The 57,671-nt window shown below is 69.2% G+C and carries 45 protein-coding genes (2 of these 45 only partly in view); 23 read left to right on the plus strand and 22 right to left on the minus strand.

Translation table 11 applies throughout. The annotated features are described in order from the left end of the window. Positions 1 to 6,721, plus strand: partial view of a filamentous haemagglutinin family protein gene (locus tag ACSFA5_RS05020; RefSeq protein ID WP_435442910.1) — the 3' portion only. Its footprint begins 6,611 nt before the window's first position; only the last 6,721 of its 13,332 coding nucleotides appear in the window; its start codon lies beyond the left edge, outside the window; it ends in the stop codon at positions 6,719 to 6,721. Between the two features lie 24 nt (positions 6,722 to 6,745). Next, entirely contained in the window at positions 6,746 to 7,396 is a 651-nt protein-coding gene (locus ACSFA5_RS05025; protein WP_435442911.1) for an RNA polymerase sigma factor, read from the plus strand. Positions 7,397 to 7,424: 28 nt separating this feature from the next. Here the strand turns inward: ACSFA5_RS05025 and ACSFA5_RS05030 are convergent, their stop codons facing one another. Continuing rightward, on the minus strand, positions 7,425 to 7,679 hold the full coding sequence (locus ACSFA5_RS05030) for a hypothetical protein (protein ID WP_435442912.1): 255 nt from the start codon (positions 7,677 to 7,679) through the stop codon (positions 7,425 to 7,427). A gap of 330 nt (positions 7,680 to 8,009) precedes the next feature. On the opposite strand from ACSFA5_RS05030, the gene ACSFA5_RS05035 reads away from it, so the two are divergent. The 8 genes from ACSFA5_RS05035 to ACSFA5_RS05070 all read left to right on the plus strand — a co-directional run bounded on the left by ACSFA5_RS05035 (position 8,010) and on the right by ACSFA5_RS05070 (position 25,087). Beyond that, positions 8,010 to 8,915 carry a class I SAM-dependent methyltransferase gene (locus ACSFA5_RS05035; protein ID WP_435442913.1) on the plus strand — a complete coding sequence of 302 codons (906 nt, stop codon included), beginning with the start codon at positions 8,010 to 8,012 and terminating at the stop codon, positions 8,913 to 8,915. A 198-nt stretch (positions 8,916 to 9,113) separates the two neighbouring features. Continuing rightward, positions 9,114 to 9,887: an energy transducer TonB gene (locus ACSFA5_RS05040; protein ID WP_435442914.1), complete on the plus strand. Its 774-nt coding sequence runs from the start codon at positions 9,114 to 9,116 to the stop codon at positions 9,885 to 9,887. A gap of 2 nt (positions 9,888 to 9,889) precedes the next feature. Beyond that, a complete protein-coding gene (locus ACSFA5_RS05045; RefSeq protein ID WP_435442915.1) occupies positions 9,890 to 10,405 on the plus strand; it encodes an RNA polymerase sigma factor in 516 nt (171 codons plus the stop codon). A gap of 117 nt (positions 10,406 to 10,522) precedes the next feature. Beyond that, complete coding sequence (locus tag ACSFA5_RS05050; RefSeq protein WP_435442916.1) at positions 10,523 to 11,524, plus strand: FecR family protein; 1,002 nt, start codon at positions 10,523 to 10,525, stop codon at positions 11,522 to 11,524. Between the two features lie 76 nt (positions 11,525 to 11,600). Beyond that, positions 11,601 to 23,060, plus strand: a complete 11,460-nt coding sequence (locus ACSFA5_RS05055) for a filamentous haemagglutinin family protein (RefSeq protein ID WP_435442917.1) — start codon at positions 11,601 to 11,603, stop codon at positions 23,058 to 23,060. 29 nt (positions 23,061 to 23,089) lie between these two features. Then, positions 23,090 to 23,716, plus strand: coding sequence for an RNA polymerase sigma factor (locus ACSFA5_RS05060; protein ID WP_435442918.1), 627 nt, complete (start codon positions 23,090 to 23,092; stop codon positions 23,714 to 23,716). 122 nt (positions 23,717 to 23,838) lie between these two features. Then, positions 23,839 to 24,597: a S1 family peptidase gene (locus ACSFA5_RS05065; RefSeq protein WP_435442919.1), complete on the plus strand. Its 759-nt coding sequence runs from the start codon at positions 23,839 to 23,841 to the stop codon at positions 24,595 to 24,597. 22 nt (positions 24,598 to 24,619) lie between these two features. Continuing rightward, complete coding sequence (locus ACSFA5_RS05070; RefSeq protein ID WP_435442920.1) at positions 24,620 to 25,087, plus strand: YbaB/EbfC family DNA-binding protein; 468 nt, start codon at positions 24,620 to 24,622, stop codon at positions 25,085 to 25,087. Between the two features lie 66 nt (positions 25,088 to 25,153). Here ACSFA5_RS05070 and ACSFA5_RS05075 read toward each other — a convergent pair whose 3' ends face one another. Continuing rightward, positions 25,154 to 25,969 (minus strand): TatD family hydrolase, encoded by an 816-nt coding sequence (locus ACSFA5_RS05075; RefSeq protein WP_435442921.1) that lies wholly within the window; start codon positions 25,967 to 25,969, stop codon positions 25,154 to 25,156. Positions 25,970 to 26,126: 157 nt separating this feature from the next. Between ACSFA5_RS05075 and msrB the strand changes: the two genes are divergently transcribed. From msrB to ACSFA5_RS05105, 6 genes are all read left to right on the plus strand, one after another. Beyond that, on the plus strand, positions 26,127 to 26,582 hold the full coding sequence (gene msrB, locus ACSFA5_RS05080; protein WP_435442922.1) for a peptide-methionine (R)-S-oxide reductase MsrB: 456 nt from the start codon (positions 26,127 to 26,129) through the stop codon (positions 26,580 to 26,582). Continuing rightward, positions 26,575 to 27,087: a peptide-methionine (S)-S-oxide reductase MsrA gene (gene msrA, locus ACSFA5_RS05085; RefSeq protein WP_435442923.1), complete on the plus strand. Its 513-nt coding sequence runs from the start codon at positions 26,575 to 26,577 to the stop codon at positions 27,085 to 27,087. The genes msrB and msrA overlap by 8 nt, the downstream gene beginning before the upstream one ends. 186 nt (positions 27,088 to 27,273) lie before the next feature. Continuing rightward, positions 27,274 to 27,732 carry a DUF305 domain-containing protein gene (locus ACSFA5_RS05090; RefSeq protein WP_435442994.1) on the plus strand — a complete coding sequence of 153 codons (459 nt, stop codon included), beginning with the start codon at positions 27,274 to 27,276 and terminating at the stop codon, positions 27,730 to 27,732. A gap of 78 nt (positions 27,733 to 27,810) precedes the next feature. Beyond that, positions 27,811 to 29,289 carry a YncE family protein gene (locus tag ACSFA5_RS05095; protein ID WP_435442924.1) on the plus strand — a complete coding sequence of 493 codons (1,479 nt, stop codon included), beginning with the start codon at positions 27,811 to 27,813 and terminating at the stop codon, positions 29,287 to 29,289. 44 nt (positions 29,290 to 29,333) lie between these two features. After that, entirely contained in the window at positions 29,334 to 29,906 is a 573-nt protein-coding gene (locus ACSFA5_RS05100) for an RNA polymerase sigma factor (RefSeq protein ID WP_435442925.1), read from the plus strand. Then, the gene (locus ACSFA5_RS05105) at positions 29,903 to 30,772 is read left to right on the plus strand and encodes an anti-sigma factor family protein (protein ID WP_435442926.1); all 870 of its coding nucleotides are present in this window, start codon (positions 29,903 to 29,905) and stop codon (positions 30,770 to 30,772) included. The genes ACSFA5_RS05100 and ACSFA5_RS05105 overlap by 4 nt, the downstream gene beginning before the upstream one ends. 40 nt (positions 30,773 to 30,812) lie before the next feature. Here ACSFA5_RS05105 and ACSFA5_RS05110 read toward each other — a convergent pair whose 3' ends face one another. From ACSFA5_RS05110 to ACSFA5_RS05125, 4 genes are all read right to left on the minus strand, one after another. Continuing rightward, complete coding sequence (locus ACSFA5_RS05110; protein WP_435442927.1) at positions 30,813 to 31,448, minus strand: FMN-dependent NADH-azoreductase; 636 nt, start codon at positions 31,446 to 31,448, stop codon at positions 30,813 to 30,815. Then, the gene (locus ACSFA5_RS05115) at positions 31,445 to 31,912 is read right to left on the minus strand and encodes a GNAT family N-acetyltransferase (RefSeq protein ID WP_435442928.1); all 468 of its coding nucleotides are present in this window, start codon (positions 31,910 to 31,912) and stop codon (positions 31,445 to 31,447) included. The genes ACSFA5_RS05110 and ACSFA5_RS05115 overlap by 4 nt, the downstream gene beginning before the upstream one ends. 146 nt (positions 31,913 to 32,058) lie before the next feature. Next, positions 32,059 to 33,462, minus strand: coding sequence for a MocR-like pyridoxine biosynthesis transcription factor PdxR (gene pdxR / locus ACSFA5_RS05120; RefSeq protein ID WP_435442929.1), 1,404 nt, complete (start codon positions 33,460 to 33,462; stop codon positions 32,059 to 32,061). Positions 33,463 to 33,503: 41 nt separating this feature from the next. Continuing rightward, positions 33,504 to 34,052 carry an MOSC domain-containing protein gene (locus ACSFA5_RS05125; RefSeq protein WP_435442930.1) on the minus strand — a complete coding sequence of 183 codons (549 nt, stop codon included), beginning with the start codon at positions 34,050 to 34,052 and terminating at the stop codon, positions 33,504 to 33,506. 155 nt (positions 34,053 to 34,207) lie between these two features. On the opposite strand from ACSFA5_RS05125, the gene ACSFA5_RS05130 reads away from it, so the two are divergent. Beyond that, positions 34,208 to 35,182: a ferritin-like domain-containing protein gene (locus tag ACSFA5_RS05130; RefSeq protein WP_435442931.1), complete on the plus strand. Its 975-nt coding sequence runs from the start codon at positions 34,208 to 34,210 to the stop codon at positions 35,180 to 35,182. Here ACSFA5_RS05130 and ACSFA5_RS05135 read toward each other — a convergent pair. Then, positions 35,179 to 35,994, minus strand: coding sequence for a transglutaminase-like domain-containing protein (locus ACSFA5_RS05135; RefSeq protein ID WP_435442932.1), 816 nt, complete (start codon positions 35,992 to 35,994; stop codon positions 35,179 to 35,181). The genes ACSFA5_RS05130 and ACSFA5_RS05135 overlap by 4 nt on opposite strands. Positions 35,995 to 36,186: 192 nt before the next feature. Here ACSFA5_RS05135 and ACSFA5_RS05140 point away from each other — a divergent pair, with 192 nt between their 5' ends. Beyond that, on the plus strand, positions 36,187 to 36,588 hold the full coding sequence (locus ACSFA5_RS05140; RefSeq protein ID WP_435442933.1) for a hypothetical protein: 402 nt from the start codon (positions 36,187 to 36,189) through the stop codon (positions 36,586 to 36,588). 85 nt (positions 36,589 to 36,673) lie between these two features. On the opposite strand, the gene ACSFA5_RS05145 is transcribed toward ACSFA5_RS05140, so the two are convergent. The 3 genes from ACSFA5_RS05145 to glgX are packed head-to-tail and all read right to left on the minus strand — an operon-like array spanning position 36,674 to position 40,431. Next, entirely contained in the window at positions 36,674 to 37,777 is a 1,104-nt protein-coding gene (locus tag ACSFA5_RS05145) for an extracellular catalytic domain type 1 short-chain-length polyhydroxyalkanoate depolymerase (protein ID WP_435442934.1), read from the minus strand. A gap of 32 nt (positions 37,778 to 37,809) precedes the next feature. After that, a complete protein-coding gene (locus ACSFA5_RS05150) occupies positions 37,810 to 38,241 on the minus strand; it encodes a CopG family transcriptional regulator (protein WP_435442935.1) in 432 nt (143 codons plus the stop codon). Positions 38,242 to 38,301: 60 nt separating this feature from the next. Beyond that, entirely contained in the window at positions 38,302 to 40,431 is a 2,130-nt protein-coding gene (gene glgX / locus ACSFA5_RS05155) for a glycogen debranching protein GlgX (RefSeq protein WP_435442936.1), read from the minus strand. Positions 40,432 to 40,629: 198 nt separating this feature from the next. Between glgX and ACSFA5_RS05160 the strand changes: the two genes are divergently transcribed. Then, positions 40,630 to 40,881 (plus strand): hypothetical protein, encoded by a 252-nt coding sequence (locus ACSFA5_RS05160; protein ID WP_435442937.1) that lies wholly within the window; start codon positions 40,630 to 40,632, stop codon positions 40,879 to 40,881. A 15-nt stretch (positions 40,882 to 40,896) separates the two neighbouring features. Here ACSFA5_RS05160 and ACSFA5_RS05165 read toward each other — a convergent pair whose 3' ends face one another. Next, positions 40,897 to 42,234 carry an MFS family transporter gene (locus tag ACSFA5_RS05165; protein WP_435442938.1) on the minus strand — a complete coding sequence of 446 codons (1,338 nt, stop codon included), beginning with the start codon at positions 42,232 to 42,234 and terminating at the stop codon, positions 40,897 to 40,899. A gap of 227 nt (positions 42,235 to 42,461) precedes the next feature. Here ACSFA5_RS05165 and ACSFA5_RS05170 point away from each other — a divergent pair, with 227 nt between their 5' ends. Beyond that, complete coding sequence (locus ACSFA5_RS05170; protein WP_435442939.1) at positions 42,462 to 43,523, plus strand: PDDEXK nuclease domain-containing protein; 1,062 nt, start codon at positions 42,462 to 42,464, stop codon at positions 43,521 to 43,523. A gap of 113 nt (positions 43,524 to 43,636) precedes the next feature. Here the strand turns inward: ACSFA5_RS05170 and ACSFA5_RS05175 are convergent, their stop codons facing one another. Next, on the minus strand, positions 43,637 to 44,311 hold the full coding sequence (locus tag ACSFA5_RS05175) for an NAD(P)-dependent oxidoreductase (protein WP_435442940.1): 675 nt from the start codon (positions 44,309 to 44,311) through the stop codon (positions 43,637 to 43,639). 37 nt (positions 44,312 to 44,348) lie between these two features. Next, complete coding sequence (locus ACSFA5_RS05180) at positions 44,349 to 45,215, minus strand: SDR family oxidoreductase (protein ID WP_435442941.1); 867 nt, start codon at positions 45,213 to 45,215, stop codon at positions 44,349 to 44,351. 99 nt (positions 45,216 to 45,314) lie between these two features. Between ACSFA5_RS05180 and ACSFA5_RS05185 the strand changes: the two genes are divergently transcribed. Beyond that, positions 45,315 to 46,211: a LysR family transcriptional regulator gene (locus ACSFA5_RS05185; RefSeq protein WP_435442995.1), complete on the plus strand. Its 897-nt coding sequence runs from the start codon at positions 45,315 to 45,317 to the stop codon at positions 46,209 to 46,211. 25 nt (positions 46,212 to 46,236) lie between these two features. Here ACSFA5_RS05185 and ACSFA5_RS05190 read toward each other — a convergent pair whose 3' ends face one another. From ACSFA5_RS05190 to ACSFA5_RS05205, 4 genes are all read right to left on the minus strand, one after another. Next, complete coding sequence (locus ACSFA5_RS05190; RefSeq protein WP_435442942.1) at positions 46,237 to 46,869, minus strand: response regulator transcription factor; 633 nt, start codon at positions 46,867 to 46,869, stop codon at positions 46,237 to 46,239. Beyond that, positions 46,866 to 49,037 (minus strand): sensor histidine kinase, encoded by a 2,172-nt coding sequence (locus ACSFA5_RS05195; RefSeq protein WP_435442943.1) that lies wholly within the window; start codon positions 49,035 to 49,037, stop codon positions 46,866 to 46,868. The genes ACSFA5_RS05190 and ACSFA5_RS05195 overlap by 4 nt, the downstream gene beginning before the upstream one ends. A 90-nt stretch (positions 49,038 to 49,127) precedes the next feature. Beyond that, a complete protein-coding gene (locus ACSFA5_RS05200; RefSeq protein ID WP_435442944.1) occupies positions 49,128 to 49,769 on the minus strand; it encodes a glutathione S-transferase family protein in 642 nt (213 codons plus the stop codon). Positions 49,770 to 49,789: 20 nt separating this feature from the next. After that, complete coding sequence (locus tag ACSFA5_RS05205; protein ID WP_435442945.1) at positions 49,790 to 49,972, minus strand: hypothetical protein; 183 nt, start codon at positions 49,970 to 49,972, stop codon at positions 49,790 to 49,792. 280 nt (positions 49,973 to 50,252) lie between these two features. Between ACSFA5_RS05205 and ACSFA5_RS05210 the strand changes: the two genes are divergently transcribed. Then, positions 50,253 to 52,730, plus strand: a complete 2,478-nt coding sequence (locus ACSFA5_RS05210; protein WP_435442946.1) for a PAS domain-containing protein — start codon at positions 50,253 to 50,255, stop codon at positions 52,728 to 52,730. Positions 52,731 to 52,740: 10 nt separating this feature from the next. Here ACSFA5_RS05210 and ACSFA5_RS05215 read toward each other — a convergent pair whose 3' ends face one another. From ACSFA5_RS05215 to ACSFA5_RS05230, 4 genes are all read right to left on the minus strand, one after another. Further along, on the minus strand, positions 52,741 to 53,145 hold the full coding sequence (locus tag ACSFA5_RS05215) for a hypothetical protein (RefSeq protein ID WP_435442947.1): 405 nt from the start codon (positions 53,143 to 53,145) through the stop codon (positions 52,741 to 52,743). A 206-nt stretch (positions 53,146 to 53,351) separates the two neighbouring features. Further along, entirely contained in the window at positions 53,352 to 53,567 is a 216-nt protein-coding gene (locus ACSFA5_RS05220) for a hypothetical protein (RefSeq protein WP_435442948.1), read from the minus strand. Between the two features lie 86 nt (positions 53,568 to 53,653). After that, positions 53,654 to 54,655 carry a Bug family tripartite tricarboxylate transporter substrate binding protein gene (locus tag ACSFA5_RS05225; protein ID WP_435442949.1) on the minus strand — a complete coding sequence of 334 codons (1,002 nt, stop codon included), beginning with the start codon at positions 54,653 to 54,655 and terminating at the stop codon, positions 53,654 to 53,656. A gap of 56 nt (positions 54,656 to 54,711) precedes the next feature. Beyond that, on the minus strand, positions 54,712 to 55,920 hold the full coding sequence (locus ACSFA5_RS05230; protein ID WP_435442950.1) for a CaiB/BaiF CoA transferase family protein: 1,209 nt from the start codon (positions 55,918 to 55,920) through the stop codon (positions 54,712 to 54,714). Positions 55,921 to 56,075: 155 nt separating this feature from the next. Between ACSFA5_RS05230 and ACSFA5_RS05235 the strand changes: the two genes are divergently transcribed. Then, a complete protein-coding gene (locus ACSFA5_RS05235) occupies positions 56,076 to 56,966 on the plus strand; it encodes a LysR family transcriptional regulator (RefSeq protein ID WP_435442951.1) in 891 nt (296 codons plus the stop codon). Between the two features lie 105 nt (positions 56,967 to 57,071). On the opposite strand, the gene ACSFA5_RS05240 is transcribed toward ACSFA5_RS05235, so the two are convergent. Next, a protein-coding gene (locus ACSFA5_RS05240; protein ID WP_435442952.1) for a hypothetical protein crosses the window boundary here: on the minus strand, positions 57,072 to 57,671 show its 3' portion. The gene runs 369 nt beyond the window's last position; the window shows 600 of its 969 coding nt (coding positions 370-969); its start codon lies off the right edge, out of view — the gene reads right to left on this strand; it ends in the stop codon at positions 57,072 to 57,074.

The raw sequence follows: 57,671 nt of genomic DNA on the forward strand, positions 1-57,671 counted from the left end.
CGAAGCGGACCAGTCTTCGTCGGTGGGCGCGGGCCCCATCGCCATCGGTGTCTGCGGCGTCACCTGCACGGGCACCACCCAGCTGTATTCGCAGGGCACGCTGCTGGCCGCGACGCGACATGACTTCCAGCTGAGCGACAGCGTGCGCTACGGCACGCGCAACCTGGTGCTGGCCGTGGGGGCCGTCAATGCCGGCAGCGAGGCGGACCTGGCCGCCGCGGCGTCGCGCGGCGCGCTGACCAGCGGCCTGACGTTGAGCCAGCCGGTGCTGCGCCGCTTGCTGCGGGGCGACACCGAGTACGGTGCGCCGGCGCTCGAGCGGCTGGTGCTCACCGCGGCCGAATCGGTCAACCTCTTCGGCAACGTCAGCCTGGACACCATCGATCCCGCCACGGGCAAGTCGTCCCTGGCCAACCTGGTGCTGTCCACGCCGGCCATCTACGGCCATGGCGCCGCGGGCGATGTCGCTACCATCAGCACCGGCAAGCTCACCTGGGTGGGTCTTGCGAACGCCGCCCCGGCGCCGATTGCCGGTGGCCGCGGCACCGGTGCCGGCAAGCTGGTGGTCAACGCCGAGGTGATCGAGTTCGGCTACGACCCGACCGCCCAGCCCAACGGGGTAGACAACTTCGGGCGCACCGTCCTGGGCTTTTCGGATGTGCAGTTGAGCGCCAGCGAGCGCATCACGGCCAACCAGAAGGGGTCGCTGTCGGTGTACCGGTCCCAGGTGGCAGGCCCCGACGGGCTGCGCCACGAAGGCGGCAACCTGGTGCTGACTGCGCCGCTGGTCACGGGGGCGGGCGGCTCGGTCAACAGCATCACCGCCGGCGGCACGCTGCAGGTGCTGGCGCCCTCCGGCGGCGCGGCCCCTGCGGGCGCCACGGGGCTTGCGGCCGGCGTGCAGACCGGTGCGGAACTGAACCTCACCGGCAGCGCGGTACGGCTCGACACCACGGTGGCGCTGCCCAGCGGCAAACTCACCGTCACGGCGGATGGCGACATCTCGCTGGGCAACGCGGCCTGGCTGGACCTGGCCGGCCGCGAGATCGCCATGCATGACGTCAGCCGCTATTCATGGGGCGGCGACGTCATGCTGCGCACGGTGTCGGGCAACATCAGCCAGGCGGCGGGCTCGACCATCGATGTCTCGGCGCGGAACAACGACGCGGGGGTGTTGAGCGCCATCGCGCTGGCCGACGGCGCCGGCGGGGTGAACCTCCAGGGCACCTTGCTGGGCGGCGCGAGCGGCCACCACGATGCGGGCGGCACCCTGGTGCCCTACCGGGCGGGGAGTGTGGAAGTACGCGCGCGGCAACTGGGCGGCGGCGGCACGCTGACCGACCAGTTCGCCGCCTTGAACACCCGGCTCAACGAGGGGGGCTTCCTGGGTGAGCGCAGCTTCCAGTTCAAGCAAGGCGACCTGGGCATCGGCAACGAACTGAAGGCCCGCGCGATCAACGTTTCCCTGGACGGCGGGCACCTGAATGTGACCGGCACCATCGATGCGAGCGGCGAGCAGGTCGGAAGCATCCGCCTGGCCGCGGCCAACGGACTGACGCTGGCGAACACCGCCGTGCTCGATGCCCACGGCACGGTGCTGCGCGTGGACGGCTACGGCAAGATCATCGACAGCCCCAACCGGGCCATGGTGGAACTGGATGCCGGCACCGGCACCCTGACGCTGGCCGATGGCGTACGCATCGACCTGCGCCATGGCACCGGTTCTGCCGGGGGCGACGGCAGGAACCGCGGCACGCTCGACCTGTATGCGGCCCGCCTGGGCAGCAGCGGCGGCGTGCGCGACGCCGATGCGGCCACCTTCGGCGACATCGCCATCGACGCCCGCGGCGTGGTGAACGTGCAGGGCGCCAGGTCGATCGCCGTGTACGGCAAGCAGCGCTACGACGACGCGCCCTACGGCAGCGATGCGGCGGCCAGCGGGCGCCCGTACCAGGTCGTGGACCAGGCCTACCTGAATGCCAAGCACGACGACGCCACGCGGTTCATCGACGCTGCGCTCGGCAATGCCGGCCTGCTCGGCACCAGGCTGGCCGGTCTGAACAACGCCGCGTACCGCGACGCCTTCCATTTGCGGCCGGCGGTCGAGATCGCCAGCGCCACGCCGAATGGCGACCTGGTCGTGCAAGGCGACCTGGATCTGTCGGGCTACCGCTACGCCAGCCTGAACCCGAACACGCGCAAGACCGGTGTCTACGGCTCGGGCGAGGCAGGCATGCTGACATTGCGCGCGGGCGGCGACCTGTCCGTCTACGGCAGCATCAACGACGGCTTTGCACCACCCCCCGAGACGCCGGACGACGGTGGCTGGATCCTGACCTCCGGCGTGCAGGCCTTCGGCGGCGACGTGGTGGTGCCGGTGGCCGGCGTCACCCTGGCCGAGGGCACCACCTACCCGGCGGGCAAGACGCTGAACTACGCGATCACGGCCAAGAACGTCACCCTGCCTGCGGGCACCGTGCTGCCGGGCGCCATCACGCTGGACAGCGCCTTGACGCTGCCCGCCGGCACGGTGCTCGCGGCGGACGTGCGCGCGGCCGATGGCAGCGTGATGCTGGCGGCAGGCACGGTGGTGGGCACCGACGGCCTGGCGCTGCCGGTGGGAGCCCGGTTGATGGCCGGCGCACGGCTGCCCGTGGCAGTGGCACTGGCGCGCCTGGACTGGCCCAAGGGCGCAGCGCTGCCGGTGGCGATGGTGCAGTCGGGTGCGCTCGCGCTGCCGGTGGGGGCGCTGATCGCCTCCGGCACGAACGTGGCGTTGCCCGACGATGCCGCGGTGGTCAACCTGCGGCCGGCGGATTCGACGGGGCGCCAGGCGCAGAACTGGGCGGTGGCGCCGATGCTGCCCGAGGGCTCGCAGTCCTGGAGCATGCGGCTGGTGGCCGGGGCGGATCTCGGCGCGGCCGATGCGCGAACGCGCAATGCGCTGCGCAGCGGCGACATCGTTCTGGCCGATGCCCACTACAGCACGCAGAAAACGGGCGGCGGCGCCCTGATCGGCCTCAATGCGCGCGGGGTGGATGCCGTGGTGAATGCCGCGGGCGGTCTTCCCGGGGGCATCAACAGCAAGAGCGAACTGGTGGGCAAGACCGAGGCCCAGATCATTGCCCTGTACATGGCCTTCTCCTGGGACGACTTCGGTCTTCCCGCCGACTTCTGGGCGGCCTCGAACGGCAACATCCTGCTGGGGCTGACGCGCCAGGGGGTCGACGCCGTGGTGGGGGCGGCCGGGGGACTTCCCAACGGCATCGGCAACAACAGCGAACTGGTGGGCAAGACGGAGCCCCAGCTGGTGGCGCTCTACCAGGCGTTCTCCTTTGACGACTTCGGTCTTGCGTCCAACTTCTGGGAGCTGCCGCTCGGCAACGGCGCCACGATCAACCTGCCGCTCAACTACAGCATCAAGAGCCCCATCTTCAGCGTGCTGCGCACCGGCACGGGCGATCTGGACATCGCGGCGGGCGGCAACTTCTCGATGCGCTCGCCCTACGGCGTCTACACCGCCGGCACGCAGACCCGCCTGAGCGACGCCTCCCTCGATGCGCGCTACAACCAGGCCCGCGGGCTGCTGGCCGGCGGCACGTCGGTGCTGGGGGCTGCGGCCGGCAGCTACGAAACCCTGGTCAGGGGCACCGACAGTCTGTACAGGGCGTGGTATCCGGACGGCGGCGGCAACCTGTGGGTCGATGTCGGAGGCAACCTGACAGGCGACTCCTGGAGCTCGAGCGGCGAATTGCCCGTGGCCAGCTCCAGCGTGAGCAACTGGTTGTGGAGGCAGGGCACCGGCAACACGGCAGGCGTGGACGACGTGCCCGCGGCATGGTGGGTCAACTTCGGCACCTACACCGCCAAGGACCGAAGGGACGGCTCCAGCAACCCGCTGTCCTGGCCTGCCGTCACCGGCTTCACGGGCATCGGCACCCTGGGCGGCGGGGACGCCACGATCCGCGTCGGTGGCGATGCCGGCATCGTCGATGCGCGCTCCACGGCGCCTGTCGATGCCAGCAAATCGGCACGCGGCCAAGGGGTCGTGCTGGCCGTCGGCAGCACGGGGCGGGTGCTGGCCGACAGCAGCCTGCTCCTCACGGGCGGCGGCGATCTGAACGTGCGCATCGGCGGTGGCTGGAACAGCAAGGCCGACGCACGCCTGAAGCAGAACAACGCGCTCACGGCCCAGACCCACGAGCTGTACGGCGGGCTGGTCAACCTGCGTGGCGCCACCGCCATGAGCGCAGGCCAGATCGGCACGGTCGAGCTGTTCTATGGCGCGGTGCAGGACGCCAGGGAGGTGCGGGCATCGAACCCGTACACCTCCAGCCTGTCGCTGGCCACCGGAGGCCTGATGCTGATGGAGGGCGATACCAGCGCGACGGTTTCCAGCCGCGGCGACCTGGTGCTGGGCGGCACCGGGAACGCCGGGCTGGTCGGTTCGCCCAACGGCGTCGCCTTCACTTCCAGCGCCGGCAACGGTGAGCGGGGGCAGAGCTGGTTCAGCCTCTGGACCGGCAGGACGGCGGTCGATCTGATGGCTGCCGGGGGCAACCTGGCCTTCGATACCCGCGCCAGCGAAACCACCGCGAATCCCGCGGTGGTCGATTGGGACTACACCAGCAACGGTGGCTGGTTCCTGCTGCCGGGCAATGTCAGCGCCGTGGCGGCCACGGGCAGCATCTACTACGGACAGTCGGCGGCGTACCGCAACACCTCGGGCAATGCGACCCAATGGAACAACGGCGGCCTGCTGCTTGCGCCGCTGGGCGAGCGCCGCATCGAACTGCTGGCGGGCAACTCCCTGTACGGCAGTGGCTACGCGATCAGTTCGTCGGCCGCGGATTCGTCCGTCATGGCGACCCCCCGGCACCCCGGCTTCACGGGCCGCGATGCAGCGGGAGCCTTGCTGATCGGCAACGTCAGCAGCAACGCGCCGGCGGCAGATGTGGGCCAATATCCTTTGCTCGCCTTCGGGGCCAACACCGCGAGCGGCAGCATCGACGTGTCCGGCGGTGCGTCCCGCTTCTATGCGGTCGATGGCGACATCCTGGGGCTGAGAACGGGCACCACCGTGAGGTACGCAACGGGTGTGCGCGCCGACCAGATCGACTACGTGGCCGCAGGGCCGATTGCCGTGCGGGCAGGGCGCGACATCGTGTACGCAGGTACGCGTGTCAACGACACCTTGCCAGCAATCCCGGACTTCACGAGCGACGGTTCGAGCGCAACGGTTGCCGGCAACCTGATTGTTCATGCGCACAAGAACGACGTCTCCGTCGTCGAGGCAGGGCGCGACATTCTTTACGCCAACTTCGATGTTGCCGGCCCCGGCAACCTGGAAATCTCCGCTGGCCGCAACTTCATCCAGAACGACCGGGCCAACCTCACGAGCATCGGGCCCGTGGTCGCGGGCGACGGGCGTTCCGGTGCCGGCATCGCGGTGCAGGCCGGCATGGGCGCTCGCGGCGGCAGCTACACGGCGCTGCTGCGTTCGTATCTGGCCCCTGCCAACCTGGCCGAGGCCGCAACGCCGTTGTCCGCGCAGGCGGGAAAGGTCGCCAAGACCTACGGCGTCGAGTTGGCCGCGTGGCTTTCCGAGCGCTATGGCTTCGAGGGCGCCCCGGAGCAGGCGCTGGCCTACTTCGATGCGCTGGCGCCCGAGCAGCAGCGCATCTTCGCGCGCCAGGTCTACTTTGCCGAACTGAGCGAAGGCGGACGGGAGTACACCGATGCCAACGGCCTGCGCGCCGGCAGCTATGTGCGCGGACGCAATGCCATCGCGGCGCTGTTCCCGACCAGGGATGCCACGGGGAGCGAGATCACGTACCGGGGCGACCTGCTCATGTACGGCGGGTCGGGCATCCACACGAACCTCGGCGGCGATGTCCAGGTGCTGACGCCGGGCGGCGCACAGACTTACGGCGTGGAAGGTGCCGCGCCGCCTTCCACCGCCGGTCTCATTACCCGCGGCAAGGGCAACATCCAGCTCTATTCGCTGGGCAGCATCCTGCTGGGCCAGAGCCGCATCATGACGACCTTCGGAGGCGACATCCTGGCCTGGTCGGCCCAAGGCGACATCAACGCCGGGCGCGGCTCCAAGACCACGGTGGTCTACACGCCGCCGCGGCAGGTCTACGACGATGTCGGCAACATGAAGATCTCGCCCGATGTGCCCAGCACGGGCGCGGGCATTGCAACGCTCAATCCGATTCCGGAGGTCGCGCCGGGCAACGTGGACCTGATCGCCCCGCTGGGCACCATCGATGCAGGCGAGGCCGGCATTCGCGTGTCGGGCAACGTGAACATCGCAGCGCTGCATGTGGTCAACGCGGAGAACATCCAGGTGCAGGGCAAGTCCACCGGGTTGCCGGTGGTTGCGGCGGTGAATGTGGGGGCGCTGACCAATGCCAGCGCGGCAGCGAGCACGGCCGCCGCGTCCGCGCAGGACGCGATGCAGCGTGAGCGTGCCGCAGCCCGCCAGAGCCTGCCTTCGGTTTTCACGGTCCGGGTGCTGGGCTTCGGCAATGAGCCGGTGCAGGGAGCAGACCCGGTTTCGCTGTCGCCGGCGCGCACCGGTTTGCAGGGCAGCACGCGTTTTCCGTACGACGCACAGAACCTCGTCCAGGTGGCCGCGCACGGGGACCAGTTCGATCCCGGCGTGATGTCGAAACTGTCCGAAGCCGAGCGGCGCGCGCTGCGCCAGGGCCGCTAGGCACCGTTCGATGCGGAGGCTTCCATGCTGGACGTGAACCACTGGGGCTGCATGGATGCGTCCGGCCCTGCAGACGGCGACCAGGTGAAAGAGGCGGTGCGCAGCGGCACGCCAGGCAGCCTGCTGCGTGATTTTCTCGTGGCGAACTACGTGCGCCTGCATCGACGCCTGGCCCGGCATCTGGGTTGTTCCGACCTGGCCGCCGAGTGCCTGCACGATACCTGGCTGCGCTTGGGCGAGCTGACGGTCTTCACGCCGGTGCACAGCCCCGAGGCCTATGTCTATCGCACAGCCTGCAACGTGGCCATGGACCGCATCCGTGGCAATCGGTCCTGGCAATACACGGACAACGCCGATACCGAAATCGACCATCTCGCCGACCCCGGCCCGGGTCCCGACGTCATCGCCGAGGCACGCTCCGAACTCGCCGCCGTGGAGCGTGCGCTGCATCGGCTGCCGCATCGTCACCGGTCTGTGCTGGCGGCCTTGCGCATCGAGGAGATGACGCGCGAGGACGTTGCGATTCGCTGCGACCTGAGCCTGCGCCGGGTGGATACCGTCTTGCGTCAGGCGCTGAACCATTGCGCCGAGATTGCCGGTCGCTCTGCGACCGGCGGGGCGGACCGACTCCGGCCCTCACGGACGACGCGCGGTGCCGCGTCGAACCTGCTTTGATCGCCTGTTCAGGGGCGACGCGGCGTGCTCAATGCGCGCCCAGCGTGTTGGCCTGGTAGGACACGTCCAGCAACTTCCCCTTGCGCGCGTAGTAGCGATCCAGTCGCCACTCTTTCAGGATTGCCATTGCCAACGCGAAGTTGTCCAGACTCAGCGTGTAGAGGCCGGAAAGGGCGAAGTCTGCATCGGACTCCAGTGCCAGAACGAGGCGCGCCAGGGTGAGCGCCTCTTCGTTGTTCGGATCGGACGTGATGAGCTGACGTGCTTCCTTGATCGCGTTCATGGGGATTCCTTTGCGGGGTTCTTGCGAGCGCTGTCACAGTGGGGAAACGCAGTTCTGGCCGACTGGCTGGCCTTGCAGAAGACAAAGTTCTTGTCTCGGGCGCAAGCAGCGATGTTGTTGTGCCGAACCGGCAGGGCAGTCTAGCACCCGGTTTTTTTCGACGTGGCGCGCGCTGCCCGTTCGGCCCGCAATGTCGACCGCGAAATCGGCGCGGCCGGGTTCCGAGGCCGATGGGGAATGTTCGCCGGCCGCGTGAAGGTTTCATGACAAACGTCATTCGTGGTGCCCGTCACCCGTCTGCATAACACCCCCCGAAAACACCCAATCATCATGACCACACTCATAGGCATCGAGCCCAACATGGCGATGTTCATTCACCCGGAGCGCCTTGTGGACAGCGCCTGGATCGGACATGCACCGTTCGCCGCCTGGCTGACGGCCATGGCTCGGCCGAGACGGTTCGTCGAACTCGGCACGCACCGTGGAATGTCCTATGCGGCCTTCTGCCAGACCGTTCTCGCAGAGCAACTCCCCACGCAGTGCCATGCGGTGGACACCTGGCAGGGCGACGAGCACTCGGGTGCCTACGGCGAGGATGTGCACGAAGACCTCTCGCGCTTCAACGCCCGCCACTTCGCGGGCTTTTCGCAGTTGATGCGCACCGGTTTCGACCAGGCAGTGCTGTCGTTCGCGGACGGCTCGATCGACCTGCTGCACATCGACGGCCTGCACACCTACGAGGCCGTCAGACATGATTTCGAGACGTGGCTGCCCAAGCTCTCCGACCGTGCCATCGTGTTGTTTCACGACACGGCGGTGCGCGAGCGAGGCTTTGGAGTCTGGCGCTATTGGGGCGAGATTTCGGCGCGCTATCCGCACTTCGAATTCGATCACGCGTCGGGCCTGGGTGTGCTGCAGGTCGGCACGCGGATCGCGGCAGGTGTTCGCCAACTGCTGGACCTGAGGCTGGACGTCGAGGGGGCACGTCGCGTCAAGGCGGTCTTCAGCGGGCTGGGCGATGCCGTCGTGCAGCGCCACGAACTCGAGAGCGCGCGTCGCCCGCGCGTTCCATGCGCGACGGCGTCGTTCGAGCTCCAGGCCAGGGCGCTGTCCGTGGCGAACCTTGCGCTCGCGCATCGACTCGCGCAGTCCGAATCGAAGGCGCGGCAATTGGCCGGATCGTTTTCCTGGCGGGTGACCCGCCCGCTGAGGGCGGTGCGCGGCATGTTCAATTGACTGCCTCTTGCTGCCGGGTTGCCCTCTCCAGGCGCGGGCGAGCACCGGTCGTTGCAACGCGGCCGTCACATGCCGGTGACAGCATGCAAATTTCCCGAATGGCGCGCATTCCTTGCCGACTCGAACCTTCCCCCTGTCACGGCCCCCGCAGCATCGCGGCAGGTGTGGCGATGCTCGCGGCAGTGCGGCGCACCGGGGTTGAGCGACGTGCGCCCGCCTGTCGTCGGCGCGAGATGCCGCAGGGTGGCGGCGCTCTGCGCGCTGACGCTGTTCCTGCTCGCGGCACCGGCTCGGGCGGCCGATCGAGCCGTGCCGCCGCTGCGCGACAGCGAGGCCCCGGCGTATTCGCTGCCCGAGGCGGCCGACCAGGCACTCGAGTTCGACATTCCGGCGCTTGCGCTGGCTGATGCGCTCAAGCGCTATGCCGCCGTGACCCGGCAGCCCGCCCTTTTTCGCAGCGAGATCCTGGCCGGACTGACATCGAGCGCGGTGCGCGGCCTGTATTCGCCGGACGCCGCGCTTCGCCTGCTGCTGGACGGCACCGGTCTGGCCGCGGAGAAAGTCCGCACGGGTTCGGGCGTCACGCTGTCGCTGAAGGCGGCCGACGCTTCAGCGACGGCCCCGCGCGCTGCCAGCCTTGGAAGCCTGGCCGGCTACCCGGGCCTGGTGCAGGCGCAGGTCCTGCAAGCGCTGTGCGACAACGCCCGCACGCGGCCGGGCGCTTACCGCTCCTTGTTTCGCTTCGAAGTGGATGCCACGGGCCGGGTCCGGCGGCCGCGCCTGCTCGGCTCCACCGGCGATGCCGCCAGAGACGCGGCGATGCTGGAGATTCTTCAGCGCGTGCATCTCGCGCATGCGCCGCCCGCGGACATGCCGCAGCCCCTGACTCTGCTGGTGCTGCCCACGGATTCGCGCGATGGAACGCGCTGCAGCAGTGCGACCGGCAGCGCGACCGGCAGCGCGGCGTCCTGAGCATGGCCGAAGACACGCGCCCCGTGCTGATGGACTACCTGTCCAGGCACTACGACGCCCTCAAGCGCCAGCTGGGGCGGGCGTTGCGCAATGCAGACCTGGCCGAAGACGCGCTGCACGACACCTGGTTGCGCGTGAACGACCAGGGCAAGGACGAACAGGGCCCGATCCACAGGCCGGGCGGCTATCTCGTGCGCATGGCTTTCAATATCGCGTTGGACATCCAGCGCCGCCAGAGCCGCAACCTGCCGTTCGATGAGATCGATGCGCTGATGGAACTCGCCGACACGGCGCCCGGCCCCGCCCGTATCGCCGAGGCACGCTCCCAGCTGGATGCCGTGGCCAGGCTGCTGGACCGCATGCCCGCACGGCGGCGCGAGGTGGTGGTGCTTGTGCACATGGAGGGGCTCACGCAACCGGAAGCGGCCAGACGCCTGGGCGTTTCGCTGCGAACCATCGAATACGAACTCAAGCACGCGCACGACTACCTGAGCGCCAGGATGACCGATGCCAAATAAATATTGCGGGGTCCCGGGGGGGATATTCGTCGTACGGTGTGAAGAACCGAATCGCCCAGACCGCACACCGGCCCCGCTCCCCGGCGAGGTACGGCGCGGGCCGCGGCGCACGACACCATGACGACACCCGCTGAAGATTTCGACCGCGAGGCAGACGCGTTGCGCCAGCAGGCCTGGGGCTGGCTGCGCCATCTCCATTCGGGCGCGGTCAAGCCTCGGGACGCCGAGCGCTTCAGGCGTTGGGTGGCCGGCCACCCTGCGCATGCGGCGGCCTTCAGGCAGGCGAAGGAACAATGGGCCGCGATAGGCCCCGCGTCTGCCAGGATGCTTCGTTCCAGTCCCGAGGCGGCGGCGTTTCACGAACGCCATTTGCGCATGCCCTCGCTGCCGCGCCGCGCCTTCCTGGGTGCGGCGGTGAGCGCGGCTGCCGTGGCCGGCGTCGCTGTGTTTCATCCGCCCGCGGGGTTGTGGCCGGCGCCGGACGAGTGGGGCGCCGACTACCGCACCGCCACGGGCGAACAGCGCGTCGTCGGGCTCGCAGACCGTGTTCAGATCACCCTCAACACCCAGACCCGCATCCGGCGGCAGACGGTTGACGGCGAGACGACCGGCATCGACCTGCTCGCGGGCGAAGCAGCCGTCGACTTGCCGACCGGCGGCGCCGGCGCCCGTCCCTTCAGCGTCGGTGCCGGCGCAGGCCGCAGCCTGGTGAACGCCGGGCGTCTGGAGGTTCGGTACCTGGACGGAAGGGTTCGTGTGACCTGCATCGAGGGCGCGGTGCGCGTGGAGCATCCCGCAGGAGCGCGCGAGCTGCGAGCCCGCCAGCAGGCGGTCTACGACGGAACATCGGTGAGCGGCGTGGCCTTCGTCGGATCGGCGAGTCTTTCCGCCTGGCGCAAGGGCGAACTGATGTTCACCCATACCCGGCTGTCCGAAGTGCTCGACGAGATCAACCGCTACCGGCCCGGCCGCGTGGTGCTGATGAACGCCGCCGCACGCGACCGGCCCGTGACCGGGAGCTTCTACATCGCATCGCTCGACCTGGCGCTGGCGCAGTTGCAGCACGCCTTCGATCTCCAAGCCCGTTCGTTGCCGGGCGGCGTGCTCGTTCTCAGCTGAACCTGAAAATAAGTTGCGGGACGGTGGGGCGCCTGTTCGTCGTAGTGCATCGACTCAACTTTCGGCGGAACGACACATGAGCACACGCGGACCCCAGGGCGCAGCAACCACACCCATCCACGCGGTGCAGGCGCGCAAGACGTTGCGGGGACGGCCCTTGCGCATGGCGCCTGTCGCGCGTGCCATTGCCATGGCCCTGGCCGCCAACGGCGTGCTCATGGATGCGCAGGCGCAGCAGGCCTTCAGCGGCGCCTGGTTCGCCGCCAAGAACGCGACGCAGAACACGGCGACTGCCACGGGCCGGCTGCCCAACGGCATGCCGGCATCGATGCTGACCAATCCGCTGGAGCAGCGAAAGGCCGACGAGCAACTGCAGCGGTCCATCGGCAACCTGAACATGGCCGCGCGCGGCATCGCCGCGCAGCAGGCGTCCCAGGAGGCGGCGCGACAGGCGGCACTGAACGCCGGCTCCGACATTCCCGACGGCCTGGTCGACGGCGGCCTGAAGGTGGACACCGGCAGCCTCACCGCGGGCTGGCTCAACGCCAACGCACCGGTGCAGACCGCCACGGGCGGGCGCACCGTGGTCGGCATCCAGCAGACGGACCAGAAGGCGATCCTGAACTGGGAGAGCTTCAACGTGGGCAAGAACACCACGGTGCAGTTCGACCAGAAGGGCGGTGCCAAGCCGGACGGCACCAACGCATGGATTGCGCTGAACCGCATCAACGATCCGAGCGGGCGGCCCAGCCAGATCGCGGGGCAGATCAAGGCCGACGGTTCGGTGTACCTGGTCAACCGCAACGGCATCGTCTTCGCCGGTTCGAGCCAGGTGAACACACGCTCGCTGGTGGCGTCGAGCCTGGCGCTGTCGGACAAGCAGTTCAACCTGGGCATCAACAACCCGCAGGTCATGTCCAACCAGGGCAACGATTTCCCCATTCCGCAGTTCGGCGAATTCACATCGGCCCGGCCGGAGATCTATGGCGACAACGGCTTCAAGGCCGGCGTCGGCGGCGCGCCCGACCGCATGGGCAACGTGGACCGGTTCGACCCGGGCGCCGCGCCCGGCGAGGTCAAGGTCGACGCGGGTGCACAGCTGGCGGCCAGCACGGGCGGCAAGGTCATGCTGTTCGCGCCCAAGGTGCGCAACGCAGGCCGCATCTCGGCACCCGACGGCCAGGTCATCCTGGCGGCCGGGGAGAACATCTACCTGAAGACGCCGTCCGCGCAGGACCCGAATGCCCCCCGCGGGCTCGACGTGGCGGCTTCGGCCGTGCCCGGCTGGGCCTTCACCGGCGGGCAGGTGCAGGGCGCGCTCAAGCTGTCGCCGGTGTATGCCGACGCCAGCTTCGTCGGCAGCCTGCGCGAGGTGGTCATGCCCGAGATGGCCGCGCGCGCCAAGGCGGTCGGCTACGAGGTGGTCAACACCGGCACCGTGCAGGCCGACCGCGGCAACGTCACCCTGCAGGCGCAGGACGTGCGGCAGTCGGGCGTGCTGAGCGCCACCACCGCGTTGAACAACCGCAACGGCTCGATCCTGCTGCGCGCGTGGGGCCTGGGCACCCACATGTACGCCGACGGCGTGAACGACTTCATCAACTGGTCGGCCGGTACGCTCACGCTGGGCGAAGGCAGCGTCACGCAGGTGCTGCCCGACGCGTCCGACACCAGCGAGATCGAGGCGGCCGCGCTGGCCACGCGCTACCAGCCCGGCCGCGTGAGCCTCTACGGGCAACTGATCGACATCCGGGCGAAGGCCGGCGTGCTGGTGCCGGCGGGAACGATCAAGGCCGAGTCGGCGGTGAACCCCGTGTTCACGCAATTCCCGTACTTCAAGCCCGGCAGCCTGCGCGACCAGAGCCGCATCTACCTGGACAGTGAGGCCTTCCTGAGCGTGGCGGGCCTGCAGGGCATGCACGTGGACATGTCGCGCAATTTCATCGAGGCAGAACTGCGCATCAACGAATTGCGCGACTCGCCGCTCCTGCTCGACTCGTGGGTGCGCGGCAAGAAGGTGATCGTCGACCGGCGCGTGGGGGGCGTGTTCAAGGACGGTCCGATGGCCGGCGTGCAATGGGTGACCGGGCCCGACGGCGTCACCTACATTCCCGGCGCCTGGGTCGGCACGCCGCTGGGCGACGTGAGCGGCTGGGTGGGCGTGGGCAAGACCGACCTGCGCGAGCTCTCGGCCAACGCGGGCAGCATCGACCTGCGCGCGGGCGGCTCGGTGATCACGCGCGCGGGATCGATGCTCGACGTGTCCGGCGGCTCGGTTCGCTACACCGACGGCATGAACACCGCCACCAAGCTCATGGGTGCCGACGGCCGCGTGCACACCATGGACCGCGCCATGCCCGACACCGGCTACACCGGCATCGCGGGCGAGTTCACGCACGAGCATGTGCGCTGGGGCGTGAAGGACACCTGGCGCACGCCGCTCATCGGTGCCGACTACAAGGAGGCCGGCTACACCGAAGGGCGCAAGGCGGGCGGCGTGAAGATCCTCGCGGGCGACGCCATGGTGCTCGAGGGCGACATGCTGGGCGGCGTGGTGGTGGGCGAGCGCCAGTCGCAGAACCCGGGCGGCAACAAGGGCGGGCGGCTGGAGCTGGGCGAGAACACGCCGGACGGACGGCCGTGGTCGCCGGGCACCATCGTCGTCAGCCACGACCCCAAGCGGCTCGCGCAGGACTTCGATGCCAAGGCCAGGCTGGGCGAAGACTTCTACGTGCAGCTGAAGCCCGACGAGCAGAAGTCGCGCAAGCTCAGCTTCCTGTCGGACGCCATGCTCAGCGATTCGGGCATGGGCACCATCGTGCTGAACACCATCAACGGCGACTTCGAGCTCGCGAGCGGCGCGGCGCTGAACCTGTCGCCGGGCGCGTCGCTGTTCGTCGCCGGCACCGAGGGCTCGAAGAACGACATCCGCATCGACGGGCAGATCCGCGCGGCGGGTGGGCAGATCGGGCTTGCGTCGGTCAACGGAAAGCTCGAGGTGGGCGCGCAAGGGCGGCTGGACGCCAGCGGCCAGTGGATCAACGCATGGCGCGACGGCAACCTGCGCGGCGCCTGGGCAGTGGATGGCGGCGCAATCCGCATCGAAGTGGCAAGCATCTCGGCCCACAGGGACGCCGTGTTCGACGTGTCGGGCGGCGGCCGCGTGGACCTGGGCAAGAAGGGCCTGCCCGCGCTGCGCGTGGGCGACGCGGGCGCCATTTCACTGACCGGCGTCACGCCCGACCTGGACCTGGGCGCGCTCGACCTGCGCGCCCATGCCGCAGGCTCGGCGGGCAGCCTGTCGCTGCAGGCCGCCTCGGGCGTGCAGATCGGCGGCGCGCCGGCCGCCTCGCAACAGGCGGGTGCCGCGGGTGCGGCAGGTGCGGCAGGTGCGGCAGGTGCGGTCGCGATGGTGCCGGCCACGCTCTTCGGCGAGCGCGGCTTTGGAAAAGTGTCGATCTCGGTGCGCGGCGAAGGCAATGCCATCGTGGTGCCCGAAGGCGTGACGGTCTCGCAGCAAGCCACCAGCAGCGACCTGAGCGGCTTCGCCTGGCGCGACCTGCCGAGCGGGCGCAACTTGGCCGAAGTGGCGCCGGTGGGCGTGCTGCGGCCCGAAGACCGCGCCGCGCGCGACCCCGCATCGCTGTCGCTCGGCACCGAAAACGGACCGGTCCGCATCGCCAGGGGCGCCACGGTGCGCACCGACACCGGCGCCAGCCTGTCGCTGAACGCCGGCGGCGAGCTGGGCGCGCTCACGGTCGCAGGGCGCCTGGACGCACCGGCAGGGCGCATCGCCCTGAGCGGCGGCAAGGTCACGCTCGAAGCCGGCGGCGAACTGCTGGCGCGCGGTGTGCCGCTGATTCACATCGACAGCACCGGGCGCCGCGTGGGCGAGGTGCGCGACGGCGGCACGGTGGCGATCCAGTCGGGCGACCTGCGGCTGGAGCGGGATGCGCTCATCGACGTGTCCGGCGCCACCGGCACCATCGACGGCGTTGCCGATGCCGGCCCCAACGGCACGCGGGTGCCCAGGCCCGCGCAGGCGATCACGCTGGACAGCAACGGCGGCCTGATCGAGATCACTGGCAAGGGCCTGATCGAAAGCACGATGCTGGGCAAGGCAGGAGGCCCCGGCGGCATCGGCGGGCGCATCCGCCTGAACATGAGCGCGGCGTCGGGCCCGAACGGCTCGCCGCTGGAGCAACTTGCGCGCGTGCTGCAAGACCCGGACTGCCTCGGCCTCTTCGTGGACGGCGCGTGCAGCGACTGGAAGCAGGGCCTGGACTACGACTGGGCGCCGGGCCTGCGCGACTACGGCTACGAGATCGACGGCACGATGATCCTGCCGTCCTCCCTGCTCGCGCACCTGGCGGACTCCAAGGAACTGGTGGTGTCCGACCGGCTGGCTCCGCCTGCGGTGCCCGGCCCGCTCGACCCCGCGCAATTCGGCCTGTCCCCGCAAGCGCTGGACCTGTTCCGCGACGCGCTCCTGTCGGGCGACGTGCTGCGCGACGGGCTCCAGACGCCTGGACAGCGGTTCGCGCTCACGGTGCGTCCGCAGGCGTTCAAGGACGGCGGCTTCGCCGACCTGGCGCTGGTCAATGCCTCGCAAGGCGCGATTCGCCTGGACAACGCAAACCTCGCGCTGGGCCGCTCGATCTTGCTGCAGGGGCCGATCGTCGGGCACGCGGCCTCGTCGTCGTCGCTGCGCGCGCCTCGCATCGTGCTGGCGGCTGTGCCTGGCGCTGCGCCGGCCCCGGTGGCTGCGCAGGAGGCCGGCGCGGCGGGGCAGCTGACCCTTGCCGGCTCGCTGATCGACATCTCGGCATCGGAGGACCCGAGCCAGTTCCAGGCCGGCGCCGTGCGCATCAGCGGCTTCGCCCGCACGGTGCTCGAAGCCGGCGAGATCCGCCTGGGCGGCGCGCTGCCCGCGCAGATCGGCGAAGACACCAGGCTGCAGGTCAACCTGGACGTCGACGGCCACCTGGTGCTGAACGCCGGGCAGGTGTACCCGACGAGCGCGATGACCGGCGTCGTCCGCGCCGGCGACTCGATCACCGTCGAACGCCTGGAAGAAGCCGGTGGCGCGCCGCTGTCGGCCGGCGGCAGCCTGCGCCTGGAAGCGCCGGTGATCGCGCAGAACGGCGTGTTGCGCGCGCCCTTCGGCCAGATCGAGCTGGACGCGGGCCAGCGCCTGTCGCTGGGCGCGGGCAGCCTCACCTCGGTGTCGGGCGCCGGCCTGGCCGTGCCCTACGGCACGCTGTTCAACAACGAGCATTGGCACGACCCGTCGAAGGCGCTGGACAGCACCAATCCCTCGAGCGGCTCGCTGCTCGCGCCGCCGGAAAAGCGCATCACCATGAAGTCGCCCGACGTGGCGCTGGCGCGCGGCGCGGTGGTGGACATTGCCGGCGGCGGCGACCTGCACGCCTCGGAGTTCGTGCCCGGCCCCGGCGGCTCGCACGATGTGCTGAACATGCCGGGCATGTACGCCATCCTGCCCGGGCAGTCGGGTGCGGCGCCCGTGGGCGCCGCACCGGCGGGCCAGCGCGTGTGGCTTGCCGGCGGCCCGGGCCTTGCAGCCGGCTGGTACAACCTGCTGCCCGCGCGCTATGCGCTGTTGCCCGGCGCCTTCGCAGTGCAGGCGACGGGCAAGGCGTGGGGCGGCGCACCCGCGCCCGCCACCCGCGCGCCGGACGGCAGCCTGGTCATGCAGGGCAGGGCCGGCAACACCTATGGCGGCAACAAGGACGTGCAGGCCACGGCCTGGCGCGTGATGTCCGGCGGCACGCTGCGCCGCTACACCGAATACAACGAAGCCACGGCCAACGATTTCTTCTCGTCCGAGGCCTTCAAGCTCACGCAGTACCGGCTCACGGGCCAGAACGTGGTCACGCCCCGGCTGCCGCGCGACGGCGGCGCCGTGGTGTTCGACGCGGGCCGCCGGCTGGTGCTCGACGGCACGCTGCGCTCGGCGCCCGATGCGGGCGGGCGCGGCGGGCTGGTCGACATCGCCGGCAAGAAGATCGCCATCGTGGGCGGCGGGCAGAACGGTGCCGGCCTGGAGGCCGACGGCTACCTCGTCATCGATTCGGCGAGCCTGTCGAACTTCGGCGCCGGCAGCCTGCTGGTGGGCGGCAAGCGCCAGGGCAATGCGCTGGGCCTGCAGCTGGACGTGACCGCGACCGACATCGTGGTGCGCAACGGCGAGGGGTCCGAGCTGTTCGGCCCCGAAATCATCCTGGCGGCCAGCGACCGGGTGGCCATCGAGGCCGGCAGCCGCGTCAGCGCCAAGGGCGCCAGCGCCCGCGGCTCCGGCATCCTGGTCATGAAGCCGAGAGTGGCGGCGCGCTACACCGACTCCGACGGCAACCTGGACGACAACAACGACGGCGTGATCGACGCCAAGGACGCCGCGGACGACGTGCTCACCACGCCCGCACGGGACTGGGGCGCGCTGGTTCGCGTGGCCACGGGCGATGCGGTCAAGGTCGTGCGCGAGGGCGTGGACACCTCGCGCGGGGGGCTGGTCACCATCGGCGCGGGCGCTGTCGTGAACGGCGACAAGGCCTTGCTGATCGACGCAACGCGCACGACGGAGCTGGCCGGCTCGGCGCAGATTGCCGGCACCGACCTGTCGGTGTCGTCCGGGCGCATCGGCTTCGGCGGCGGCTCGCAAGGCATGGTGCTGGACAGCGGCGCGCTCGCGCAGCTCTCGCATTCCTCGCGCCTGACGCTGCGCAGCTATTCGGACTTCGACTTCTACGGCTCGCTCGACCTGGGCGCGGCCGGCCTGAAAACGCTGACCTTCGACGGCGCCGCGTTCGTCGGGCGGGGCGCGGGGGATGTGACGATCCAGGGTGACAGCATTTCACTCGTCAACAGCGGCGGCGGCGGAGGCGGGGGCGTGCCGGCCGGCACGGGCGCGGGCGCGGGCGGCTTCACGCTGGACGCCGCCACGCTCGTGCTGGGCGCCGGCCAGAAGACGTTCTCGGGCTTCGGCGCCGTGGTGCTGTCGGGCCGCAACGCGATCGTCGGCGAGGGCGCGGGCGGCATCGACGCGGGCGCCGCGCCGCTCACGCTGAACACGCCGCTGCTCACCGGGCGCGGCGGCGCGGTGCAGGCCATTGCCACGACCGGCGCATTGCAGGTCGTCGCACCGGCGCAAGGCGCGGCCGCGGCCTTCGACCCGCAGGACAGCCTGGGCCTGCGCCTGGGCCTCACGGGGCGCAGCATCGCTTTCGGCGGCCGGGCCGTCGCGCTGGGCGGCAGCATCGACATGACGGCCACCGGCGGCAGCCTGGTCGTGGCCGAGGGCGCCGTGATCGACGTGGGCGGCTTCGCGAAGCAATTCTTCGACACGGCCGACTACGCGGACGCGGGCCGCATCGGCCTGTCGGCGGTGGGCGGCAATGTGCGCCTGGACGCGGGCGCCCGGCTCAACCTTGCCGCGCACCCGAACGGCGGCGACGCCGGCACGCTGAGCCTGTCGGCATCGCAGGGCGGCACGGTGGTGCTCGACGGGACGATCGCCGCGCAGGCCGGGCGCACCGGCGGCAAGGCGGGCAGCTTCGCGCTCGACATCGAGGCGTTGCCCGACTTCGCCGGTTTCAGCCAGCGGCTGAACGACGCCGGCTTCAACCGGTCGCGCCAGTTCCGCATTCGCCAGGGCAACGTGGCGCTGGGCGGCTTCACGCAGGTGGAAGACTTCGCTCTCACCGCGGACCGGGGCAGCATCGACATCTCCGGCACGGTGGATGCACGCTCGGCCTATGGCGGCGCCATCCGCATCACCGCCGGCAACGGCGTGGCGATGCAGGCCGGCGCGCAACTCCTCGCCGGGGCGACCGGCAGCCTGGGCAACGGCCGCGTCACCCTCGAAGCGGCCGGCGGGCAACTGAACCTGCAGGGCGGCCTGATCGACGTGGCCGGCAACGAAGGCGGCAAGGTGCGCCTGCGCGCGCCACAGAATGCCGCGCACGACGACATCGCGGTCACCGCGCTGAACACCGTGGTCACGGGCGCGCGCTCGGCGGTGCTCGAGGGCGTGAGCACCTACGACGTGAAGGACTACGACGGCGCCACGGTCGATTCGGTCAAGGCCGACGCCATCGCGGATGCCGCACGCTTTCGCGGCGCATCGGCTGCGGTGGCGGCACGGCTGGGCACCGGGCTGGCCGTCATGCCCGGTATCGAGATCCGCAGCGCGGGCGACCTTGCGCTGAACAGCGACTGGAATCTTTTCAGCGACTTCTCCGGCGCACGCGAAGGCACGTTGACCTTGCGCGCCGGCGGCAACCTCGCCATCAACGGCCACCTGAGCGACGGCTTCGACGCGGCGGACCGCAGCGGCCTGCTGCAGGCGGGCCCGTCGTGGAACCTGCGGCTGGTGGCGGGCGGCGAGCTGGCCTCGGCCGACGCCATGGCGCTCAGGCCGCTCGCGGCGCAGGCCGAGGGCAAGGGCTCGGTCACGGTGGGCACGGCCAACACCGCCGTTCCCACCGACGCCGACCCCACGCCGGACAACGGCGCGGGCAAGCTGGTGCGCACCGGCACCGGCGACCTCGAGGTGCGCGCGGGCCGCGACCTGCGCCTGGCGCACAAGGAATCGGTGATCTACACCGCCGGGCGCAAGGACACCACGGCGTGGGCCGACTTTTCCACAGCCAACCCCAATGCGAGCTATGGCGTGGAAGGCGGCAACCTCGCCGTCGGCGCGCAGGGCAGCATCGAGGCCGTGCCGTCGGGCCAGCACTTCACCGAATGGCTCAACCGGCAGGGCAACCTGAACGCCGAGCGCTTCTTCGGCGAGTACACCAACGGCGAGAACGGCGTGCGCCCCGACGGCAGCTACGGCCCCTTGCTGAAGGCGCCCGAGCAGTCGAGCTGGTGGATCGACTACGGCCGCTTCCAGCAGGGCGTGGGCGCGCTGGGCGGCGGCAACGTGAGCGTGGAGGCGGGCGGCGACCTGCGCAACCTGCTGGTCGCGCTGCCCACCCACATGCGCATGCGCGGCGGCCGCTCCGCGAGCGAAGCCATGGCCATGGAAATGCGCAACGGCGGCGCCATGACGGTGCAGGCCGGCGGCGCCATTCGCGGCGGCCAGTACTACGTGGCGCGCGGCGCGGGCGACATCCGCGCCGGCGAGACGGCGGTCGGCCACACGGTGGTGCTGACCCGCGACGACAACAACGGCGGCCTCACCCGATCGAGCTACACCGTGGCGCCGGTGCTTGCGCTGGGCGACGCCACGCTGAGCCTGCGCACGGCGGGCGACCTGCGCCTGCAGACCGTGATCGACCCGCTGCTGGTGACCTACGGCGAAGGCCTGCGCAACGACAGCCAGCTGCTCAACTACGGCGCCTACATGAGCGGCTACACCGACCGCAGCGCGCTCAGGCTGGTGTCGACCGGCGGCAACATCACCTTCGTGAACCGCGCGGCGTTCATCTTTCGCGACCTGGTGCTCAACAGCTTCGACACGGACACGCTGGTGGGCTTCGGCGGCAACCGGTATCCGGCGCGGTTCTCGGCGGCGGCGTTGAACGGCGGCATCGCCATCGACGGGCCGCTGTACGTGATGCCCGGCACCACCAACGACGTGAAGATGCTGGCAAGGAACGACATCCGCTTCGACGCGCCGCTCGTCATGTCCTACGCGACCCCCGCGATGATGTCCTCGGGCTACATGCCGGGCGGCTCGAACTCGCCGTTCAACCAGATGAGCGTGGAGGACCTGCTCGACAACCTGATCAACCCGTTGCAGTCCTCCCCCGTCAGCAACCCCTACCTGCGCAGCCTGCACAACCCCGACGTGCTCCCGCTGGCCAACGACTTCGAGCCCAGCCGCATCTATGCGTCGCAGGGTTCCGTCGTGGGGCTCGACGTGAAGGCCAACGAGCAGACCTGGGTGCGCGCGGGCACCGACATTCGCGGGCTGCGGCTGGCGGGACGCAACCTGCGTGCGTCGGATGTCACGTTGCTGGAGGCGGGCAACGACATCCTGGCGGTGGAAAGCGTGAGGCCGCTCAACCGCTACAACGAGCTCGCCGCGGGCCTGACCGGCAACATCGAGATGCAGGGCCCCGGCACGCTGGTGCTGGCCGCCGGGCGCGACCTGTACGCCGACAACCTGCAGGTGCAGACGCTGGGCAACCAGCGCTACGACGCCAACAACCGCGCGCTGCCCGAGACCCAGGTCAAGGGCCTGCCGGAACATGGCGCCACCATCACCGCCATGGCCGGGCTGAACCATGCGGTGGGCTACGAGGCGTTCACGGCCGCGTACCTCGATCCGTCGAAGGTCGCGTCCATGCCCGACTACCTGAAGGCCCGGGGCGCGGACGGCAGCGTGCTGCCCATCTACCTGGCCGACCAACTGGAAGCGCGTGCGGGTGGGCAGGAAAAGACCGTGCGCCGCGGGCTGGTGTCGTACATGTCGGACATGACCGGCGAAAAGCTCGCGCCGCTCGATGCATGGGCGCGCTTCCAGCAGTTGCCCCCGCTCGCGCAGCAGCAGTTCCTGCGGCAGGTCTACCTGCTCGAGCTGCGCGAAGCGGGGCGCGACCAGAACGAGCCGGGCACCGGCGGCCTGCCGCGCAACGGCGGCTACAACCGGGGCTACGCGGCCATCAAGACGCTGTTTCCGGGCGACAGCTGGAAGGGCGACGTGGCGGCCAACAGCCTCATGCTGCGCACCATGGCCGGCGGCGACATCGGCGTTCTCACACCCGGCGGTGGGTTGCAGGTGGCGGCGCTGGGGGCCACGGTGCCGCCCGGCTACGGCCTGGTGACGCTGGCCTCGGGGCACATCGGCATCTTTGCCAGGGACGACGTCACCGTCAACCAGTCGCGCATTCTGTCCTTCGTGCCCGAGGTGACGAAACAGGGCAGCGACCAGATCATCTGGGCCACCCTCGGCGACATCGATGCCGGGCGCGGCTCCAAGACCTTGCGCGTGCCCTCGGCGCCCGAGGTGGCCACCGACCTGGACGCCGTGACGGTGATCCGCGAGAAGTCGGACATGAGCGGCAGCGGCATCGGCACGGTGGGCGACGGCGACGTGGACCTGGTCGCACCGTGCGGCACGGTGAACGCAGGCGATGCGGGCCTGCGCGTGGCGGGGAACCTGAACATCGCGGCATTGCAGGTGCTCAACGCCGACAACATCCAGGTGAAGGGTGCGACCAAGGGGCTGCCGGTGGTCACGGCGGTGAACGTCGGCGCGCTGACCAATGCGAGTGCGGCGGCCGCGCAGGCGACGGCCGCCGCGCAGGATGCAACGCAGCGCGAACGCGCGGCCGCGCGGCAGTCCTTGTCTTCGGTCTTCACGGTGCGCGTGCTCGGCTTCGGCAACGAGTCGATGCCGGGCGCAGGCACCGCGACGCCGCCCCGCACGGAGCTGCAATCCGGGGTGCAGGGCGCCTACGACCCGCTGAACCCCGTGCAGGTCGTGGGCATGGGTCGCAAGATCGACCCCAGGCATTGGGCGAACCTGAGCAGCGACGAGCTTCGTCGGCTGCGGCAGGACCGCTAGGCCGGCCGGGGCAGCACGTCATGGCATCGATGAGTGTCCTCTGTGCGCAGGAAGCGGCGCCTTGCGACGAAGCGGCCAACGAGCTGCTGGACGAGGCGCAGCGCCGCCTCGCGCTGCAGGCCTTTCTCTGCGCCGACTACGAAGGGCTGCGGCGCAAGCTGACCCACCATCTCGGGTGCGCCGACATGGCCAGCGAATGCCTGCACGATGCCTGGCTTCGGCTCGGGCACCTGGCGGTGCGCTCGCCCGTGCAGAGCCCCAGCGCCTACATCTACCGCGTGGCCTGCAATGTCGCCATGGACCGCATGCGCAGCAACCGGTCCTGGCAGTACACGGGAGACGCCGACACCGAGATCGAGCGTCTCGCCGACGACACGCCCGGCCCCGACCACATCGCGCAGGGCCGCTCCGACCTGGCGGCCGTGGAGCGCGCCATGGACCGCCTTCCGCGCCGCCATCGCTCGGTGTTGATCGCCCTGCGGATCGACGAGATGACCCGCGACGAGGTCGCCAGCCGCTACGCCCTCTCGCTGCGCGGCGTGGACACCGCCTTGCGCCAGGCACTCGACTACTGCGCCGACAACAGCGGCCGGCAGGTGCTCGTGGGGGTGAGCGCGCCCCGGCGCGCTTTGCGGCCTCAGGAGCGGGTTTCATGAAATTTTTGTGACAAAGCGCAGTCGGCAGCGCGCCGGACCGTCTTACGGGAAGGTCCGCGCAGCCGCCGGCGTGTTTTGCGCGAGCGGTCTCCTGTCCGTTCGCTGCTTGTTCGATCGATGCCATGCCTCTCGCCGCTTTGTTGTTCCGCCTCCGACCGCCAGTGCTGGCCGGCGTGTGTCTCGCCCTTGCCGCGGCCCATGCCGCGGCGGACGGCCCGCCCGACACCAATGCCAGCGGTGTTTTCCTGAACGCCGCGGGCGACGTGCTGACTGCGCGGCACGCGGTGTCGGACTGTCGCTCGCTGTTCGCCGTCAAGGGCGGGCAGGTGTCGCAGGCCACGGTGGTGGCCGCGAGCCCGGAGCTCGACCTGGCGGTGCTGCGCACCACGCTCCAGCCGTACCTGCACGCCACCTTGGCGCTGGCGGATGCCGCATCGGGCCACAGCGTCGGCGTGTTCGCCGAAGCGTATGCCGTGTTGCAGCATCTCCCCGACCGGGCCACGCTGCTGAGCAACGCGATGACCGTGCCGGGCGTCGAAGGGCTTCAACTGCTCTCGGGCGTGAAGCCTGGCGCCAGCGGCAGCGCGGTATTGGGCGCCGACGGGCTGCTGCTCGGCGTGGTGGTGGAGCGCGTGGCCGCCGCGCCGCATGCGCAGGGCACGGTGCTGAGCCGTGCCGCCTCGTCGGCCGCCGGGACGGTGGCGGGAATGCCCCCGGGCATGGGCGCGACCCAGGTGCGCGCGGTGCCGGTCTCGCAGGTGCGGGAGTTCCTGCGTGCGCACGATATCGCCTTCGCGCAAAGCGGCCGCCCGCAGCTGAGCCCCATGCAATCGCCAGCCGCGCGCGCTTCGACCCTGTCGGTCGGCGTGCTCTGCGGCTGAGCCTTCTTTCAGAAAGACCGCCATGAACGCTTCTTCCAGACCGACACCCCGCCGGGGCCGCCTGCGCCTTGCCCTGGGCTGGCTGGGCCTGGGCCTTGCCAGCGCCGCAGTGCCCGTGGCCGCCACGGCGCAGACGCAGCAGCCGCAGGTGCCGCAGCACTGGATCAGCTACGCCACCCTTGCCGGCAACCAGTTGCAGGCGTCCCTCAGCAATCCGGCCGACGACACGGTCGTGCGCCTGCACGCCGCCATGCAGTCGCGCATGCTCAAGGAAGGCCAGTCCGTGCCGCCCGCGCCGGTGGTGGTGCGCGTGTGGGTGGCGCCCGCCGGGAGGATCGAGCGCGTGGCCTTCGACTCGCTCGGCGATGCGCAGACCGACACCGACCTGCGCACGCTGCTCACCACCCAGACGCTGGCCGAGCCGCCGCCGCGCGACATGCGCCAGCCGATGGTGCTGCAGCTGACCCTGAGCTTCGTCACGCCCGGTTGAGGGGGCAGTCCATCACTTCGCGCGGTTTTTCGACGAAGTGTCGGGTCGCCCCTTGCGCCGCGCCGTTCAACCGCCCGGAAGACCGAACAGGCGCCGGCTGTTGGCGCTGCACGCTTGCATGATCTCCCCGACATCGCGATGCATCAGTTCCGCCAGGCCGGCAGCGACCCAGGGAAGGTTCGCCGGCTCGTTGTGGCCACGGCGGCTGCCGGCGTTCTTCGGAAACAGGTAGGGAGCGTCCGTCTCGAGGTGCAGCCGATCAATCGGCATGTGCGGCACGGCCTCGCGAAGTGCTTGCCCGCGTTGAAGGTCCGTCACCCACCCGGTGATGCCGATGTCGAGTCCCATCTCGAGGAAGGCCTCCGCCTCTGCGCGGTTTCCAGTGAAGCAATGCACGACGCCGCGGGCACCGTCGGCCATCGCGGGGGCCAGCATGTCGTGGAAGTCGCCGAAGGCGTCGCGGCAGTGAAGGAAGAGCGGCTTGCGGGCCTCCACGGCCATCGAGAGCTGCTGCTCGAACGCGATGCGCTGCGCCTGGGGCGCCGAGAAATTGCGGTTGTAGTCGAGCCCGCACTCTCCGACGGCCACGACTTCGGGGTGCCTCCAGAGTTCGGCCAGTTCGCGAAGCGTGTCGGGGTCGTGGCTTTTTGCGTCATGGGGATGGACGCCCGCCGTTGCAAAGACCACACCGGGGTTGGCCTTGGCAAGATCGAGCGCCAGCCGGCTGGACGCGAGCGAAGTGCCCGTGGCCAGGATTTGCGTCACGCCTGCCGCCCGTGCGCGCGCCAGCAACGCGGCGGTGACCGGCGCCAGTTGCGCCGAGTGAAAGTTGACGCCGATGTCGACCAGCGGCGGTCGTTCGTTTTTTGAATCTGTGCTCATGCGCCGATCGTAAGAGGCAGGCCGCCCCCCAGCTTTGGGGGCTGGAACACCGCGTTCGCTGCGGGGCCTGGCAATTTCGGGTGAAATCCACCGGCCGGTTGAATATCGGCCGGCCCGGACCCAGTTAGCTGGAGCCCGAAACCTCTGAAGGACCCCCATGCCCGACTATCGAAAAGACCCGGACGCCATCGCCAGGCTGAGCCCCGAGCAGTACCGCGTCACCCAGCAGAACGGCACCGAGCGCCCCGGCACCGGTGAATACCTGGACAACAAGGCGCTCGGCATCTACGTCGACGTGGTGTCGGGCGAGCCCCTGTTCGCTTCGTCCGACAAGTACGAGTCGGGCTGCGGCTGGCCCAGCTTCACCCGCCCCATCGAGCCGGCGCACGTCAGCGAACTGAAGGACGCCAGCCTCGGCATGGTGCGCATCGAAGTCAGGTCGGCCCAGGGCGACAGCCACCTGGGCCATGTGTTCCCCGACGGCCCCAAGGCGCAGGGCGGCTTGCGCTATTGCATCAATTCGGCCTCGTTGCGCTTCGTTCCCCGCGAGCGCATGGCGCAAGACGGCTACGAAGCCTATCTGGACCAAGTCAAGGAGATCTCTCATGAGTGAAGAACGCGCAGTGCTCGCCGGTGGCTGCTTCTGGGGCATGCAGCAGCTTTTTCGCCGCTACGACGGCGTGCTTTCCACCCGCGTGGGCTATTCGGGCGGCGACGTGCCCAACGCCACCTACCGCAACCATGGCACGCATGCCGAGGCCATAGAGATCGTGTTCGACCCCGAGCGCATCAGCTTTCGCAAGCTGCTGGAATTTTTCTTCCAGCTGCACGACCCGAGCACCAAGAACCGCCAGGGCAACGACATGGGCCTGAGCTACCGCTCGGGGATTTACTACACCAGCGACGAACAGCGGCGTGTGGCGCTCGACACCATCGCCGACGTCGACGCCTCGGGCCTGTGGCCGGGCAAGGTGGTCACTGAAGTGGCCGCCGCAGGCGACTTCTGGCAGGCCGAGCCCGAGCACCAGGACTACCTGGAGCACCGGCCCGACGGGTACACCTGCCATTTCATCCGGCCTGGCTGGGTGCTGCCGGCGAGGGCAGGCGCAGCCCGCTGACCTGTAGTCAACGAGGCTTGCGCCGGTTGCGTCAGGGCTTGACGCGACCGGCCGGCCCGGCGGTGCCGCAGCGCAGCGGCACGCCCGGCAAAGTATTTCTTTTCGCCCCGCCGGAATAAGCCCCCGGCCGCGGTGTCTACCTCTGTGACGGCCCAGTGCCATCCAAGAAGAGGACACCCCATGCAGATGAAATTCCGGTGCGGCCTGCTGCGCCCCGGCGCCTTGGCAGTCGGCACCGCGGCCCTTGCCTGCGCAGCGGTGGCTTTTGCCGCGACACACATGCCGCCCGGCAGTGCCGGCGCAACCGCGATGGCCGGGCTGATGGACATCTGCACCACGCGCGAACCGGCCGAGGCCGGCTTTGCCGCGGAGAACGACGCCGCCATGAACAAGATGATGGCCGGCATGAGCATCAAGCCTTCCGGCGACGTCGACCGCGACTTCGCCGACATGATGATCGCCCACCACCAGGGCGCGATCGACATGGCGCTGGCCGAGCTGCGCCACGGCGGCAACGAGCAGCTGCGCCGCATCGCGCAGGAAATCATCGTCGAGCAGCAGCAGGAAATTGCCGCCATGCGCCTGGCGCTCGGCCAGCCGCTGCCGCCCTCGGCCCCTGCGCCCACACAGGCGCGCCGCATGTAGGCCCGCCGCCGTTCCCGCGCCCCTTTTCACGCCCCTTGTCACGCCTCAACGCATGCATCAACCACCCAGAGCGACACCATGAAAAAGCACAGCCTCTTCCACATCCTGGCCGCCACCGCGCTGGCCGCCATTGCCGCGTGCGCGCAGGCGGGCCAGGCGCCGGGCGCCAGCGCCGACGCCGACATTCCCATGAGCCACCGCGACCGTGTCTACACCGCCGAGCAGTTCTCCAACACCGTGTCGGTCACCGACCCGGTCGACAACAAGCTGCTGGGCGTGATTCGCCTGGGCGACCCGTCGCCCGGCAACTTCAGCCCGCTCTACAAGGGCCAGGTGCTGGTGCACGGCATGGGCTTTTCGCCGGACCACCGCACGCTGGCTGTGGTGTCCATCGGCTCGAACTCCGTCACCTTCATCGACACCGCCACCAACGCGGTCAGGCACACCACCTATGTCGGCCGCTCGCCGCACGAAGCCTTCTTCACGCCCGACGGCAAGGAGGTGTGGGTCACGGTGCGCGGTGAAAACTACGTGTCGGTGCTCGACGCCGCCACCTTCATGGAAAAGACGCGCATCACCACGCCCGGCGGCCCCGGCATGCAGATCTTCTCGCCCGACGGCAAGTACGGCTACGTGTGCTCGTCGTTCAACCCCGAGACCGTGGTGATCGACATCGCCACCAAACAGACCGTCGGCCGCGTGAAGCAGGACAGCCCCTTCTGCCCCAACATCGCCGCCTCGCCCGACGGCAAGCAGGTGTGGATGACGCTCAAGGACGTGGGCCGCACGATGGTGTTCGACGCGAAGCCGCCCTTCGCGGTGATCAAGTCCTTCGACACCGGCCCGATCACCAACCACGTCAACTTCGTCACCAACCGCAAGGGCAGCTTCGCCTACGTGACCATCGGCGGCCTGAACGTGGTCAAGGTGTTCCGCACCGACGACTTCGCGCAGGTCGCGACCATTCCGGTGGGCAAGCTGCCGCACGGCATCTGGCCCTCGGGCGACGGCAAGCGCGTCTACGTGGGCCTGGAAAACGCCGATGCGCTCGCGGCCATCGACACCGACAGCAACACCGTGGTGGCGACCGTGCCCGTGGGGCAGGCGCCCCAGGCCATCGCCTATGTGCCCAACGCCGTGCCGGCGGAGGCGGGCGACGGCCTGCAAGGCTTGCAGGCGCCGGGCCTGTCGGGCCAGGTCGCGCACCTTGCGCTGGTGACACCCGAGGCACAGAAAGCCTCGTCCACGGGCAACCCGCCGACCAGCGTTGCGCTGTTCGACCAGGGCCTGCTGCAGGTGCTGCAGGCCTCGGCCACGGGCCTCGTGCCCAGGCAGCCCTACGTGCTCGCGCTGTCGGACCGGCCGGACGGCAGCGGCACGCTGCAGCCGCTCGCCAACTTCATGACCAACCCCGCGGGCGCCGCCATCGTGAACGCCATCGGCCCGATCCGCCAGCAGATCCAGGGCGCCACCCCCGCGGACAGCAAGCGCTACCTCGTCATCGCGCCACAATCGGGCGGCAAGCCCGCAGCCCCGGTCCAGGTGCAGAGCCTTTAAGGCACGGCACCGGTGTCACGCTGGCCAGTTGCGATGTCCTGGACATGAACGACCTGCTCCTTCTCGTCGAGCCGATGATCCCCGCCCTGCGGCGCTACGCACGCGCCTTGCTGCGCGAGCGCGAATCGGCCGACGAGCTGGTGCAGGACTGCCTGGAGCGCGTCATCAGCCGCTGGGGCCAGCGGCGCGAGGCCGACGACACGCGGCAGTGGGTCTTCGCCATCCTGCACAACCTGGCGATGAACAGAGTGCGGCAGCAGTCGCGCCGCGGCCTGCACGTGGCCGTGGAAGACATCGACGAGGCCGAACTGAGCACCCCGGCGCAGCAGGAGCACCGCGTGACGCACCACGAGCTGATGCGCGCGCTCGACCTGCTGCACGAGGACCAGCGCGCGGTGCTGTTGCTGGTGGCTGTCGAAGACCTGAGCTACGCGCAGGCCGCCGCGACGCTCGACATTCCCATCGGCACCGTCATGTCGCGGCTGGCGCGCGCACGCCAGCGCGTGCACCGCATGCTCGACGGCGTGGACCCGATGCCTTCGGCCCTGTCGTCTGCCCCGTCTGCGCCGTCCGACGCGCAAGCCCCGGCGCGCCCCCACCTGCGAGTACTCCCATGAACGGCGACCCCTTGGACGCACGCCCCATCCTCGAAGAAGACCTGCACGCCTACGTCGACGACGCGCTGGCCGCGCCGCGCCGTCGCGAAGTGCGCGAGTACCTGGCCCACCACCCCGAGGCCGCGTGCCAGGTCGAGGCCTACGCCGCGCACCGGCAGGGCCTGCGTGAAGCCCTGGCACCGATTGCCGACGAGCCGCTGCCGCCCGCGCTGAACCTGGCGCGGCTGGTGCACGCGCACGCGCAGCGCGAACAGCAAGACCGGCAGGACCGGCAGGACCGGCGAGTGCTGCACCGCCGCTGGCCCTGGGGCATGGCGGCGGCGGTCGTGTTCGCGCTGGGCCTGGGCACCAGCGCCGGGTGGTCCTTGCGCGGCGACATGCCGCCCGGTGGCGATGCCGGCATTTCCGCTCTGGCGCGCGAGGCGACGCGCAGCTACGTCGTGTATGCGTCGGACACCGTGCGGCCCGTGGAGATGGGGCCGTCGCAGCGCACCGAGCTGGTCGACTGGGTGTCTTCCCGGCTCGGGCGCAAGGTCGCGATTCCCGATCTGTCGGCCTCGGGCTACGACTTCATCGGCGGGCGCCTGGTCATGACGGCGCACGGCCCGGCCGGGCTCTTCATGTACGACGACGCAGGCGGCTCACGGCTCGCGCTGACGGTCAGGCCGATGGCGGTCGACAAGGACACGCCGGTGATGCGGCCGATCAAGGAACAGGAAGGACAAGAGGGGCAGGGCCCGGTCGCCGGCTATGCCTGGGCCGACAAGGGCCTGGGCTACGGCGTCGTCGGCGCGCGCAAGGCCGAGGTGCTGCATCCGCTGGCGGACGAAATGCGCCGCCAGATCGGCGCGAGCCTCGGGAGCTAGCAAGGCGGCGATCGCCGGGAACCCCGGCATCACACCGCCATCACACCGCCGCGAGCTGCGTCGGCAGTGTGCTGTCCAGCAGTGCTTCGACCCCGCGCAAGGCCCTGCTCACCGCCTCGTCTCCCATCACCGTGTGCTGCAGCGCAAAGAAATGCAGGTCGCGGATGCCGATGGTCTTGAACACGGCCTCGAGGTAGGGCGTCAGGAAGTCGGGCTGCCGCGCACCTTCGCCCGTGTAGCCCCCGCCCGACGCCACGGCGATGTACACCGGCCGGTCCGCGAGCAGCCCGACCTTGCCTTCGGCCGAGAACCCGAAGCTGCGGTGCGCGCGCAGCACATGGTCGATCCACGCCTTCAGCACCGAGGGCACCGTGTAGTTGTGCATCGGCGTGCCGATGACGACCGCGTCGGCTTGCTCGAGCTCGCGAATCAGCCGCTCGGACTGCGCCAGCGAGCCGGGACGCTCGTACGCGTCGGGTTGCATCGGCCAGGAGCCCGCGAGCGTGTGGCCGTAGGTCTCGTCGATGTGCGCGAGGCCGGCGGTGCCGAGGTCGCGCCGCACGACCACCGCGTCGGGCTCGCGCGCCAGCAGGCGCTCCACGATGCGCTGCGAGAAGTTGACGCTGAACGAGGCGTTGCCGCGCGGGCTGGCCGTGATGTGCAGGAGGTTCTTCATCGCGCAGCACCTTGCAGCACCTTGCTGAAGCGCATCGCGCCGCTCAGCAGCCCCTGGCGGAAGTAGAAGCGCTGGGCCAGCGCGTTCGCCAGGCCGGTGTCGAGCACCAGCTTCGCGCAGCCGGCTTCCTCGGCGATGCGCGTGGTCTCGTCGATCAGGCGCGCACCCCATTGGCCGCCGCGTTCGCGTTCGAGCGTGACGAGGTCGTCGAGGTACAGGAAGCGCCCGTAGACCAGGTTCTCCTGCAGCCGGTAGCCTGCGAGCGCGATGGCTTCGTCGCCGCGCCATGCGGCCAGCAGGCGGTAGCCGTCTTCGCGCATGCGGTGCACGCGTTCGGCCAGGTCGTGCGCGTCGCGCAGCTGCGGCCGAAGTTCGTGCATGGCGGGCCAGCAGGCGTGCAGCTCGGCTTCGCTGTCGGCGTGCCGGATGGCGAAGCCCGGGGGCATCGCGCGGGTCGGGTTCATTCCGTGTCCTTCATCAGAGTGGGGCGCATGAAGGAATTTTGCGGACCGCGGCCCGCGCGCGGTAGACCCAAGAACTGCACGATTCACTGCACCATGCGCGGCGCCGGGCCGCACCCTGGCCACACCCTGACCGCACCCTGGCCGCGTCAGCCGTGCCGCTCGATCAGCCGCATCAGCCGTTCGCAGGTTGCGCGGGCGCTGTCTTCGTGCAGGTTGGTCACGCCCAGCAGCAGGCCCGCGCGCTCGGGGCCGGGCACGGCGTACCACGGCGACAGCGGCGTGGGCGACAGGTCGTGCGCCCGCGCCGCCTGCACCAGCGCCACGTCGTCGTGCAGGCCCGGCGGCAGCCGCAGCAGCACCGCGAGGCCCGCCCGGATGTAGGTAGCCGACATCGCGTCGAGCGCGGCGGTCAGTGCGTCGCGGCGCGACAGGTACAGGCGCTTCATGCGCCGCAGGTGCCGCAGGTAGTGCCCCTCGCGCATGAACTCGGCCAGCGCGCTTTGTGCGAGCGGTGAAGACGCCGGCGACAGCACCGCGGCGGCGCGCGTGAAACGCTGCACCTCGCCCGGCGGCACCACCAGAAAGCCGAGCCGCAGCGTCGGGCTGAGCGTCTTGCTGAACGAGCCGATGTGCAGCACGCGCGCGGCCGGGTCGTGTGCGCCCAGCGCGGGCACGGCGCGGCCCTGCAGCTGCAGTTCGCCGAGGTAGTCGTCCTCGACGATCCAGCCTTTGGAGCGCGCGGCCCAGCCGAGCAGCGCCAGGCGCCGCCGCGGCGACAGCGCCACGCCCAGCGGCGCCTGCTGTCCCGGCGTGACCAGCGCGAGCGCGGCCTGCGGCGCGCGTGCGATGCCCCAGGCCACGTCGAGCCCCTCGGCGTCGACAGGCACCGGCACCGCCGCGATGCCCAGCAGGCCCAGCGCGCGGCGCGCCAGCGGATAGCCCGGGTCTTCCACCCACGCCGCGCCGCCCGACAGGCCGAGCGCGTGCACGGCCAGCGACAGCGCCCCGGCGTAGCCCGTGGACACGAACACCTGCGACGGCTGGCACGAAAGGCCGCGCGCGATGACCAGGTGCGCCGCTATTTCCGCGCGCAACGCGGGCAGCCCGCGCGGGTCGGGGTACACCTGCGGCGCGCCGGCCGCGGCGCGCACCGCGCGTGCCACCGTGCGCGACCACACCTGCGCGGGAAAAGCGTCGTGCGCGGGCACGCCCATCTGGAACACCGAGGCGGCCGAGGGAAAGGTGGTGAAGTCGTCGACGACGGACCCTTCCCCCGGCGTGGGCGGCACGTGCGCCGGCGGCGGCCGTTGCACGACGCGCGTGCCGGCCGCGCCCAGGGCGACGACCAGCCCTTCGTCGATCAGCCGTTCGTAGGCCAGGCGCACCGTGCCGCGCGCGACGCCAAGCTGCGCCGCGAAGTCGCGCCACGACGGCAGGCGCGCGCCCGGTGCCAGGCGTCCGTCGCGCAGGGCGGCGCGCAGGCCCGCGCTGATCTGCACGGCGATCGGCTCGCGCGCGCCGCGCTGGATCGGTATTTGCAGGTCGGGCATGCGGGCGATGGTATCGGCCTGTGCCTCGGCGGCTGCGCGGGTCAGACCGGCTTCAGCGCCCGCCACGGTTTGCCCGGATGCTCGACCCCGATGGCATCACCCGCGCCCACGTGGCCACCATGCACCACGACGCCCATCACGCCGGCCCGCACGCTCGCGGACGCACCCGGACGCCTGATGCGCATCTGCGCCAGCAGGCCGGCCTGGAACCGCTCGATGTAGACACAGGGGTTGCGCAGGCCGGTGAGCTCGACGACGGCTTCGTCGCCCAGCAGCAACCGGGTGCCGGTGGGCAGCACCGTCAGGTCGATGCCGCGCGTCGACAGGTTCTCGCCCAGCTCGCCGGGGTGCACCCGGAAGCCTTCGGCCTGGAGTTCGTCGAGCAGCTCGCCCTGGATCAGGTGAACCTGGCGCAGGTTGGGGCTTGTCGGGCGGCGGCTCTTGTCGTACCGGTGCTGCACGGTGGCGCCGCAATGTGCATCGCCTTCCACGCCCAGCCCCTGCAGCAGCCGGATGCCCAGCTGCGCGGGCTTGCTGAACTTGTGCACCGGGCTCAGGTGGACGCTGGCGACGACCGGAAGTGAATTCATGCGCCCGGATTCTGCACCGCCGCGCTCGACGGAATGGACTACAGCACACCGCGCCGGTCGCCGACCTTGCGTGCGCTGCCGGCGGCGAACCATGGTGGTCAAACAACCCGAACAAACCAGACCGGGCGTTCATCCATTCTTCGCAAGGAATCACCATGACCCAACTCAAGAACACCACCGACCGCGACGACCTTCACCTGGACCCGATCACCGGCGAGCCGGGCGCGCACCCGGTCGGTACCGGTGCAGGCGCCACGGGCGGTGCTGTCGCCGGTGCCGCCGTGGGTGCCATCGGCGGCCCGGCCGGCGCGGTGGCCGGCATGCTCGTGGGCGCCGTCGTCGGCGGCCTGGGCGGCAAGGCCGTGGCGGAGCGCATCAACCCGACCGCGGAACACAGCCATTGGGAAGGCTCGTTCACCCGCGAGCCCTACTACGAACCCGGCCTGAGCTACGAGCACTACGCGCCGGCCTACGAGCTCGGCTGGAACCGCCGCGCGGTGGCGGACGAAGACTTTGCCGCCGTCGAGCCCGCGCTCGCCCGCGAGTGGGAGGCGCGCCGCGGTGCCTCGTCGCTCTCATGGGACCAGGCACGCCCGGCCTCGCACGCCGCCTGGGAGCGGGCCGACAGGCTCTACATGCGTGAAGAAGACATGTCGTTCCCCGAAGGCGATCCGCTTTCCAACGACGAAGTGGTCGACGTGCTGAACGACGTGCTCGAGAACACGCGCGACGGCGAGGCGGGCTTTCGCACCTGTGCGGAGGAAGTGGAGTCGGCGCGGCTGAAGGAAGTGTTCACGACGCGCGCCGCGCAATGCCGCGAGGCCGCTGCCCAGCTCTCGCAGGTGATCGTCACTTATGGCGGCAAGCCCGCCGAAGGCGGTACGGCTTCGGGCGCACTGCACCGTGGCTGGGTGCATGTCAAAGGCGCGGTGGGCGCGAACAGCGAGCTGTCGATCCTGGAGGAATGCGAGCGCGGAGAAGACGCTGCCGTGGCGCGCTACCGCAAGGCCTTGAAGGCGCAACTGCCGCAGGGCGTGCGGCAGGTCGTGCAAGCGCAGGCGCAGGCCGCGCAGCGCAACCACGACCAGATTCGTGACCTGCGCAACGCGGCAAGGGCGGCCCGCGCCTAAGTTGGCATCAGCGCAACCTGGGTGGTGCCGGCACGGACCTCGTCCACCGTGACCGTCATTTCACCCATTTCCAGCGGGCCGTAGTTGGAGAGAAAGGCCACGTCCGCCGCATCGCGGCCGTAGGCCACCACGATGCGCCCGCCGCGCGGCTGGGCCTGCGTGGCGTCGAAGGTGTACCAGCGCCCGCCCACGAAAGCCTCGAACCAGGCGTGCATGTCCATGGGGTCGAGCTGGTACAGGTAGCCCACCACCAGCCTTGCGGGAATGCGCAGCGCACGGCACATGCCGATGGCGACGTGCGAGAAATCGCGGCACACGCCCGCGCCGTCGTTCAAGGTGTCCAGCGCGTCGGTGGAGCCGTTGCTCACGCCGTACCTGTATTCGAGGTTCGCGTGGACCCAGCTGCGAATCGCCTCCACCTGGGCATAGCCCGGCATTGCGTCGCCGGCAACCTGTTGCGCGCGCTCGCCCATCTTGTCGGACGGGCAGTAGCGGCTTTGCAGCAGGTACTGCAGCGCGTCGAAGGGCAGGTCTTCCACCGGCACGGCCCCTGCGTCGGGCGCCACCGCGATGTCGGCGTCGGCCTCCATGATCATGTCGACCTCGATGCGCATCTCGCCCTGCGGGATCTTCAGGCGCTGGCACAGGTTGCCGTAGTTGTCGACGTACTCGGTGGTCGGCACCCAGGGGTGCAGTTCGTAGCGCTCGCTGACCATCCATTGCGCCTCGCCGCTGCGCGGGCGAAGCATGGCGACCACAGGGCAGTCGGCGCTGGCGGTGACGGTCATCTTGCAGGTGGCGTGAAGCCTCATGGCGAATTCCTCCAGGGTTGGTTTGTCAGTCATGCAAGGGCCGCGCCACTCACCTGCGAAGGCGTGTGGCGGCAGCCTAGACGTGGGATGGGTGTCGTCCTACCCGCTGGCGATTCTGGCCTTCGTACATTGCATTCACCGGAGCCGCAAAGGGCGGCGCCAAAAGATCATTCAACCTCTGAGGGACTTCCCATGAAAAAACATCTTCTCGTTCTGGCCATCGCTTCCAGCTGCTTCGTCATGACCGCCGCCAACGCCCTGACCAAGGACGAATACAACGTCGCCAAGGAAAAGATCTCGGCCGACTACAAGGTCGCCAAGGCCAAGTGCGACACGCTGAAGGACAACGCCAAGGACGTGTGCGAGAAGGAAGCCAAGGGCACCGAGAACGTCGCCAAGGCCCAGCTCGAACAGGACTACAAGCCCACCGCCGGCCACGCCAAGAAGGTCGCGGAAGAAACCGCCACCATGAACTACGAAGTGGCCAAGGAAAAGTGCGACGACCAGTCGGGTGACGCCAAGAGCGCTTGCGTGAACCAGGCCAAGGCCGACCATGACAAGGCCAAGGCCAGCATCAAGGCAATGAAGGGCTAAGCGCTTTCAGCTTGGAGAAGAGGGCGCCGGCGGCGCCCTTTTTCTCGTCCTCTTTTTCTTGCTTATTCGGTGCTTATTTCGGTGCTTATTTCGCTGCGGTGTCCAGGCGATGCGCCAGGAAGAAACGAAGCATTTCGCCGCTGGCATCGACGCCGTCGGGCTGGGTGTAGCTGCCCTGCGCGCTGCCGCCCGACCAGGCATGGCCGGCCGCATGAAGACGCCAGTGCTCTGCATCTGCGTGGCCTGCGCACGGCGGGTACTGCGTTCGCGTGAAGCGCCGCCCCGACGCGGAACTGCCTTCGCTGACCTCTCCCCGCGCTGCACCTGCCACGATGGCCAATCCGTTGCTCGCATGCACGGTCGTGTCCGCGTCGCCGTGGAACACGATGGTGGGCGGAGCGGTCGTGCCTGCGGCGGCGCGCGCGGGCGCGGCGCCGGTTCGCATCGCGTTCAGCGCCGACATCATGTCGTGCGCCGCGCCATGCGGCAGCCCCGAATGCACGCCGACGGCGGCGTAGATGTCCGGATAGCAGTGGCCCATCACATCCGCCATGGCGCCGCCGGCCGACAGGCCCGCCACGTAGAGCCGCGAGCGGTCTGCGTGTTGCTGCTCGGCGATGTGCAGGGTGAGCGCCGCCAGCAAGGCGGGCTCGCCCTTGCCGCGCTGCTGGTGCTGGGGCTTGAACCAGTTCCAGCATTTCTGGCCGTGCTCGCGCAGCGGTTGCTCGGGGTAGAGCACGATCGCGCCGCTTTTTCGTGCGTGCTCGTTCATGCGCGTGCCCGCCGCGAAGTCCGCGGCGTTCTGCGTGCAGCCGTGCAGCATGAGTACCAACGGGCGCGGCGTAGCGGGCTGTCCGGCAGCGCTCGCGGGCACGAAGAGCATGTAGTCGACCGTGCGGCCCTGGTGCGCGAAGCTGCCGGGGGTCCACTGGTCGGCGCCTTGGGGCTCGTGCGGGGAAGGTGAGGGCGTGCAAGAGGGTGAGGTCGCAGGCGTGGCGCGTTCAGTCTCGATCACGCGTGCCTCGATGTCGATCACGTCGGCATCGGCGACCGGTGCTTGCGATGCCGGTTGCGCGTCGGCGCCGCCGCCGCGCAACGCACGCTGGATCGCCTCGGTGGCTTCGGCCAGCCGGCCGTGGCGCGTGAGGTCGGCCGCCTCTTTCATGAGGCCGGCGAAAAGTGGATTCATTGGAAGTGGCCCAGGTGGTGGTGGCTGACAGGTCAACGGATGCGGCCGGCCAGCGCGGCCTTGACGGCGGGTGACGCGTGAAGCGCGCCGAGCACGGTGAGCGAGTCGATGGTTGCGCTCGCGAGCGCGGGGCTCACGTCGGGCGCGATGACCGCGAGGCCGAGCACGCGCACCTGCAGCGTTTCGCCCGCGGCGTGCACGGCTTCGAGGTCTGCCACAGAAAAGCTCTGCAGCCCCAGCACCAGCGTCTTGCGCGACACCGCCTGGCGCAGAACGTCGGCGTGCGACGCCAGGTGGGTGCGAATGGCCGTGCGAATGAAGTCCGTGCGGTTCGAATAGAAGCCCTCGGCCACCAGCAGGTCGATGTGGCCCAGGTCGACGAAGCCCATGTTGATGGTGATCTTCTCGGACTCGGGCGTCTTGACCGGCGGGGCGGCGGGGGGCGGAGGGTTCTTGGCTGGCATGAGCCATCCTATCACCATCTGCATGGATGGTAGAGGGATGGTTTTGTAAGGCCGCCGGGCTTAGCGGCTGGTGAACACCAGCACCGAGCGGCCGGTCGCGAGGTATTCGTCCCTTGTCATTGCATCGTCCGCGCCCAGGGCCGGATCGGCCGTGTCGATCTTCAGCGTCCATGGACCCGCGGGCGGGGCCGGCAGCGTGAAGGGCACGGCGTCCTGCCAGGCGTTGAACACCAGCAGCACACTGGCGTCGTGCGCCTCGACCGGAATCGCCGAGGCGGGCGCACGGCCGTCCAGCAGCAGCGCGAACGAGCGGGTCTGCGGATCTTCCCAATGGGGTGCCTGCATTTCCTCGCCTGCCGGCGTGAACCAGATCGAGTCCTTCACGCCGATGTCCTCGAAGAAGGCGCCGGCCAGGAAGCGGTTGCGCCGCAGCACGGGCAGCTCCTTGCGCAGCGCCAGCAGCCGCGCCGAGAAATCGGCCAGCGCGCGCCCGGCTTCGCCCTCGGCCGTGGTCCAGTCCACCCACGAGATCTCGCTGTCCTGGCAGTACGCGTTGTTGTTGCCCTGCTGCGTGCGGCCGAACTCGTCGCCCGCCAGCAGCATGGGTGTGCCCTGCGACAGCATCAGCGTGGCGAGCTGGTTGCGCTGCTGGCGTGCACGCAGCGCCAGCACTTGCTCGTCGTCGGTCGGGCCTTCGACGCCGCAGTTCCACGAGCGGTTGTCCGAGTGGCCGTCGCGGTTGTCCTCGCCGTTGGCGTCGTTGTGCTTCTCGTTGTAGCTCACCGTGTCCGCCAGCGTGAAGCCGTCGTGCGCGCTGATGAAGTTCACGCTGACCCAGGGGCGGCGCCCGCGCTGGTTGAAGCGCTCGCCGCTCGCGGTCAGGCATTGCGCCAGCTTGCCGGCCATGCCTTCGTCGCCCTTCCAGTAGGCGCGCACCGTGTCGCGGAACTGGTCGTTCCATTCGGCCCAGCCGGGCGGAAAGCCGCCGACCTGGTAACCGCCGGGGCCGATGTCCCACGGCTCGGCCACCAGCTTCACGCTGGAGAGCACCGGGTCCTGCCGGCAGCTCTTGAGGAAGCCGCCGCCTTCGTCGAAGCCGTGCGGCTCGCGCGCCAGGATGGTCGCCAGGTCGAAGCGGAAGCCGTCCACGCGCATTTCCGTCACCCAGTAGCGCAGGCTGTCCATCACCATCTGCAGCACGCGCGGATGGCTCAGGTTCACCGTGTTGCCGGTGCCCGTGTCGTTGATGTAGTAGCGCGGCGTGTCGGGCAGCAGCCGGTAGTAGCTGGCGTTGTCGATGCCCTTGAAGGAGATGGTCGGGCCGAGCTCGTTGCCTTCGGGCGTGTGGTTGTAGACCACGTCCAGGATCACTTCGAGCCCGTGCGCATGGAAGCGGTCGACCATGTGCTTGAACTCGTCGATGTGCGGGCCGTCCATGTAGCGCGGGTCGAGCGCGAAGAAGCCGATGGTGTCGTAGCCCCAGAAGTTGGTCAGGCCCTTCTCCAGCAGCGACGACTGGTTCAGGAACATCTGCACCGGCAGCAGCTCCACGCTGGTCACGCCCAGCGCGCGAATGGGCGCCAGCACCTCGTCACGCGCCATGCCGGCGAAGGTGCCGCGAAACTGCTCGGGCACCTTGGGGTGCTTCATGGTGAAGCCGCGCACGTGGGTTTCGTAGAACACGGTCTCCTTCCACGGCACGCGCAGCGCGTCGGTCTGCGTCCACTCGAAGCGCGAATCGACCACGACGCACTTGGGCACGAAGGGCGCGCTGTCGCGTTCGTCGAAGCTCAGGTCGCCGTCTTCGTGGCCCACGGTGTAGCCGAACACCTCGGGTCCCCACTTCAGCTCGCCCATGTGCGCCTTGGCGTAGGGGTCGAGCAGCAGCTTGTGGTGGTTGAAGCGGTGGCCCTTCTCGGGCTCGTAGGGGCCGTGCACGCGCAGGCCGTAGCGCGCGCCGGGCTGCAGGCCGGGCACGAAGCCGTGCCACACCTCGTCGGTGTATTCGGGCAGCGTGACGCAGCCGATCTGCGTGGTGCCGGCCTCGTCGAAGATGCAGACCTGCACCTGCGTGGCATGGGCCGAGAACACGGCGAAATTGACGCCGTCGCCCGTGAAGGTCGAGCCGAGCGGGTGAGAGGTTCCTTCCAGCACCGTCAGGGGCTGCGGAACGGGAGATGTGTCGGCCATAGGTGGGCGTGGAGGGGGTTGCATGAAGGAACGACGAAGTTCCCATGGCCCCGCGCCCGGCCCCGGCAGCAATTGGCGCAGCCGCGCGTAGGCGGCGCGCCCATCCCGCCGGATGTCCTCGCCGATGAACGCGTTTTGAAAGGCCGCCCGGTTACCCTTTGAACAAGGCCGGCGCCGTGCCGACCAGGGAGTACGAGTTTGTTCACGACCGTGATCTTGTGGCTGATCGCCATCGGTTGGCTGGTGGCCAACGGCCTGTGGGCCCAGAAGCCTTCGCGCCCTTATGCGCGGCAGCGTTCGGTGTGGGCCTGGGCGTTCGCAGGCGCATGTGCCGGCGCGTTGGCGGGATGGGCGGCAGGCCGTCTTCCCTTCGGTGGCGCCATCCTGGGAGGCGTGCTGGCCGGTCTGGTCGCCGGCCGGCTCGCCAAAGGGCGCGCCGACATGCCCTGAAATGCCCTGAAATTCCTACTTGTCGTGGTGCAGGTAGCTCGCCTGCTTGGGCAGCAGCAGGCTCACCAGGAACGCCACGGCCATCATCGCCGTCACGTACCAGTAGAAGTACGACTCGTGGCCGATCGACTTCAGTCCCAGCGCCACGTATTCCGCGCTGCCGCCGAAGATCGCGTTGCCCACCGCGTACGACAGACCCACGCCCAGCGCGCGCACTTCGGGCGGAAACATCTCGGCCTTCACGATGCCGCTGATCGAGGTGTAGAAGCTCACCACCGCCAGCGCCACGGTGATCAGCACGCCCGCCATCAGCGGGCTGCCGACGTTCTGCAGGTTGCTCAGCACCGGCACCGTCATCAGCGCGCCCAGCGCGCCGAACAGCAGCATGTTGGTGCGGCGTCCGATGCGGTCCGACAGCGCGCCGAACAGCGGCTGCATGCACATGTAGATGAACAGGCACGCGGTCATCACGTTGCTGGCGGTCTTGATCGACATGCCGGCCGAGTTCACCAGGTACTTCTGCATGTAGGTGGTGAAGGTGTAGAAGATCAGCGAGCCGCCGGCCGTGTAGCCCAGCACCACGAGGAAGGCGCGCTTGTGGTGCGTGAACAGTTCGCGCATGGTGCCGGCGCCCTTGGCGGCGCGGGTCTTGTTGCTGGCGGTCTCGGTGAGCGTGCGGCGAAGCATCAGCGCGACCACGGCCGCCAGGGCGCCCAGCACGAAGGGAATGCGCCAGCCCCAGCGCCTGAGCTCCGATTCGTCCAGCACCTGCTGCAGCACCACCACGACCACCACGGCCAGCAGCTGGCCGCCGATGAGCGTGACGTACTGGAACGATGAGAAGAAGCCGCGCTGGCCGCGCATGGCCACCTCGCTCATGTAGGTGGCGGTGGTGCCGTACTCGCCGCCGACCGACAGGCCCTGCAGCAGCCGTGCGGCCAGCAGCAGCGCGGGCGCGGCGGCGCCTATTTGCGCGTAGGTGGGCAGGCAGGCAATGATCAGCGAGCCCACGCACATCATGGTGACCGAGACCACCATCGAGGTCTTGCGGCCCTTGCGGTCGGCCAGCCGGCCGAACAGCCAGCCGCCCACCGGGCGCATCAGGAAGCCGGCGGCGAACACGCCGGCCGTATTCAGCAGCTGCACCGTCGGGTCGGACTTGGGAAAGAACGCCGGCGCGAAGTAGATGGCGCAGAACGCGTAGACGTAGAAGTCGAACCATTCGACCAGGTTGCCCGACGATGCGGCAAAGATGGCGAAGATGCGCTTGCGTTTTTCTTCGAAGGTGTAGGGCGTGGCGTTGTCGTCGGAGGTGTCCGCGATGGCGCTGCCGGTGGTGGCGATGGTGGTCATGGGAGGAGTCCTTGTCGTCTCTTGCATCTCTGGCTCGGGTCTGCCACGCCCCTTCCGGGGTGGCGTGGAGCCGTGCCGGCGAGTCTGGCGGCCAAGGGCGGCGCTGTCGTCCGTAGCTGGCCGCGGCGTGGCTGCGTATCGGTACGCAAGGGTAAATACTTAGAAGGAATTGCAGGAGCGCTTGGACGGAAGCGCGACCACAGGAGGCGTTTGGTAGGCTCACAGGCATGCCGTCTCGTCCAACGCCTCCCGTCCCGCAGCCGGCCGCCGCTGGGCTGAAAACCATCGAAGCGTCTTTCGCGGAGGTTGTGGATCTCATCGAACAGGCGCGCCAGCGCGCTTACCAGGCGGTCAACACCGAATTGGTGGCCCTCTACTGGGAAATAGGGCGCTACATCAGCGCCAAGCTCGAGGCAGCGGTTTGGGGCGAAGGCGTCGTTGAGCGCCTGGCCGAGCATCTTGCGCGCACGCTGCCGGGCCAGCGGGGGTTCACACGCCGCAATCTGTTTCGGATGCGCCAGTTCTACGAGGTCTATCGCGGAGACGAGAAAGTGACACCGCTGGTGACACAACTGCCGTGGACGCACAACCTGATCATCCTGAGCCAGTCCAAACGTGCCGAAGAACGCGAGTTCTATCTGCGCCTGGCCATTCAGGAGCGCTGGGGCAAACGCGAACTCGAGCGACAGTTGCGCCTGGCAGCTTTCGAGCAGGCCTTGCTGGCCCCAGCTCAGGTGTCACCGGCGGTGACACAACTCCACGGGCAGGCGGGAGCGGACCTGTTCAAGGACGCTTATGCGCTCGAATTTCTGGACTTGCCCGCAGTGCACACCGAAGCAGATCTTCACCGCGGCTTGCTGGCCCAACTGCGCAGGTTTCTCATCGAGTTGGGACGGGATTTTTGCTTCGTCGGTTCGGAATTCCCGCTGCAGGTGGGCGGGCGCGACTTTGCACTGGATCTGCTGTTTTTCCACCGCGGCTTGAACTGCCTGGTGGCCATCGAGTTGAAGGTCGAACGCTTCGAGCCCGAGCACCTTGGCAAACTGAACTTCTACCTCGAGGCGTTGGACCGCGATGTCCGCAAGCCCCACGAGAACCCCGCCCTCGGCGTCTTGCTCTGCGCCTCCAAAGACAACGAAGTCGTCGAGTACGCGCTGAGCCGCACGCTGTCACCGGCGCTCGTGGCGCAGTACCAGACGCAACTGCCTGACAAACAGTTGCTCGCGGCCAAGCTGCACGAGTTTTACGGCCTCACGGCCTCGGCGCCCGGCAAGTCGTCGGGTGAGTGAGCATGCCGTGACGCGCTTGCTCCGAAACTGCTTTCGCGCGTCCGTCCGCACGCCTCCAGTCCTTTGGTGTGCGCCGTGACAGGCGATAGCCGGCAAGAAGCAGCCCTCATCCCTCACCAGGAAATCAGCGGCGACCGGTGCAGCCAGGCATCGCTGCTCACCTGGTCCAGAACGAAGCTTGCCGCGTCCGCCCTCGCAATGGTCCCCCCGTGGAAGCCGGAGAGATCCGTGAGGGCGCGAACCACGGGCCCGGAGGCCTTGTCGTTGAGCACCGAAGGCCGCACCAACACCCAGTCCAGCCCGCTGTTCCGGACGAGCGCTTCCTGCCGGTTCTTGTCGGCATAGACCTTGCGCAAGAGCGCGGGAAAAATCAGCCGATCGAAAAAGAACCCTCCGTGCCCGGCGCTGTCGCCAGCCCCCATGCCGGTGATGCCGACCAGCCGTTGCACGCCTTCGGCCCGCATGGCGCCGACGAGGGCACGCGTTGCGTCGGAAAGAAGCCTCACCTCCCGGAACGGGCTGGCCGGCGTACCCAACGCACTGACGACGGCGTCCCTGCCCTTCAGGGCGTGGCGCAACGCAGCTTCGTCACGAGCGTCCCCGACGGTGACCGTCGCGCCCTCCAGGCCTGTCGCCTTCTCTGGCGAGCGCACCAGGGCGTGCACGTCATGCCCGCGTGCAAGCGCCTGCTTGACGATGAGCCGGCCCGTGCCGCCGGTGGCACCGAGAACCAGGACTTTCTTGCGGGTCGGCACGGTGAACGTGGCGGTGGGGTTCGAATAGCTCATGAGGGGCTCCTTTCGTTGACGTTGCCGGGCCCGGCGCTCAGGCTGAGGCGCAGACCTCGGAAGCGAAATCGCGGTACGAGCGCAGGGGGCGTCCCAGCAGCGTCGTCAGCCGTTCCACGTCACCGGCCTGCGGCGTCATTCCGTCCGACAGGAAGCGTTCGGTCATGAGGCGCATGTCGTAGGCCATCCATCCCGGCATGAAGTTCAGCAGGCTCTTCTCGAAGGCGGCGGTGTCGTCGCCGCCATAGGCGACCGGGCGACCCGACACGTCCGACCAGATGCCGGCGACGTCGGCGCCCGTCAGCGTGTCGGGGCCGACCAGGTTGATGCGCTTGAGCGGCAGCGGCTTCGACGCCTCGCGCGCCAGCAGTTCGACGGCGGCGATCTCCGCAAGGTCGCGCGTGTCGATCATCGCGAGCCCCTTGGCGCCGATCGGCATCGGATAGACGCCGTGCCCGAGCACCACATCCTTGACCGTGAGGTCGTTCTGCATGAAGTAGGCCGGCCGCAGGATGGTGGCGCCGAGGCCCATCTGCTCGAGCATGCGCTCCACCCCGAACTTGCCCGCGAAGTGGGGAACGTTCAGGTACTTGTCGCTGTGAATCACCGACAGGTAGACGACGCGCTCTACCCCTGCGTCGCGCGCCAGGTTGAGCGTGACCAGGGCCTGGGTGAACTCGTCCGGCACCACGCCGTTGAGCAGGAACAGGGTGGAGACACCTGCCAGGGCGCTTCGCAGCGCGGCCACGTCCAGCAGGTCGCCCTGCACGACCTCGACACTTTCGGGGAAGGTGGCCTTGGACGGATCGCGCACCAGTGCGCGCACGGGGGCACCGCGGTCGACGAGTTGCTGGACGACCTGGCGGCCGATGTTGCCGCTGGCGCCGGTGATGAGGATGGTCATGAAATTGCTCCGGTTCGTTGAAGGAGCCTCGATCTTCAAAGTTCCAGGAGCGGACCGATAGACCCTATATTTGGACACCTTGTCTCACTGATGGAACACGTGGACTTTCTCGCCCTTGCCGACTTCAACCTCGTGGCGCGTCACGGCGGCTTCGGGCGCGCTGCCCGCGAGTCCGGGCGGCCGAAGGCGACGCTGTCGCGCCGGGTCGCCGACCTGGAACGCGGGCTGAACCTGCGCCTGTTCGAGCGGGGCGCGCGCACCCTGAAGCTCACCGAGGAGGGGCGCGCGCTGTACGAGCGGACCACGGTGCTGCTGACCGAAATCGACGAGACCGCGGCGGCCATCGCGTCGGGCGGCGGGGCGCCGCGCGGCAGGTTGAGGGTGAGTGCGCCGCTGCTCTTCTCGCAAGCCGCGATGGGCAAGCTCGCCGCCCGGTTCGCCGTGAAGTACGGCGACGTCCGGCTCGAGGTCACGACCGAGGACCGGGCGGTCGACATGGTGGAAGAGGGTTACGACCTGGTGATTCGCGTGAACCCCGACCCCGATGCGCGGCTGGTGGGGCGCATCTTTCTGCGGGATCGGCTCGTCGTGGTTGCAAGCCCCGAGCTCGGGCGGCCCAAGGGTGCCGTGCCTGCACCGGTGGTGCTGCGTGGAGGCGAGGCATGGGAACAGAACTCGACATGGGAGATGACCGGTGCGCGCGGCACGAAGCGCATTGCCGTGGAACCCATGCTGCGCCTGTCGTCGTTGTTCATGGTGCGTGACGCTGTCAGAGCGGGTGTCGGGGCCGCGCGCCTGCCGTTGTCGCTGGTCGCTCACGACCTGGCCGCAGGGCGGTTGGTGCTTTGGGGCGACGTCGAGGGGCCCGAGATTGCGCTGTGGGCGCTGTATCCGTCGCGCAGGTTGCTCAGCGCCCGCGTCGCCGTATTTCTGGACTTTCTGAAAGAGGCATTTCCCACGGGATCGCCCGACGAACTGGCGGCGTTCATCGATTGAAAGTCACGGAAGAACGCGCAGGAGCCTACAGCCCATGCTCCCGCAAAAACCTGTCCAGCTGATGGCTGTTCGACAACCCCAGCTTCGCGAACACGTGCGCACGATGTGTTTCCACCGTGCGCTGCTCCAGCGGCGCGAGTTCCAGCGCGATCTGCTTGTTGGGCTTGCCCTCGGCCACCAGCCGGGCCACCTGCATCTCGCGCGGGGTGAGCTTGCCCCACAGGGCCTGCGCGCCCTGGCGGGCCTGGCGGCGCACGGCGATGTCGCCGGCCTGCTGCAGGGCGCGGGCAATGCTGTCGAGCAGCCGGGCGTCGTTGCAGGGCTTCTCCAGCCAGCCGAAGGCGCCGTTCTGTACCGCCTCCACCGCCATGGGAATGTCGCCGTGCCCGGACAGGAAGACGACGACCAGCGGGCTGTCCTGTGCGCGCAGCGCGTCGAACACCTGCAGCCCGCTCATGCCCTCCATGCGCAGGTCGAGGATGACGCAGCCCGCACGCTGCAGGTCGGCGCCCGCCAGGAAGGCGTCGCCCGAGGCGAAGGTCTGCACCGCGTAGCCGCGCGACAGCAGCAGCAGGCCCAGCGAGCGGCGCACCGCCTCGTCGTCGTCCACCACGCAGAGGTTGTTGGCCAGCACGGGGATGGCATGGGCGGCGTTCATGTCGGTGAGATCTCCAGCGCAAGGGTGAACACGGTGCCGCCGCCGGGACGGTCGGCGAAGGACAGCCGGCCCCGGTGGGCCTCCACGATGGTGCGGCAGATGTTCAGGCCCAGCCCGAGCCCGCCGGCCTTGGTGGTGAAGAAGGGCGCGAACACCTGCTCGGCCAGCGCGGCGTCGATGCCCGGGCCGTGGTCGGCCACGCGGATGTGCACGCGGCCGTCCAGCAGTTCGGCCTCGACTTCTACCAGGCGCTGCGCCACCGGCGTGGCCTGCATCGCCTGCAGGCTGTTGGATAGCAGGTTCAGCAGCACCTGCTCCAGCAGCACGCGGTCGCCGCGCACCGGGGGCAGGCTGGCGGGCATGCGCACCTCGGCGCGTGCCTGCCGCTGGCGCATCTCGCCCTGCAGCAGCGCCAGCGCGTTGGCCACCAGCGCGCTTACCGCGCAGTCTTCGGTGCCCACGGTCCGCTGGCGCACGAAGCCGCGAATGCGCCGCACGATCTCGGCGCTGCGCTGGGCCTGCGCCATGGTTTCGTCCAGGCTGCTCACCAGCAGCTGCTGGTTGCCCTGTTCGGCGAAGGCCTTGGCCGCGCTCGCGAAATTGCTCAGCGCCATCAGCGGCTGGTTCAGCTCGTGGGCCAGGGTGGAGGCCATCTCGCCCAGGCTGGCCAGGCGCTGCGCGTGCTGCAGCTGCTCGTCGTTCTGGCGCTGGCGCAGCTCGGCGCGCTTCTGCTCGGTGATGTCGACCACCGAGCTCATCCAGCCGCTGTGCGCGCCGTCGGCGTCGATCAGCGGCGCGGTGTAGACCATGGTGATCACCTCGTGCCCGTCGCGGTGCCGCAGGCGCGACTCGAAGCCCGAGCGCGCGGGCTGGCCGCTCATCATGGCGTCGTAGTGCTGCCAGTGCTGCGTGACGTCGTTCGGGTGCCAGTAGGGGTAGGGCGGCAGCTTGCCGAGCAGCTCGTCGGCGCCGTACCCGGTCATGTCGCAGAAGGCCGGGTTGACGTAGGTGATGCGGCCTTCGCGGTCGCGCGCGCGCATGCCGACCAGCAGCGAGTCTTCCATCGCCTTGCGAAAGGCGTGCGCCTCGTCCAGCGCGTGGGTGCGCTCGCGCACGCGCAGCTCCAGGTCGCGCCGCGCATCGCGCTGCTCGGCGAAACGGCGCTCGCGCAATTGCCAGTACAGGCCGCCCAGCAGCAGCACGCCGGCGCCCAGCAGGCCGAGCATCCAGGCGCGCTCGCGGGCGCGGGTGACCTCGGCGTGGTCGGCCATGACGGTGAGCGTCCAGCCCAGGTCGGGCAGGGGCTCGTCGACGGCCAGGAAGCGGCGCGGCTTGCCGGCGATGTCGGTGCGCACCAGGTAGCCCGGTCGGCCGTCGCTGCGCTCCACCTTCCACGGCAGGGGCGGGAAGCTGGTGCGCGCGCCGTATTGCTGGTCGCGCCGCATGCGCTCGAGCTCGGCCGGCGCCACGGCGCGCGTGGTCTGGTACAGCCACGACGGCACCGAGCTCAGGAACACCACGCCGCGCGCGTCGGTCAGCAGGATCGGGTCGCGCACGAAGGCCCAGGCCTCCTGCAGCTGGCGCAGGCTGACCTTGACGGTGACCACCCCCAGCACCTCGCTGCCGCCCGCGCGCACCGGCGCCGAGATGAACAGCCCCGGCTCGCCCGTGGTCTGGCCCACGCCGTAGAACATGCCGCCGCGCCCCGCGCGCGCGTCGATGAAGTAGGGCCGGTTGGCATACGACTCGCCCACGAAGCTCTGCGGCGTGGCCCAGTTGCTGGCCGCCAGCGTCGTGCCGTTCAGGTCGCTGAGGTACAGCGCGTCGGAGCCCGCCTGTCGGTTCACCTCCTCGATGTAGAGGTTGGCGCGCTGCCGCACGGCGGCGTCTTGCGGTTGGGCCAGCGCGGCCAGCACTTCGGGGTGCAGGCCGGTGGTGAACGGCAGGTAGTTGTACTTGCCGGCCGAGTCGCGCAGGCCCAGCACGTGGACTTCCATGGCGCGGCGGATCGAGTCGGCCTGGAAGCTGGCTTCGCGCACGCCGGCCCATTGGGCGGCCAGGCCGATGAGCAGCAGGGCCAGGGAGAGGGCGGCGGCCCAGGCTGCCAGCGTGCGACGGCGCACGCGCGGGCGCGGAATGATCGGCGGTTCTGGCGAAGTGGGCGGCATGGGGAAAGGAGGCCGACCGGCGCGGCGAGCAGGGATTTTGCCCTGACAGGCCCGATGAGCGGCAGCCTTGAGCCGATGGCAGTCGCCGCGTCAGCCCAGCATCGGCACCAGGTCCGGATCTCCCTTGGCCATCGCACGGCGATACGCCGGCCGCTCACCGATGCGCTGCAGGTAGGCGCGGATGTTCGGATAAGGAGCCAGGTCGAGCGGCTGGAACAGCCGCATGGTCGTGAACGAAAACACGCTCATGATGTCGGCCGCCGTGAACTCGCTGCCCGCGAGCCAGGCCGCCTCGCCCAGCCGTGCCTCCACCAGTGCCAGCACCCGGTCGAGCCTGCCCTGCACCGAAACCAGCACCGGATGGTCCGCCGCAAGCTTTGCCCGGCTCATCATCATGAGCCGCCCGATCGCGGGTTGCAGGTTGCCGTTGGAAAAATGGAACCAGTAGAGAAAGGCGGCGTAGTCCGGATGCTCCGGCCCGGGCTTGAGGCGGCCGCCGCCGTGCTTCACGATGATGTATTCGACGATGGCGGCCGACTCTGCCAGCAGAACGTCGCCGTCTTCGATCACCGGCGCGGCGCCCAGCGGATGCAGCGCCTTGAGTTCGGGCGGCGAGAGAACGGTGACCGCGTCGCGTGTGTAGTGCCGAAGCGCGAAAGGAATGTCCAGCTCCTCGCAGAGCCAGACGATGCGTTCGGATTGGGAGTGGCCGAGGTGATGAATCGTGAGCATGGGGTACAGATGAAGGGTCGCTAAAGATCAGGGCAGTCGCCAGTGTCCACCGGGTTGCCGGTTGCGGTGTCCGGCACGCCGGGCGTGACGTTACGGGATTTTTCGTCCTGTTCGCGCAACCACGCTTCGGCCGTGGGTTGCTGCGTGCTTTCTTGCTTGGACAGGCTTTGAATGAGTTCGATGAGTTGGCGCCGGTCTTGCATGCGGACGGTTGTAGGGACGCGGCGGCGCCTTGCCTGTAGGCCGATTGCCTGACCCGTCGGAAATCAGGCCGCCGACACATTGTCGGACGGCCGCTGCAAATGGCGGCGCCGCGCCGCGCCACCTGCAAACCGGGGTTGCAAGCCTCCGATGGAAATTTAAGATGCGGCTCCAGCGCGGCGTGCCGCATCGAGCTTTTCGACCCACACGTTTTCTTCCATGAGCCTCGGCCTTTCCCGCACCGACTCCTCGCAGTTCAGGGCTCCTTCAACCCCGACCCGCGTGAATGCGCTTCGCACGTCCGCCTTCGAATCCGGCGGCGGCGTCATGGGCGAGCGGATGCGGGCTTTCGACTGGGCCTCCAGCGCCGCCGGTCCGATCGACACGTGGCCCAGCGCCCTGAAGATCTCGATCGACAACATGCTGTCGTCGGCCTTCCCTGCATGCATCTTCTGGGGTGCGGATTTCATCGCCATCTACAACGACGGCTACCGGGGCATGCTGGGCGACAAGCCGGAGGCCCTGGGCCAGCCGATGCGCGTCACCTGGAGCGAAGCCTGGGCCGAGCTGCGCCCCATCGCCGAGCGGGCCATGCAGGGCGAGGCGACCTTCATCGAGGACTTTCTGGTGCGCGTCGACCGCCGGGGCTTTCTGGAAGACGCCTTCTTCACCTTCTGCTACAGCCCGCTGTACGACGAGCACGGCGAGGTCCTGGGCATTCTGGACACCGTGATCGAGACCACCGGCAAGGTGCTGGCCGACCGCAGGCTGCAGGCCGAACGCAAGCGACAGAACCACCTGCTGCAGCAGATGCCCGGTTTCGTCGGCGTGCTCTCGGGCCCGACGCACGTCTACACCTACGTCAACGATGCGTACGAGGCGATCTCGGGGCCGCGCGAGTTTCTCGGGCGCACGGTGCGCGAGGTCTTTCCCGAACTGGAGGGCCAGGGCGTCTTCGAACTGCTGGACGGCGTGTACGCCACGGGACAGCCGGTGCACGCCAAGGCGCTGCCCCTGAGGCTGCAGGGCGACGAAGGCATCCGGCACATCGACCTGATCTACGAAGCCATCCGCGGCGACGACGGCCAGGTGCTCGGCATCTTCGTCGGCGGCTACGACATCACCGACCATGTGCGGGCCAAGGCCGACCTGGCCCGCAGCGAAGCCCGCCTGCGGGAACTGGCCGCATCGCTGGAGCAACTGGTGGAAGACCGCACGCGGGCGTTGCAGGACTCCGAAGACTTCACGCGCCTGGCGCTCGGTGCGACCGGCGGCGTGGGCGTGTGGTCGTACCTCGTGGGCGTGGACAAGTTCTACTGCGACGCCGCGATTTCCGAGCTGTACGGCCTGGACGCGGCCGTGGCCGCCAACGGCATATCCCGGGTCGGATTTCTGGCCAACGTGCACCCGGAAGACATGCCTCGCCTGCGGCAGACCATGTCGGGCGGCCTGCAGGCCGAAGGGGAGCTCGAGCTCGAATACCGCATCTGCCATCCCGACGGCTCGGTGCGCACGGTGCTGTCGCGCGGCCACACCTACTTCGACGATGCGGGCCACGCCGTGCGGCGCACCGGCGTGGGCATCGACATGACGCGCCAGCGCCAGCTCGAAGAGCAGCTGAGGCAGTCGCAGAAGATGGACGCCCTGGGCCAGCTGACCGGTGGCATCGCGCACGACTTCAACAACATGCTGCAGGGCATCGTGATGCCGCTGCAACTCATCCGCAAGCGAGTGGCCTCGCAGAAGTACGAGGGCCTGGAGCGCTACATCGAGGCCGGGCTCGATTCGGCGCGCCGCGCCGCTTCCATCACGCAGCGGCTGCTGGCGTTTTCGCGGCGCCAGCCGCTGGTCAACCGCAGCATTTCGATCACGGCGGCGCTGCGCGGGCTGGAAGCGATCCTGCGCAATGCGGTCGGCGAGAACGTGACCCTGGTCATCGACGAAACATCGGACGCATGGGACGTGCTGACCGACCCCCACCAGTTCGACAGCGCGGTGCTCAACCTCACCATCAATGCACGCGACGCGATGCCTGACGGCGGCACCTTGACGATCGCTGTCTCCAATGTCGCCCTCACGGCGCCGCAAGCCGCTCGGATCGAGGGCCTCACGGCGGGGGACTATGTGCGCGTTGCCGTGCGGGACACCGGCGTGGGCATGTCGGGCGCCGTGATGGCGCAGGCCTTCGAGCCTTTTTTCACGACCAAGCCCATCGGGCAGGGCACCGGGCTCGGGCTGTCCATGATCTACGGCTATGCCCGCCAGTCGCAAGGCACCGTGGTGCTCGAAAGCGTGGAGGGCATCGGCACCGCGGTGAACCTCTATTTGCCGCGCGCCGTCGCCCACGCGGCGCCTCCCGGCGTGGCGCTGCCCGACGCGCCGGCGCCGAGCGTGTCGCCGCGCCAGATCCTGGTGGTCGAAGACGACGAGGTCGTGCGGCGCATGGCCGTCGAGTTGCTGCGTGACCAGGGCTACCAGGTGCTGGAGGCGAGCGACGGCGCGCAGGGCATGGCGTTGCTGGAGCGCGCGGTCTGCATCGACCTGCTGCTTTCCGACGTCGGGCTGCCGGGCCCGAACGGCCGGCAGCTCGCCGACTTCGCGCTGTCGCGCATGCCGGACATTCGCGTGATCTTGATGACGGGGTATGCCGCGCACGTCGCCACCGACGCGGCGTTGCTGCTCGGCGACGTCGAGTTGATGGTCAAGCCTTTCGATGCCGATGCGCTGCTGCGCAAGGTCGGCGAGCTGCTGGGTCGCTAGGGCGGGTCGCCTACCGGCGGCCGGGGCGCACTACCTTCGCACGCTGTTGCTGAAGCGTCTTCAAAAGCGCCAGTTTTTCGCTGCAATCGGCACTCGTGGCGACGAGTTGCAAGGGGTTGCGCCGCCGCGACTCGATCTGCTTTTCTGCCGCGCCAGGGTTCGAGAGGCCCTCTACGAGCCCGCCGGCGACAGCCGCTTTCGACTGCTTGAAGAATTGCTTTTCGAAGGCCGGCGTGCCGCACCGGGCCGCGATCACACGGTAGTCGGCCTCGCGCTGCAGCGCCGCGTCGATGGCATCGTGGTCCGCACCCGCGCGACATGGCAGCGAAGTCAAACCGGCTGCCAACAGCAAGATCAGGAGTGCGCCTCTCGAAATGAGCAGCAAAAGCCCGGCGTGGACCTGCGGGTTGGGCACGAAACTCTCCTGAATTCGCCAGGCTGGTGGCGCGCGACCTCTTGAGTCAGCCCCTGACTCTGCGCTGCGGGCATGCGGCGCGCCATCGGTGTTCCCCGTATTTGTATGACAGAACGCAAGGCCCGGCCGTAGGCGAGCGGCTCGACACACCCCGAGCTCGTTGCCGATGCGCTGCAGCAAGCGCTGCATGCCGGGCAGGAGCGGAGTCAGCGAGCCGCTTGCCGCTGGTCCAGCACGTGCCGCAGCGCGGCTTCCAGCGTGGGCCAGTTGGAGAAAAGGTAGATCTTTTCTTGCGCGTCGAAACGGGCGCCGAATTCGACCAGCGTTGCCGAGAAGCTCGCGGCACTGCCGAGAAGCGCGGGGTGCGCGGGGCCGGAGGGGGGAGCGAAGACGCCGACGGTGCAGCCAAGGCTTGCCGCCATGGACTGCGCTCGCTCGGAACTGCTGGGAGGAGGGGAAAGCATGCCTGCATTTTCACGGCGCGCGCCGACGTGCGCGCCGGCCGTGCTCAAACAGCGCTGATGTTCTTGTCCTTCGCGACCTTGGTCCAGCGCGCGGCGTCCGCGGACAGCCGCTTGCGCATGGCCTGCGCAGGCTGGTACGCGGCGATGGCGCCCGCATGCACCAGCTTGTCCTGGACTTCCTTGTCCTTGGCAAGAATGTCGGCGAGCTCCTTGTTGATGCGGTCCACCACGGCGGCGGGCGTGCCCAGCGGCGCGATCAGGCCGCCCCAGGAATCGAAGTCGAAGTTCGGGAAACCCTGGGCCGAGACCGTCTTGATGCCGGGCAGCAGCACGTTGCCGCGCACGGAGCTGACGGCAATCGCGCGCAGCTTGCCGGTCTTGATGTGCGGCAGGGCCGCGACCACGTCCGCGAACATCACGCCCAGCTGGCCGCCGAGCAGGTCGGTCACTGCCGGCGCGCTGCCGCGGTACGGCACGTGCTGCATGTCGAAGCCGCCCAGGTCCTTCAGCTGCTCCATGGCCAGGTGGCCGAAGCTGCCCGCGCCCGAGCTGGTGTAGTTCAGCGGCGTCTTCGCGGCCTTGGCATGGGCGATGAGGCTTTGCAGCGAATCGACGCCCGGCATCAGCGTCGGGTTGACCACGATGGCCATGGGCAGGTCGTACACGGTGGCCACGCACATGAAGTCTTTCTCCACGTCGTAGGCGCCGTTCTTGTACAGCAGCGGTGCCAGCAGCGCCGGCATGCCGAACATCGACAGCGTGTTGCCGTCGGCCGGCGACTTGATGAACTGGGCGGTGCCGATGGAGCCGGATGCGCCCGGGCGGTTGTCGACCATGATCGACGTGCCCAGGCGTTCGCCGAGCTTCTGCGACGTGATGCGCGCGGCGGTGTCGGTCGGGCCGCCGGCGGGGAAGGCCACGACCATCTTGACGATCTTGGCCGGCCATGCGGCGTCGGCGGCGAAGGCCGGCAGGCCGAGCGTGGAGAGTGCGCCGGCGGCGCCCGTGGCCAGCAGGTGCCGGCGGGTGAAGTGAGCTTGGTTCATGTCTGTTTCTCTGAAAGATGAATGTGGGGTGCTGCTGCGACTGCGACTGCAGGGGTTCAGATCGCCTGCTGCGCGCGCGCGGCGGCAATGGCCTGGTCGCCCATGGCCAGCACTTCGCGCAGCACCTCGTCGGTGTGTTGCCCCAGGTGCGGAGGAGGCCGGCGCACCGGCGTGCGCTCGCCGTCCATCACGTAAGGCGGTGCCAGCACGGTCTGCTGCCCGGCCTCGGAGTCGTCGAAGTGGTGCAGCAGCCCGGCCTGGGCGGTGCGTGGCGATGTCAACGCCTCGTACATGCCGAGCACTTCGCCGCAGGGGATGCCGGCTTCGGTGAGTCTGGCCAGCAGCTCGCGGCGGCCGAACCCGCGCAAGGCTTCCCGCACCAGCGGCAGAAGGATCTCGCGGTGGGCCGAGCGGTCGGTGTTGGTGGCGAAGCGCGGGTCGGCGGCCCACTCGGCGTGGCCGACGACCTGTTCGCAGAAACGCACGAACTGGCCGTTGTTGCCCACGGTGATGACGACCGGGCCGTCCGCGGCATCGAAGACGCCGTAGGGAACGATGGAAGGGTGCGCGTTGCCGAACTTGGGCGGATCGCCGGCCTTCAGCAGCGCCTCCATGCCGTAGTACGAGGTGATCATCAGGCCGCAGTCGTACAACGCCATCTGCACATGGCGCCCGCGCCCGGTGGTGTGGCGCTCGTACAGCGCGGCGAGGATGGCCTGGCCTGCGTACATGCCGGTGAACATGTCGACGGCCGCCACGCCGAACTTCAGCGGGCCCTGGCCCGCCTCGCCGTTCATGGCCATGATGCCGGCCTCGCCCTGCACCAGCAGGTCGTAGCCCGGGCGCTGCGCCTCCGATGTGCTTCGCGCATAGCCGGAGATGGAGCAATACACCAGGCGCGGGTTCGATGCGCTCAGCTGCTCGTAGCCCAGTCCCAGCTTGTCCGCGCCGCCGACCTTGAAATTCTCGATGACCACGTCCGACTTGCCGGCGAGTTCGCGCGCGATCTGCACGCCGGCGGCGGATTGCAGGTCGATGGTGACGGACCGCTTGTTGCGGTTCGCGCTGTTGAAGTACGAGGTGTTCTTCGAGCCCACGCGCACGCCCCAGTCGCGCGTGTCGTCGCCGCGGCTGGGGTGCTCGACCTTGATGACGTCCGCGCCCAGGTCGGCCAGCGCCATGGCGCACATCGGCCCGGCGAGCACGCGGGAGAGATCGAGAACACGAAGGCCAGCCAGGGGCTGTGCGGGGGCTGCGTGAGGCATGGGGGAAGGGGGTGAGAAAGAAGCGGCCGCGAGAGAGCCGAGAGCCCTGCGACGCGTCGTTGACTGCTGGCTGGAGAAGCCCGGATTATTCGACGCCGCGTCAAAATTGACAATCGTGCGACATTACTGACGTTTGTGTAAACAGAGAGTTGACAATGGATGTTCAAGCCCTGGGCCTGCTGGTCGACATCATCGAAGCGGGCAACCTGAGCAAGGCGGCGGCCATGCTGGGCATGAGCCGCGCCAACGTGAGCCAGCGCATCAACCGCTTCGAGCGCGAACTGGGCGCGCAACTGCTCCGGCGCACCACGCGCCAGCTGGAGCCCACCGAGCTCGGCATGAAGCTCTACGCGCACGGGCGCGCCGTGCGCCACGAGGTGAAGGCCGCCGTGGAAGCCGTCAGCAGCCTCGGCAAAGGCTTGCAGGGAATGATTCGACTGAGCGTGCCGAGCGGCTACGGGCAGTTGCGCATGTCGGGCTGGCTGGCGGAGTTCATGCAGCGCCATCCCGAGATCACGCTGCATGTGATCTTCGACAACGACATCGAGGAACTGGTGAAGGGCTCGGTGGATTTCGCCGTGCGCGTCATGGCCGAGCCTCCGGTGCATCTGATCGCCCGCGAGCTGGGGCCGGTGCACTACGTGGCGTGCGCGACCGCTTCGTTCGTCGCGCAGCACGGGCTGCCGGCCAGCCTGGAAGACCTGAAGCAACTGCCGCTGATCACGTCGCCGCAAACCGGCGAGCGCCTGAGCATGGCGGGGGGCCAGGCGGGCGGCGACCGGTCGTTGAGGACCCGGCCGCGGCTCATCTCCGCCAACTTTCATTTTCTTTGCGACGCGATCGTGCAGGGCCTGGGCGTCGGACTGGTGCCCGACTACATGGTGCAGGCGCCCATCGAAAGAGGAGAGATGCAAGTCCTGACGCTGAAGGACGGCGACCTCGACTTCTTGTCCACGCAGAAATTCCTGCTCTATGTTCCGAGCCGCTACCAGACGCAGGCCGTGCGCACCCTGATCGATTTCCTCGTCGAAAAGGAACACCAGTAGCTCTGCGCGACGACGGCCGGCTCGAACTCGGCGTGCGCTCGATGGCCGTGCCCGTGCGCAACCGCTCGGGCGAGGTGACGGCGGCGATGACCAGCCAATATGCCCTCAGGCGGCGAGACCCAGCTCGCGCGCCTCGGCCTCGTAGTTCGCGTAGGACGATTTCAGCACCGCGCCGTTGAGGATCATCTCGGCCAGCGGCTCGCGCGCCGCCCCGGGCTGGCCGTCATAGACGCGGGTGCGCACCCAGCACGACTCGGTGCGCGCGCTCTCGCTCAACGCGATGATTTCGCGCTCCAGCACGTACGGATGATCGACGAACAGCGGGCCCTTCAGCAGGCGGATCTGCTGCCCCGCGAACAGGCCCACGGCCGGCCCGCGTCCCTGGAAGCCGGCCTCGCCGACGGTGCTGCCCAGCAACACGGAGATCATCTCGAACGGAATGATCGCGCGGCCCCATGGCGAGCCGGCGGCTCCCTCGGGCGTGTACCAGGGGCTCGGCTCGGTGATGGCCTGGAGCTTGTCGGCCAGGCTGAACGGGTAGTAGTTGCCCATGTGCTGGTCGAAGCCCATGCGCACCTTCTCGGTCACGGCGCCGCGCTGGCCGACCTTCAGGTCGCGGTTGATGACCAGGCCGGCAGCCGGGCGCAGCCTGGCGATGCGTTGCTCGAGTTCATGCGGCAGGCCGGCGGCATCGCCCACCGAGGC

Origin of the sequence: Variovorax monticola, from assembly GCF_051216855.1 — a bacterium.
Lineage (GTDB): Bacteria > Pseudomonadota > Gammaproteobacteria > Burkholderiales > Burkholderiaceae_C > Variovorax.

Bases quoted from the DNA above. Each gene is read 5' to 3' on its own strand.
- ACSFA5_RS05030 (WP_435442912.1), bottom strand. From the start codon at position 7,679: ATGAACGCGATCAAGGAAGCACGTCAGCTCATCACGTCCGATCCGAAC.
- ACSFA5_RS05100 (WP_435442925.1), top strand. From the start codon at position 29,334: ATGAACGACCTGCTCCTTCTCGTCGAGCCGATGATCCCCGCCCTGCGG.
- ACSFA5_RS05070 (WP_435442920.1), top strand. From the start codon at position 24,620: ATGAACGCTTCTTCCAGACCGACACCCCGCCGGGGCCGCCTGCGCCTT.
- glgX (WP_435442936.1), bottom strand. From the start codon at position 40,431: ATGGCCGACACATCTCCCGTTCCGCAGCCCCTGACGGTGCTGGAAGGA.
- ACSFA5_RS05045 (WP_435442915.1), top strand. From the start codon at position 9,890: ATGGCCGAAGACACGCGCCCCGTGCTGATGGACTACCTGTCCAGGCAC.
- ACSFA5_RS05065 (WP_435442919.1), top strand. From the start codon at position 23,839: ATGCCTCTCGCCGCTTTGTTGTTCCGCCTCCGACCGCCAGTGCTGGCC.
- msrA (WP_435442923.1), top strand. From the start codon at position 26,575: ATGAGTGAAGAACGCGCAGTGCTCGCCGGTGGCTGCTTCTGGGGCATG.
- ACSFA5_RS05050 (WP_435442916.1), top strand. From the start codon at position 10,523: ATGACGACACCCGCTGAAGATTTCGACCGCGAGGCAGACGCGTTGCGC.
- ACSFA5_RS05105 (WP_435442926.1), top strand. From the start codon at position 29,903: ATGAACGGCGACCCCTTGGACGCACGCCCCATCCTCGAAGAAGACCTG.
- ACSFA5_RS05195 (WP_435442943.1), bottom strand. From the start codon at position 49,037: ATGCCGCCCACTTCGCCAGAACCGCCGATCATTCCGCGCCCGCGCGTG.
- msrB (WP_435442922.1), top strand. From the start codon at position 26,127: ATGCCCGACTATCGAAAAGACCCGGACGCCATCGCCAGGCTGAGCCCC.
- ACSFA5_RS05190 (WP_435442942.1), bottom strand. From the start codon at position 46,869: ATGAACGCCGCCCATGCCATCCCCGTGCTGGCCAACAACCTCTGCGTG.
- ACSFA5_RS05200 (WP_435442944.1), bottom strand. From the start codon at position 49,769: ATGCTCACGATTCATCACCTCGGCCACTCCCAATCCGAACGCATCGTC.
- ACSFA5_RS05075 (WP_435442921.1), bottom strand. From the start codon at position 25,969: ATGAGCACAGATTCAAAAAACGAACGACCGCCGCTGGTCGACATCGGC.
- ACSFA5_RS05140 (WP_435442933.1), top strand. From the start codon at position 36,187: ATGAAAAAACATCTTCTCGTTCTGGCCATCGCTTCCAGCTGCTTCGTC.
- ACSFA5_RS05225 (WP_435442949.1), bottom strand. From the start codon at position 54,655: ATGAACCAAGCTCACTTCACCCGCCGGCACCTGCTGGCCACGGGCGCC.
- ACSFA5_RS05165 (WP_435442938.1), bottom strand. From the start codon at position 42,234: ATGACCACCATCGCCACCACCGGCAGCGCCATCGCGGACACCTCCGAC.
- ACSFA5_RS05230 (WP_435442950.1), bottom strand. From the start codon at position 55,920: ATGCCTCACGCAGCCCCCGCACAGCCCCTGGCTGGCCTTCGTGTTCTC.
- ACSFA5_RS05125 (WP_435442930.1), bottom strand. From the start codon at position 34,052: ATGAATTCACTTCCGGTCGTCGCCAGCGTCCACCTGAGCCCGGTGCAC.
- ACSFA5_RS05150 (WP_435442935.1), bottom strand. From the start codon at position 38,241: ATGCCAGCCAAGAACCCTCCGCCCCCCGCCGCCCCGCCGGTCAAGACG.
- ACSFA5_RS05170 (WP_435442939.1), top strand. From the start codon at position 42,462: ATGCCGTCTCGTCCAACGCCTCCCGTCCCGCAGCCGGCCGCCGCTGGG.
- ACSFA5_RS05220 (WP_435442948.1), bottom strand. From the start codon at position 53,567: ATGGCGGCAAGCCTTGGCTGCACCGTCGGCGTCTTCGCTCCCCCCTCC.
- ACSFA5_RS05175 (WP_435442940.1), bottom strand. From the start codon at position 44,311: ATGAGCTATTCGAACCCCACCGCCACGTTCACCGTGCCGACCCGCAAG.
- ACSFA5_RS05035 (WP_435442913.1), top strand. From the start codon at position 8,010: ATGACCACACTCATAGGCATCGAGCCCAACATGGCGATGTTCATTCAC.
- ACSFA5_RS05025 (WP_435442911.1), top strand. From the start codon at position 6,746: ATGCTGGACGTGAACCACTGGGGCTGCATGGATGCGTCCGGCCCTGCA.
- ACSFA5_RS05135 (WP_435442932.1), bottom strand. From the start codon at position 35,994: ATGAGGCTTCACGCCACCTGCAAGATGACCGTCACCGCCAGCGCCGAC.
- pdxR (WP_435442929.1), bottom strand. From the start codon at position 33,462: ATGCCCGACCTGCAAATACCGATCCAGCGCGGCGCGCGCGAGCCGATC.
- ACSFA5_RS05205 (WP_435442945.1), bottom strand. From the start codon at position 49,972: ATGCAAGACCGGCGCCAACTCATCGAACTCATTCAAAGCCTGTCCAAG.
- ACSFA5_RS05095 (WP_435442924.1), top strand. From the start codon at position 27,811: ATGAAAAAGCACAGCCTCTTCCACATCCTGGCCGCCACCGCGCTGGCC.
- ACSFA5_RS05090 (WP_435442994.1), top strand. From the start codon at position 27,274: ATGAAATTCCGGTGCGGCCTGCTGCGCCCCGGCGCCTTGGCAGTCGGC.
- ACSFA5_RS05235 (WP_435442951.1), top strand. From the start codon at position 56,076: ATGGATGTTCAAGCCCTGGGCCTGCTGGTCGACATCATCGAAGCGGGC.
- ACSFA5_RS05055 (WP_435442917.1), top strand. From the start codon at position 11,601: ATGAGCACACGCGGACCCCAGGGCGCAGCAACCACACCCATCCACGCG.
- ACSFA5_RS05110 (WP_435442927.1), bottom strand. From the start codon at position 31,448: ATGAAGAACCTCCTGCACATCACGGCCAGCCCGCGCGGCAACGCCTCG.
- ACSFA5_RS05115 (WP_435442928.1), bottom strand. From the start codon at position 31,912: ATGAACCCGACCCGCGCGATGCCCCCGGGCTTCGCCATCCGGCACGCC.
- ACSFA5_RS05130 (WP_435442931.1), top strand. From the start codon at position 34,208: ATGACCCAACTCAAGAACACCACCGACCGCGACGACCTTCACCTGGAC.
- ACSFA5_RS05180 (WP_435442941.1), bottom strand. From the start codon at position 45,215: ATGACCATCCTCATCACCGGCGCCAGCGGCAACATCGGCCGCCAGGTC.
- ACSFA5_RS05060 (WP_435442918.1), top strand. From the start codon at position 23,090: ATGAGTGTCCTCTGTGCGCAGGAAGCGGCGCCTTGCGACGAAGCGGCC.
- ACSFA5_RS05145 (WP_435442934.1), bottom strand. From the start codon at position 37,777: ATGAATCCACTTTTCGCCGGCCTCATGAAAGAGGCGGCCGACCTCACG.